Genomic DNA, 57,671 nt, shown 5'->3' with positions numbered 1-57,671 from the left:
GGTTCGGCGCGAACCAGAACTTCCCGTTCGGCGGTACCAGCATCCTGATCATCGTGGGTGTCGGCCTGGAGACTGTGAAGCAGATCGAGAGCCAGCTCCAGCAGCGCAACTACGAAGGGTTCCTCCGCTGATGCGTATCGTCCTCGTTGGGCCGCCTGGTGCGGGCAAGGGCACGCAGGCCGCGTTGCTCGCCAAGAATCTCGGCATCCCGCACATCTCCACCGGAGACCTGTTCCGCGCCAACATCTCCCAGGGCACGGAGCTCGGCCGCCGCGCGCAGGAGTACATGCGCGCCGGCGACCTGGTGCCGGACGAGATCACCATCGGCATGGCGAAGGACCGCATGGAGCAGCCGGACGCCGCCTCCGGCTGGCTGCTCGACGGCTTCCCGCGCAATCTCGCCCAGGCAGAGGCCCTGGACGAGCTGCTGCGGGACGCCGGTCAGGCGCTGGACTCCGTGCTGGACCTGGAGGTCCCCGAGGACGAGGTGGTCAAGCGCATCGCCGGCCGCCGCATGTGCCGCAACGACAGCGCGCACATCTTCCACGTCGAGTACACGCCGCCGAAGGAGCCGGGCGTCTGCGACACCTGCGGCGGCGAGCTCTACCAGCGGGACGACGACCGCGAGGAGACGGTGCGGCGGCGCCTGGAGGTCTACCACAGCGAGACCGAGCCGATCATCGACTACTACAAGTCGCAGGGCCTGGTGACGACGATCTCCGCGCTCGGCCCCGTCGCCGACGTCACCCAGCGCGCCCTGACGGCCCTCAAGGGCTGACCGCGCCGCTGACCCCTTCCGGACGGGCTGGACACACGGTGTCCGGCCCGTCCGGCGTGCGTGGCGGGCACGGGGCGCGCGGTGGCCGCCGCGGGGTGCGGGCAGCGCGGGTGGCGCGGGCCGGCGGGCCCGGGTCGTCCGGCCGGGACGGGCGCGGGAAGGGCGCGCGGGGCGGGCGCCGTATGGTGGAGAGGATGTGGGCCGGTTCCCCCGGCCCGGGCGAGCGGAGCAGAAAGGCGTCAGCCGCGATGGTGGAGATCAAGACCCCGGAGCAGATCGCGAAGATGCGGGCGGCGGGGCTGGTGGTCGCCGCCATGCACCGGGCGTGCGCGGAGGCGGCCGTGCCGGGCGCCACGACGAAGGACCTGGACGAAGCCGCGGCGAAGGTGCTGGCCGAGCACGGGGCCAAGCCGAACTTCCTGGGGTACGGCGGCTTCCCCGGCAACATCTGCACCTCGGTGAACGACGTCGTCGTGCACGGCATCCCGGACCGCGAGACGGTGCTGAGGTCGGGCGACGTCATCTCCATCGACGCGGGCGCCATCGTCGACGGCTGGCACGGCGACGCCGCGCTGACGGTGTTCGTCGGGGAGGGGCACGCGCCGGAGCTGGTGGAGCTCAGCCGGGTCACCGAGGAGTCGATGTGGGCCGGGATCGCCGCGTTCCGCCGCGGCGCGCGGCTGGTGGAGATCTCCCGCGCGATCGAGGGCTACGTGCGCCGGCAGCCGCGTCCGGCCGGTGGCGGGTACGGGATCATCGAGGACTACGGCGGGCACGGCATCGGCAGCGAGATGCACATGGACCCGCACCTGCTGAACTACGTCGACCGGCGCCGGCTGGTCGGGCGGCACAACCCCAAGCTCGTCACCGGGATGTGCCTGGCGATCGAGCCGATGCTCTCGCTGGGCACCGCGAAGACGCACGTGCTGAACGACGACTGGACGGTCAAGACGGACGACGGCTCGTGGTCCAGTCACTGGGAGCACTCCGTGGCGCTGACCGAGGAGGGGCCGCTGGTGCTGACCGCGGTGGACGGGGGCAGGGCGAAGCTGGCCGAGCTGGGAGTGCGGGCGGCGCCGGACCCGCTGGGCTGAGGGGCTCGCCCCTCACCCGCCCCGCCGGCAACCGCGGAGGCCGCTTTCCGGGGCTGGGCGCGGGGCACGGCCCGCGGCCGCGCCCGCGGGCGCCGGGTGGGCCGGGGGAGTGGTGGCCACCGCCGGGGCTCCGGCCTGCGCAGGTGCCCGCGGCGGGGCGTGGGGGCGCGTCCGCAGGCGTCGGAGGGTTTGGGGCCGGGTGATCGCCCCCGGGTGCGGGGCTCCGGGTCCGGGGGCGGAGTGGTCGTTTCGGGGGGTGGCGGGGTGGGGAGACTGACGATTTCGGGTTTCGTGGCGGCGTGGCGTAGACTGATGCGTCGGTCCAGGTGTACCCGTATGCCCGGACCGACCCCAGGTAGCCGATCCCCGGAAGGTGAAGCGCTCAGGCATGGCCAAAAAACAAGGGGCCATCGAAATCGAGGGCACCGTCATCGAGTCTCTGCCGAACGCGATGTTCAAGGTGGAGCTCCAGAACGGTCACCAGGTCCTCGCGCACATCAGCGGCAAGATGCGGATGCACTACATCCGTATCCTTCCCGACGACCGGGTCGTGGTGGAGCTGTCTCCCTACGACCTGACGCGTGGACGGATCGTCTACCGCTACAAGTAGATCGTGCCCTCACCTCGTTCCGAGGTGGTGGCCTGACCCGGAGAACCTCAATCCCATGAAGGTCAAGCCGAGCGTCAAGAAGATCTGCGACAAGTGCAAGGTGATCCGCCGCCACGGTCGGGTCATGGTCATCTGCGACAACCTGCGCCACAAGCAGCGCCAGGGCTGACGCTCGACCCCGCACCTCGCACCCGCAGTTCTTCGCGCGCGCACGCGACACGTACATACGCAGTCACCCGACCCCCCGCGTCCTCGCGTGGGGACGACACCCCCGGTCGGAGGCCGGGGACCCGGCTCGTGGGCCGTACGGCCTAACGGGAACGGTGCTGCGGAAGACCTCCGTGACATACACCAGGAGCCACATCCATGGCACGCCTCGAAGGCGTTGACCTCCCGCGCGACAAGCGCGTGGAGGTCGGTCTCACCTACGTTTTCGGCATCGGCCGCAGCCGGTCCCGGGAGATCCTGGGCGCGACGGGGGTCAACCCCGACACCCGCGTCCGCGACCTCTCCGAAGAGGAACTGGTCCAGATCCGCGAATACGTGGACGCCAACCTCAAGACCGAGGGTGACCTCCGCCGCGAGATCCAGGCCGACATCCGCCGCAAGGTCGAGATCGGCAACTACGAGGGCCTGCGCCACCGCCGCGGCCTGCCGGTCCGCGGTCAGCGCACCAAGACCAACGCCCGCACCCGCAAGGGCCCGCGTCGCGCCATCGCCGGCAAGAAGAAGCCGGGCAAGAAGTAGTCCGCACCGGACGCTGAAGCGGTCCGGTAGCTGGACCGACCACCTCCACGGGAGTAAACCTCTATGCCTCCGAAGGGCCGTACGGCCGGCGCCAAGAAGGTGCGCCGCAAGGAGAAGAAGAACGTCGCCCACGGGCACGCTCACATCAAGAGCACGTTCAACAACACCATCGTTTCCATCACCGATCCCACCGGCAACGTGATCTCCTGGGCTTCGGCCGGTCACGTGGGCTTCAAGGGTTCGCGTAAGTCGACGCCGTTCGCCGCGCAGATGGCCGCCGAGTCGGCCGCCCGTCGCGCGCAGGAGCACGGCATGCGCAAGGTCGACGTGTTCGTCAAGGGCCCCGGTTCCGGCCGGGAGACCGCGATCCGCTCGCTCCAGGCCACCGGCCTGGAGGTCGGTTCGATCCAGGACGTCACCCCGACCCCGCACAACGGCTGCCGCCCGCCGAAGCGTCGCCGCGTCTGACGAGCTGAAGTAGGAGATCAACGACAATGGCGCGTTACACCGGGGCCGACTGCAAGCGTTGCCGTCGGGAGAAGCAGAAGCTCTTTCTCAAGGGAGCTAAGTGCGAGAGCGCGAAGTGCCCGATCGAGATCCGTCCTTACCCCCCGGGTGAGCACGGACGCGGGCGCACCAAGGACAGCGAGTACCTGCTGCAGAAGCGCGAGAAGCAGAAGTGCGCGCGCATCTACGGCGTCCTGGAGAAGCAGTTCCGCGGGTACTACAACGAGGCCAACAGGAAGTCCGGCAAGACCGGTGAGAACCTGCTGCGCATCCTGGAGTCCCGGCTGGACAACGTGGTCTACCGGGCGGGCTTCGCCAAGTCCCGCGACCACGCCCGTCAGCTCGTGCGGCACGGCCACATCACCGTGAACGGCCGCAAGACGGACATCCCGTCGGCTCGGGTCTCCCCGAACGACATCATCGAGGTCCGCGAGTCCTCCCGGAACATGACCCCGTTCCAGGTGGCCGTCGCCGAAGCCGGGGACAAGACCGTCCCGGCGTGGCTGGAGGTCATCCCCTCCCGCCTGCGCGTCCTCGTGCACAGCCTGCCCGAGCGCCCGGTCATCGACACCCAGGTGCAGGAGCAGCTCATCGTCGAGCTGTACTCGAAGTAACAGCTCGCCGTACGGGTGGTCCGCCGCGCTCGTCCGCGGGGCGGGCCGCCCGTACCCTTGCAGTAGACCCCGGGCGGCCTGCCCGGGGCTCGGCATCAAATAGCGGTTGCCGAAGACTGGAGGCACATCCCCATGCTGATCGCTCAGCGCCCTTCCCTGACCGAAGAGGTCGTCGACGAGTTCCGCTCCCGGTTCGTGATCGAGCCGCTGGAGCCGGGCTTCGGCTACACCCTCGGCAACTCCCTGCGTCGCACGCTCCTCTCCTCGATCCCCGGTGCCGCCGTCACCAGCATCCGGATCGACGGCGTCCTGCACGAGTTCACCACCGTGCCGGGCGTCAAGGAGGACGTCACCGACCTCATCCTCAACATCAAGCAGCTCGTCGTCTCCTCCGAGCACGACGAGCCGGTCGTGATGTACCTGCGCAAGCAGGGCCCCGGCCTGGTCACCGCCGCGGACATCGCGCCGCCGGCCGGTGTCGAGGTGCACAACCCCGACCTCGTCCTCGCCACGCTGAACGGCAAGGGCAAGCTGGAGATGGAGCTGACGGTCGAGCGCGGCCGCGGCTACGTCTCCGCCGTGCAGAACAAGCAGGCGGGCCAGGAGATCGGCCGCATCCCGGTCGACTCGATCTACAGCCCGGTGCTCAAGGTCACCTACAAGGTCGAGGCGACCCGTGTCGAGCAGCGCACCGACTTCGACAAGCTGATCGTCGACGTCGAGACCAAGGAGTCCATGCGGCCGCGCGACGCCGTCGCCTCCGCGGGCAAGACCCTGGTCGAGCTGTTCGGCCTGGCGCGCGAGCTCAACGTCGACGCCGAGGGCATCGACATGGGCCCGTCGCCGACGGACGCCGCGCTCGCCGCGGACCTGGCGCTGCCGATCGAGGAGCTGGAGCTGACCGTCCGCTCCTACAACTGCCTCAAGCGCGAGGGCATCCACTCGGTGGGCGAGCTGGTGGCCCGCTCCGAGGCGGACCTGCTGGACATCCGCAACTTCGGCGCGAAGTCCATCGACGAGGTCAAGGCCAAGCTGCACGGCATGGGCCTGGCGCTCAAGGACAGCCCGCCCGGGTTCGACCCGACCGCCGCCGCCGACGCCTACGGCGCGGACGACGACGCCGACCAGGGCTTCGTCGAGACCGAGCAGTACTGAGCCGTACGCGCGCGACAGCACGCGTAGGGATCTTCCGGGGCCCGTCCCAGGGCGGGCCCCGGGCTCCGGCGGGCACAAGCCCGTACGGACACTGACACCGGTACCTGGTACGGCCGGTGCAGACCACGAGGAGAAACACCATGCCGCAGCCCACCAAGGGCGCCCGTCTGGGCGGCAGCGCCGCGCACCAGAAGGCCCTCCTGGCGAACCTCGCCACGGCCCTCTTCGAGCACGGCCGCATCACCACCACCGAGGCGAAGGCCCGCCGCCTGCGCCCGGTCGCGGAGCGCCTGATCACCAAGGCGAAGAAGGGCGACCTGCACAACCGTCGCCAGGTCATGCGCACGATCACGGACAAGTCCGTCGTGCACACCCTCTTCACCGAGATCGGCCCCCGCTACGAGAACCGCCCGGGTGGCTACACCCGCATCACCAAGATCGGCAACCGTCGCGGCGACAACGCGCCGATGGCGGTCATCGAGCTGGTGGAGGCCCTGACCGTGCAGCAGACCGCTGTCGGTGAGGCCGAGGCCGCGACGAAGCGTTCCGCGAAGGACGCCGAGGAGGCCCCGGCCCGGGAGACCGCGGCGGACGACGCCAAGGCCGACAAGGCCAAGGCCGAGGAGTCCACCGAGGCCCCGGCCGAGGAGTCCAAGGAAGCCTGAGCGCCGCAGCGCCCGGCGGGCCCGCTCCCCTCGCGGGGGCGGGCCCGTCGGCGTACGCGCTCCCCTGAGAGGATCGAGCCCGTGAGTGACGAGGTGGAGCCCGGCCGGGTCCGGGTGCGGCTGGACCTGGGCTACGACGGCCGCGACTTCTCCGGCTGGGCCGTGCAGCGCGGCCGCCGCACGGTGCAGGGCGAGGTGCAGGACGCCCTGCGCGTCGTCACCCGCGGTGCCGAGCCGCTGGAGCTGACGGTGGCCGGGCGGACGGACGCCGGGGTGCACGCCCGCGGCCAGGTCGCCCACGTCGACCTGCCCGCCGAGGTGTGGGAGGCGCACGGGGAGCACCTGCTGCGCCGGCTGGCCGGCCGGCTGCCGCACGACGTCCGGGTGTGGCGGGTGCGGCGGGCCCCGGCGCACTTCGACGCCCGCTTCTCGGCGGTCTGGCGCCGCTACTGCTACCGGGTGACCGACCACCCCGGCGGCGCCGACCCGCTCCAGCGCGGACACGTGCTGTGGCACAACTGGCCGCTGGACGCCGACGCGATGAACGAGGCCGCCCGGCGCCTGCTGGGCGAGCACGACTTCGCGGCCTACTGCAAGAAGCGGGAAGGCGCCACCACGATCCGCCGCCTGCTGGACCTGCGCTGGGAGCGCCGGCCCGACGGCGTGCTGGAGGCCACCGTGCGGGCCGACGCCTTCTGCCACAACATGGTGCGCGCGCTGGTGGGGGCCATGCTGTTCGTGGGGGACGGGCACCGGCCGCCGTCCTGGCCCGGCGAGGTGCTGGCGGCGGGCGTGCGCGACTCGGCCGTCCACGTCGTACGGCCGCACGGGCTGACGCTGGAGGAGGTCGGCTACCCGGCCGACGACGAACTGCCCGCCCGCAACGCCGCCGCCCGTCGCCTGCGCACGCTCACGCGGTGCGCCTGAGAAGCCCCGCCCCGGGCGCGCCCCGGCTCAGGCGCGCGCGGTGTGCACGGCCAGCGCGCCGAGGGCGGTGCCCATGAGGTACCGCTGCACGCGCAGCCACCCGGGGCGCCGGGCGAGGAAGACGGCGACGCTCCCCGCCCCGAACACGACGGCCAGGTTGACGGCCACGCTCACGCCGATCTGGAGCGAGCCCAGCACGAGCCCCTGGAGGAGCACGCTGCCCCCCTGCGGGTCGAGGAACTGGGGGAGCAGCGACAGGTACATGATCGCGATCTTCGGGTTCAGCAGGTTCGTCAGCAGCCCCATGGCGAACAGCCGGCGCGGCGGGTCGGGCGGGAGCTCCCGCGGGGTGAAGACGGAGACGCCTCCCGGGCGCAGCGCCTGCCAGGCGAGCCAGGCCAGGTAGGCGGCCCCGGCGAACTTCACGCCGGTGTACAGGGCGGGCACGGCGAGGAAGACGGCCGAGAGCCCGAGGTTGGCCGCCACCAGGTAGACCACGAAGCCCAGCGCGACGCCGCCGAGCGAGACCACCCCGGCCCGCCTGCCCTGCGTGAGGGTGCGCGAGACCAGGTACAGCATGTTCGGGCCCGGCGTGAGCACCATGCCCAGCGCGATCGCCACGACGCCCACGACGGCCTGTGTCTCCACCATGCGGTGAGCGTAGGAAGTCCGGCGATCTCGGTGCAATACCCGGCATTGAACTCGGTGCAATGATGGTGGCATGGGCAGCGCGTACGACTACCGGCGCATCGCCGACGCCGTCGAGGCCGAGATCGGCGCGGGCGCGCTGCGTCCGGGGGACCGGCTGCCGCCGCAGCGCGACTTCGCCCGGCGCCGCCGCATCGCCGACTCCACGGCCGCCCGCGTCTACCGGGAGCTGGCGCGGCGCGGGCTGACGGTGGGCGAGGTGGGGCGGGGCACGTTCGTGCGGGCCGCCGCACCGCCGCCCGCCCCGGCCCTGGCCGAGCCGTCGCCCCACGCCGTGGACCTCACCCTCAACCACCCCGTGGTGCCCGGGCAGGCGGCGCTGCTGGCCGCCGGGCTCGCCCCGCTGCTGCGCGCCGACGTGCTGGACTCCGCGCTGCGCCCCGCCGGGGTCGCGGGCACGGCGGCCGCCCGCTTCGCGGCCACCGAGCTGCTGGCGCGCGGCGGCTGGCGTCCGGAGCCGGGGCGGGTGCTCTTCGCGGGCAACGGGCGGCAGGCCGTGGCCGGGGTGCTGTCCGCCCTCGTGCCCCCCGGCGGCCGGCTGGGCGTGGAGGAGCTCACCTACCCGGTGCTGCGCGCCCTGGCCCCCCGGCTCGGGGTGAGCGCCGTGCCGCTGGCCGTGGACGCGGAGGGGGTGGTGCCCGACGCCCTCGCCGCCGCGCACCGGGCGGCGCCGCTGGGGGCCGTCTACCTCCAGCCGACGCTGCACAACCCGCTCGGGACGGTGCTGTCCGAGCGGCGGCGCGAGGACCTGGCGCGGGTGGTCCGCGCGGCGGGCGTGCCGGTCGTCGAGGACGCCGTCTGGGGCTTCCTGCGCCCCGACCTGCCCCCGCTGGCGGCGCTGCTGCCGGAGTCGGCCGTCGTCGTCGACAGCCTGTCCAAGCGGCTCGCGCCCGGCCTCGGCCTCGGGTTCGCGGTGGTGCCGGGGCGGTGGCGGGAGGGGGTGGCGCAGGCGGTGCGCGCCACCGGCGGCGGCCCGCCCGGGTTCGCGCTGGACGCGGCGGCGCGCTGGCTCGCCGACGGCGCGGTGCACGCGGTGGCCGACGCCAAGCGGCGGGACGCCGCCGCGCGGCAGGAGGCCGCCGCGGCCGCGCTGGCCGGGTTCGCGGTGCGCGGCGACCCGGCGGGCTACACGTGCTGGTGGGAACTGCCCGCGCCGTGGCGGGCCGAGGAGTTCGCCGCCGCGGCGGCCGCGCGCGGCATCGCCGTGACGCCGGGCGCCGCCTTCGCGGCGACCGGCGCGCGCACCCCGAACGCGGTGCGGCTGGGGCTGGGCTCCCCGCCCGTCGACGACCTGGCGCGGGCGCTGGGCGCGCTGGCGGCGCTCGCCCGCTCGGCGCCCGGGGACGTGCGGGGCCGCTGAGCCGACGCGGCGTCAGGGGGCGGGTGCGGCGGTGGCGGCGGCCTCGGCCTGCCGCTCGGCGCGGGCGTGCAGGCGGTCGGCGGCGTAGCCGGCCAGGTCCCGCCCGGCGGTCAGCGCCCGCTCCTCCTGTGCGGTCACGGACGTGCCGTCGAGGTAGCCGGAGACGGTGAAGTAGGCGTAGCGCCCCAGCGAGCTGGCGCTGGAGCGGCAGGCGGAGTACCGGCACAGGTCGGCCGGGACGCCGCCGCCGGTGAGCGGGGCCACGTAGGGCTCGGCGTCGTCCCTGGCCCGGTCGGCGGCCTGCTCGGAGGGGAGCACGGCTATCCCGACGGTGACGGCTATGCCCTCGCGGGTGAACGTCGCGCGGTGCAGCTCGGTGCAGCCCGTCTCCGCGAGTACCGCGGCCAGCCCGTCGGTGGCGGCCGTGGCGCACTCCTCGGTCGAGGCGGCGCCGGTGCGCTGGAAGGTGCGGCCGTCGAGCGTGACGGAGGCGTCGGGGAACAGGGTGGCGGCGCTGCGCGGCGCGGTATCCATCGCCGGGTCGGTGATGAACTCGCGCGGGTTGGGCGGCGGGGGCGCCTCGGTGAAGTCCGGGTCGGGCTGGTCGGGGCTGACGGGCAGGTCCTCGGGCGAGGGCAGGGCGGAGGTGGGCCCGTCCGAGGGGCCGCCACCTCCCGGGGACCCGCCCGAGACGACCGCGAAGGCGACGACCGCGGCGACCGCCACCGTCGCCGCCGCGCCACCGCCGATCAGCAGCCAGCGCCGCCGCCGGGCGCGGTGCGCGGCCTGGTCCTCGGCGAGCGCGTTCCAGTCCGGCGTCCCCGGCCCCCCGGGGCCCCAGCCCGGCCCCCCCTGCCCATAGCTCATGGGCGTAGATCCTAGACCGGCCCGCCACCCCCGGCGCGGGGCCGGACGGCAGCGGCCGGGGGTGGCGGGCCCGCCTTGACCGGAACGAGACGCCTTCGTGACGGCGCCGTGCGCAACCCCGGGGCGCGGCCCGGGGTCGAACCGGACGTGCCACGACCATGACAGCCAGGTCGCGGCCGGTCAGACGCGAGTGAAAGAGAGCACATGCCCCGCCACACACCCCCTCGCCCGCTGCTGCGGGCGGCGAGCGCCCTGGCCGCGGCCGGCCTGCTCGCCGTCGGCGTCACCGGCACGGCGCACGCCGCGGACGAGCCCCTGCCCGTCACCATCACCGGCCCCGACCGCGTCGACCTCTCCCTGCACTCGGACAACGGCGACCCGACCGAGCCGCAGATCGAGCTGGGCCTGACCGCTCCGGACGACGGCACGTCCGGCCCCGACGAGGACGGCATCACCTACCCCGTCCACCAGGGGGCGTTCCAGGTGACGATCGACGCCTCCGGGCTCGCGGGCGTGGCCGACGTGGAGCTGCCCTGCGCGGCCGAGGGCCTGGTCGCGGTGTGCGACGGCCACGAGGTCTACGCGGGCGACGACCCGGGCGCCGTGGGCCGCGTCCGGGTGGACGTGAACGACGACAGCGCGGCCGGCGACCTCGGCACCATCGAGGTCACCGGCGAGGGCGAGGGCCTGGCCTTCACCGGCCGCACCATCGAGGTGCTCGTCGGCGGCGCCGAGCTGCGGATGCGCCAGCTCACCCAGCCCGACGGCTTCGCACCCGGCGACACCCTCCGGGCGCCGCTGGGCTTCCGCAACGTCGGGGGGCTGGACACCGACGGCGTCGTGCTGAGCTTCCACGGCTCGCGGGGCCTGTCCTTCCCCGGCTCCTACGGCAACTGCGCCTACGCCCACGGCGGTGACACCCCCGCCACCGAGCAGACCCACGTCCTGTGCTCCTTCGAGGGCACCTACGCCGCGGGCGCCACCTACGAGGTGAGTGAGCCGGTGGCCGTCCGGACCGCCGACTTCGCCTTCCTCGACCTGTTCGGCTACCGCTTCACGGCCATGAGCTCGGCCGAGGCGCGCGACCTGCGCGCCGCGCGGGACTACGAGCCGGGCACCGGTGCCCCGCTGGAGCTGACCCGCGTCACCGGCGGCGACTCCGCGGTGTACGAGTCCTGGGCGGAGCTGGACTTCCCCACCGACAGCTCCTACGACCTGGCCTTCACCGGCGACGCGGCGCGCGGCGGCGCGGGCGAGACCGTGCGGCTGGAGGCGGGCTTCGCCAACCACGGCCCGGCCTGGTTCGGCGCGCTGCGCTCCGGCGAGCCGCTGGCCTTCCACGTCGAGATCCCCGAGGGCGCGTCCGTCGTGCGGGCGGCCGAGGGCTGCAACCCGCTCACGCAGAGCGGCGAGTCCAGCGACTCGCTCTACCTGTGCTGGCTGTCCACGCCCATCGTGGAGGACGACGCGCGCACCTTCCCCTTCGAGCTGCGGATCGACGAGGTCGTCGAGAACGCCCGCGGCAAGATCTCCCTGGGCTACGTGCCGCCGCACGACGGTGACGACACCAACGACGAGGCGTACTTCGTGCTGAACGGCGCGGGTGGCGACACCTCCGGCGGCGGCAGCGGCGGCCCGGGCACCGGGGGCTCCTCCGGCGGCTCCTCGGGCGGCGGCGACACCGGCGGCTCGGCGGGCACCGGCGGCGGCGACACCGACGGTGCGGCCGGGGACGGCGGCACCGGCGGCCAGGGCGGCGCGGACGCCGAGGGCGACCTCGCGCTGACCGGCTCCGGTGGCGTGTTCGTCCTCGGCGGCGGCGCGCTGGTCGCGCTGCTGGCCGGCGGCGCCGCCTTCCTCGCCGTCCGCCGCCGCACGGCCGCGCGCACCGACGCGGCGGCCTGACGCCTCCGGCCCGGCGGCCGGACGCCCCGACGCGGCGGCCCGACGCCCCGGGCCGCCGCGTCCGGCCGAGGCACGGCGCCGACGGGTCCGGCTCGTCGAGGCGTGCGGCGCGCCGGGCCGCCGGGGCGGAAAACCGCTTGGTCTTCCGCCCCGGCGGCGCCCACAATCCGGACATGGGTCATCTGGAAGCCGCGCACGTCGAGTACTACCTCCCGGACGGGCGGCTGCTGCTCGCCGACGCCTCGTTCCGGGTCGGCGAGGGCGCGGCCGTCGCGCTGGTCGGCGCGAACGGCGCGGGCAAGACGACGCTGCTGCGGATCGTCGCCGGGGAGCTGGAGCCGCACGGCGGCACCGTGACCGTCTCCGGCGGCCTGGGCGTCATGCCGCAGTTCGTCGGCTCCGTGCGCGACGAGCGCACCGTGCGGGACCTGCTGGTCTCCGTCGCCCCGCAGCGCATCCGCGAGGCGGCGCGGGCCGTGGACGCCGCCGAGCTGGCGATCGTCGAGCGGGACGACGAACGGGCGCAGCTCGCCTACGCGCAGGCGCTCAGCGACTGGGCCGAGGCGCGCGGCTACGACGCCGAGACCCAGTGGGACATGTGCACCACGGCGGCGCTCGGCGTCCCCTACGAGCGGGCGCAGTTCCGCCAGGTGCGCACCCTCTCGGGCGGTGAGCAGAAGCGCCTGGTGCTGGAGTCGCTGCTGCGCGGCCCCGAGGAGGTGCTGCTGCTGGACGAGCCGGACAACTACCTGGACGTCCCCGGCAAGCGCTGGCTGGAGGAGCGGCTGCGCGAGACCCGCAAGACGGTGCTGTTCATCTCCCACGACCGCGAGCTGCTGGCCCGCACCGCCGAGAAGATCGTCAGCGTGGAGCCCAGCCCGGCCGGGTCCGACGTGTGGGTGCACGGCGGCGGCTTCGCCACCTACCACGAGGCCCGGCGCGAGCGCTTCGCCCGCTTCGAGGAGCTGCGCCGCCGCTGGGACGAGAAGCACGCCCAGCTCAAGCAGCTCGTGAGCACGCTGAAGAACAAGGCCACCTTCAACGACGCGCTCGCCTCGCGCTACTCGGCCGCGCAGACGCGGCTGCGCCGGTTCGAGGAGGCCGGACCGCCGCAGGAGCCGCCGCGCGAGCAGAAGATCACCATGCGGCTGCGCGGCGGGCGCACCGGCGTCCGGGCCGTGACCTGCGAGGACCTGGAGCTGACGGGGCTGATGCGGCCCTTCTCGCTGGAGGTCTTCTACGGCGAGCGGGTGGCCGTGCTGGGCTCCAACGGCTCCGGCAAGTCGCACTTCCTGCGCCTGCTGGCGGGCGACCCCGCGCGCCCCGTGGCGCACACCGGCACCTGGAGGCTCGGCGCCCGCGTCGTCCCCGGCCACTTCGCGCAGACCCACGCGCACCCGGAGCTGGCCGGCCGCCCGCTGCGGGACATCCTGTGGCGCGAGCACGCCCTGGACCGGGGCGCGGCCATGTCGGCGCTGCGCCGCTACGAGCTCGACCGGGCCGCCGAGCAGCCCTTCGACCGGCTCTCCGGCGGCCAGCAGGCACGCTTCCAGATCCTGCTGCTGGAGCTGGCCGGATCGACGGCGCTGCTGCTGGACGAGCCGACCGACAACCTCGACCTGGAGAGCGCCGAGGCGCTGCAGGCCGGGCTGGAGGCGTACCAGGGCACGGTGCTGGCCGTCACCCACGACCGCTGGTTCGCCCGCTCCTTCGACCGCTACCTGGTCTTCGGCGCCGACGGCCGCGTCCGCGAGACGCCCGAACCGGTCTGGGACGAGCGCCGCGTCGCCCGCGCGCGGTAGGCGCGGCGCGGCCGGTGGCGCCGCGGCGGTGAGGGGCGCGACCGCCGGGGCGGGCGGTCGCGCGTGGGCGGGGGCGGTGTTCCCGGGCTTCCCGGGCTTTCCGGCGCTTCCCGGGCGAGCGCGGCGGCGCGCCGGTCGGGGCGCTGCCGCGGAGTCGCTTTGACCCTTTCGGGGGTGGGCCGGTATTCTGCCAGATCGTTGTGTGTAGTGATCTGCCTCATTCTCACGTGAGGGGGGCCTACACCGGCTCACCGGTCGATGACCAGCATCCGCGCGCGGCTCGCGTCACCGTGCGTGGTAACAGGCTGTCGTGATCTGTCTGGTGGCCCAGTCAGGACTCACTCAGAAGAAGCGAAGGCATACGACCGTGCGTACGTACAGCCCCAAGCCCGGCGACATCAAGCGCCAGTGGCACGTCATCGACGCGCAGGACGTTGTCCTGGGCCGTCTGGCCTCCCAGGCCGCAACCCTTCTCCGGGGCAAGCACAAGCCGGTGTACGCGCCGCACGTTGACGCTGGTGACTTCGTCATCATCATCAACGCGGACAAGGTGCACCTCTCCGGCAACAAGCGGACCCAGAAGCTGGCCTACCGCCACTCGGGTTACCCCGGCGGCCTGCGCGCCGTGCGCTACGAGGAGCTGCTGGAGAAGAACCCGGAGAAGGCCGTGGAGAAGGCCGTCAAGGGCATGCTCCCGAAGAACACGCTGGGCCGTCAGATGCTCTCGAAGCTGAAGGTCTACCGTGGCGCCGAGCACCCGCACGGCGCGCAGCAGCCGCAGCCGTTCGAGATCACCCAGATCAGCCAGTAAGTCCGGCCACTACCGGAACGAAGAGAACCGAGGAGCATCGTGGCCGAGACCACCGCTGAGACCCCCGTCGACGACGTCGAGCAGTACACCACCGAGACCCCCGAGGGCGTCGAGGAGTACACCACCGAGTCGCTCGCGTCCCGCTTCGGCGACCCGCAGCCGGGCGCCGGCACCGGGCGCCGCAAGAACGCCGTCGCCCGCGTGCGCATCGTGCCGGGCAGCGGCAAGTGGAAGATCAACGGTCGCACCCTGGAGGGGTACTTCCCCAACAAGGTGCACCAGCAGGAAGTCAACGAGCCGTTCAAGGTGCTGGAGCTCGACGACCGTTACGACGTCGTCGCCCGCATCAACGGCGGCGGCATCTCCGGCCAGGCCGGGGCGCTGCGCCTGGGCGTGGCCCGCGCGCTGAACGAGGCGGACGTGGACAACAACCGCGGCCCGCTGAAGAAGGCCGGCTTCCTCACCCGGGACGCCCGCGCCGTCGAGCGCAAGAAGGCCGGTCTGAAGAAGGCCCGCAAGGGCACGCAGTACAGCAAGCGCTGACCCGGCGCCTGCGACGTCCGGAACGCCCCGCCGGCACCCCGTGTGCCGCGGGGCGTTCCCGTTTCCGCCCGCCGCGCGCGTGCGCGGCGCCCGCCGACCCGGCGACCGGCGGCGGACCGGCTTCGGCCGTCCGGCCGCCCGGCCGGCCGGCTGACCGGGGGCGGCGGCACCGCCCGGACCCGGGCACACACCGGTACCAGCGGCGAACCGGGCCCGCCCGGCCGGATCGCCCCGCACCAGGCCGCCCGCCCGGCGGCCGGCACGAACACTCGGAGGAAACCACGGTGGGACGACTCTTCGGAACGGACGGCGTGCGCGGCGTCGCCAACGCGGACCTGACAGCCGAGCTCGCCATGGGGCTGTCCGTGGCGGCGGCCCACGTGCTCGGCGAGGCGGGGTCGTTCGAGGGCCACCGCCCGGTGGCCGTGGTGGGGCGCGACCCCCGCGCGTCCGGCGAGTTCCTGGAGTCGGCCGTGGTGGCCGGGCTCGCCAGCGCCGGGGTGGACGTGCTGCGGGTGGGCGTCCTGCCCACGCCCGCCGTGGCCTACCTCACCGGCTCGCTCGGCGCGGACCTGGGCGTCATGCTCTCCGCGAGCCACAACCCCATGCCCGACAACGGCATCAAGTTCTTCGCCCGGGGCGGGCACAAGCTCCCCGACGAGCTGGAAGACCGCATCGAGGACCTCCACCGCGAGCACGCCGCGGGGGAGCCCTGGCAGCGGCCCACCGGCGCCGGGGTCGGCCGGGTGCGCGTGCACGACGCCGGGTTCGACGCCTACGTCGCCCACCTCATCGGCGTGCTGCCCAACCGGCTGGACGGGCTGAAGGTCGTCGTCGACGGGGCGCACGGCGCCGCCGCCCGGGTCTCCCCGGAGGCGTTCGCCCGCGCGGGCGCCGAGGTCGTCACCATCGGCGCCGAGCCCGACGGGCTGAACATCAACGACGCCTGCGGCTCCACGCACCTGGACGGGCTGCGCGCCGCGGTCGTCGAGCACGGCGCGGACCTGGGCGTCGCGCACGACGGCGACGCCGACCGGTGCCTGGCCGTGGACGCCGAGGGCAACGAGGTCGACGGCGACCAGATCCTCGCTGTCCTCGCCCTGGCGCTCAAGGAGAGCGGCACCCTGCGCGGCGACACCGTGGTGGCCACGGTGATGTCCAACCTCGGCTTCAAGCAGGCCATGGAGCGCGAGGGCATCACCCTGCTGCAGACGGCCGTCGGCGACCGCTACGTGCTGGAGGAGCTCAAGCGCGGCGGGTACTCGCTCGGTGGCGAGCAGTCCGGGCACGTCATCGCGCTGGACCACGCCACCACCGGCGACGGCACGCTGACCGGCCTGCTGCTGGCCGCCCGGGTCGCGGCCACCCGCACGCCGCTCGCGCGGCTCGCCGCCGTCATGCGGCGGCTGCCCCAGGTGCTGGTGAACGTGCGGGACGTGGACAAGGCGCGGGTGGCCACCTCCGCCGAGCTGGCCGCCGCCGTCGCGGACGCCGAGCGCGAGCTGGGGGAGACCGGGCGCGTGCTGCTGCGTCCCTCGGGCACCGAGCCGCTGGTGCGGGTCATGGTGGAGGCCGCCGACGTGGAGCAGGCCCGCTCCGTCGCCGAGCGCCTGGCCGACGCGGTGAAGACCGCGCTGGGCTGACGCCCCGGGCCCCGCTCCCGTTGGCGCTGTGGCGCGGCCGGGGGCGGGGCTACAGCTTGCGCAGGGACAGGCGCTGCACCTTGTGGTCGGGGCCCTTGCGCAGCACCAGGCTGGCCCGGCCCCGGGTGGGGACGATGTTCTCCACCAGGTTCGGCCCGTTGATCTCCCGCCAGGTGCCCCGCGCGTACTCCAGCGCCTCGTCCTCGCTGACCTGGGTGTACTTGCGGAAGTAGGAGAAGGGGTTCTGGAACGCCGTCTGCCGCAGCTTGCGGAACCGGTCCAGGTACCAGCCCTGGATGTCCTCGGTGCGGGCGTCGACGTAGACGGAGAAGTCGAAGTAGTCGGCGACGGCGACGCGGGTGCGGCCGTCGGTGCCCGGCAGCGCGGGCTGGAGCACGTTCAGCCCCTCGACGATGAGGACGTCCGGACGGCGCACCGTGAGCCGCTCGCCGGGCACGATGTCGTAGATCAGGTGGGAGTACACCGGCGCGGAGACCTCCGCGCGCCCCGCCTTGACGTCGGCGACGAACCGGGTGAGCGCGCGCCGGTCGTAGGACTCGGGGAAACCTTTCCGCGCCATCAGCCCGCGCCGGTGCAGCTCGGCGTTGGGCCACAGGAACCCGTCCGTGGTCACCAGCTCCACCCGCGGGTGCTCCGGCCAGCGGCCCAGCAGCGCCTGGAGCAGCCGCGCGGTGGTGGACTTGCCCACCGCCACGCTGCCCGCCACGCCGATGACGAACGGCGTGCCCGGCTGCGCCTCTTCGCCCAGGAAGGTGTTCACCGCGCCGCGCAGCCCGTGCGTGGCCCCGACGTAGAGGTTCAGCAGGCGCGAGAGCGGCAGGTAGATGTCGCGCACCTCGTCCAGGTCGACGACGTCGCCCAGGCCGCGCAGCTCCTCGACCTCGTCGGCCGTCAGCGGCAGCGGCGTGCGCTCCCGCAGCGCGCTCCACTCGGCGCGGCTGAGGTCCACGTACGGGGTGACGTCGGTGCGGCGGCGCCCGGTGGGGGGCTGCGCGGCCGTGGCGGGGGACGGGGAGGGCGAAGGCACGCGCCCATTGTCCGCCCGCGCCGCGGGCCCGCTCATCCGGGGGCGTCGAACCCCTGTACGCACCGGTCCGGCGGGGGCTAGGGTCGGCGGACCGCCGAGACGATCGGATGCGGCCATGAACGGCTTCGACGGGCTCATAGACGAGCTGCCCGACGACGACCTGGCAGGCGACGCCCAGGAGGCGCTGGACCTGTACGTCCCGGGTAGCAAACCCCGCTGCGAGGAGTACGAGTACCTCACGCTCCTCCAGGCGGCCGACGACGGCTGCGCCGAAGGCCGCCCCGGGCCGCGCCGCGCGGCCCGCCTGCCGCGACTCCCCCGGCTCCCCGGGCGCCGCGCACGCTGACGCCGGCCGCGCACCGCGTAGGCTGCCGCCCATGTGCGGCATCGTCGGATACGTGGGAGGGCAGTCCGCCCTCGATGTGGTCATCGCAGGTCTGAAGCGGCTGGAGTACCGCGGCTACGACTCCGCGGGGGTGGCGGTCCTGGCCGACGGCGGGCTCGCCTCGGCCAAGCGGGCGGGCAAGCTCGCCAACCTCGCCAAGCTGCTGGACGAGCGCCCGCTGCCCAGCGGGACCACCGGCATCGGGCACACCCGCTGGGCCACCCACGGGGCGCCCACCGACACCAACGCCCACCCGCACCTGGACAACGCGGGCCGGGTCAGCGTCGTCCACAACGGCATCATCGAGAACTTCGCCGAGCTGCGCGCCGAGCTGACCGGACGCGGCCACGTGCTGGAGTCCGAGACCGACACCGAGGTCGTCTCCCACCTGCTCGCGGAGTCCTTCTCCTCCTGCGGTGACCTGGCCGAGTCCATGCGGCAGGTGTGCCGCCGCCTGGAGGGCGCCTTCACCCTCGTCGCGGTGCACGCCGACGAGCCGGACACGGTGGTCGGCGCCCGGCGCAACTCGCCGCTGGTCGTCGGCCTCGGGGACGAGGAGGCGTTCCTCGCCTCGGACGTCGCCGCGTTCATCGAGCACACCCGCGAGGCCGTCGAGCTGGGCCAGGACCAGGTCGTGGCGCTGACCCGGGAGGGCGTCACCGTCACCGACTTCGACGGCGCCCCCGCCGAGGTGCGCCGCTACCACGTCGACTGGGACGCCTCGGCCGCCGAGAAGGGCGGCTACGACTACTTCATGCTCAAGGAGATCGCCGAGCAGCCCAAGGCGGTCGCCGACACCCTGCTGGGCCGCATCGACGCCCAGGGCACCCTGCACCTGGACGAGGTGCGCATCCCGGCGTCCGTGCTGCGCGAGGTGACCAAGGTCGTCGTCGTCGCCTGCGGCACCGCCTACCACGCGGGGATGATCGCCAAGTACGCCATCGAGCACTGGACGCGCATCCCCTGCGAGACGGAGCTGGCCAGCGAGTTCCGCTACCGCGACCCGATCCTGGACCAGCGCACGCTGGTCATCGCCATCTCCCAGTCGGGCGAGACCATGGACACGCTGATGGCGCTGCGGCACGCCCGGGAGCAGGGCGCGAAGGTTCTCGCCATCTGCAACACCAACGGCTCGACCATCCCGCGCGAGTCCGACGCCGTCCTCTACACGCACGCCGGGCCGGAGGTCGCCGTCGCCTCGACGAAGGCGTTCCTCACCCAGCTCGTCGCCTGCTACCTCGTCGCGCTCTATCTCGGGCAGGTGCGCGGCACCAAGTGGGGCGACGAGATCGACTCCGTGGTGGCCGAGCTGGCGCACATGGGCACCGAGGTCGGCAAGGTACTGGGCACCATGGAGCCGGTGCGCGAACTCGCGCGCTCGCTCGCCGGCAAGGACACCGTGCTCTTCCTGGGCCGCCACGTCGGCTTCCCCGTCGCGCTGGAGGGGGCGCTCAAGCTCAAGGAGCTGGCCTACATGCACGCCGAGGGCTTCGCCGCCGGCGAGCTCAAGCACGGGCCGATCGCCCTGATCGAAGACGACCTGCCCGTGGTCGTGGTGGTGCCCTCGCCGCGCGGCCGCTCGGTGCTGCACGACAAGATCGTCTCCAACATCCAGGAGATCCGCGCGCGCGGCGCCCGCACCATCGTCATCGCCGAGGAGGGCGACGAGGCCGTCGTCCCCTACGCCGACCACCTCGTCCGCATCCCCGCGACGCCGACGCTGCTCCAGCCGCTGGTGGCCACCGTGCCGCTCCAGGTCTTCGCCTGCGAGCTGGCCACGGCCCGGGGCAACGAGGTCGACCAGCCGCGCAACCTCGCCAAGTCCGTGACGGTGGAGTGAGCCCGGCGTGATCGTGGGGGTGGGCATCGACGTCGCCGAGATCGACCGCTTCGCCCGGTCGCTGGAGCGCACGCCCGCGCTGGCCGCGCGGCTGTTCCTCCCCGCCGAGGAGTTCCTGCCCGACGGGGAGCGGCGCGGGGTGGCCTCGCTGGCGGCCCGGTTCGCCGCGAAGGAGGCGCTGGCCAAGGCGCTGGGCGCGCCGGGCGGCCTGCGCTGGACGGACGCCGAGGTGGTCACCGCCGACAGCGGCAGGCCCTCCCTCGTCGTGCGCGGGACCGTCGCCGCCCGCGCCGCCGCGCTGGGCGTCCGCCGCTGGCACGTCTCGCTGAGCCACGACGCGGGCGTGGCCTCCGCGGTGGTCGTCGCGGAGGACTGACGCCCCGGGCCCGGCAGCCGGCCGACCCGGCGGCGCGGTCGCCCCGTCCGCGCGGCTTCCCGTCCGCGCGGACGGTCGCGGCGGGCAGGGCGCGCCTACGCTGGGGCCATGCGTTACGCCTATCGAGTGGAGACGGTGCGCGGCGCCGAGCGGGCCCTGATGGGCCGGGTGCCGGAGGGCGCGCTGATGGCGCGGGCCGCGGCCGGGCTGGCGGTGGCGGCCGCCGGGATGCTGGGCCGCCGGGTGTACGGCGCCCGGATCGCGCTGCTCGTCGGCAGCGGGGACAACGGCGGCGACGCCCTGTACGCCGGGGCCCGGCTGGCGCGGCGCGGGGCGGGCGTCACCGCGGTGGCGCCCGCCCCCGAGCGGGTGCACGCCGGCGGGCTCGCCGCCCTGCGCGCCGCCGGCGGCCGCACCGGCACCGCGCGCGACGCGGCCCGCGCCGACCTGGTGCTGGACGGCGTCACCGGCATCGGCGGCCGCGGCGGCCTGCGGGAGAACGCCGCGCGGCTGCTGGACGGCGTCACCGCGCCGATCCTCGCCGTGGACCTGCCCAGTGGCGTCGACGCCGACACCGGCGAGGTCCACGGCACGGCGGTGCGCGCCACGGCGACCGTCACCTTCGGGGCGTGGAAGCCCGGCCTGCTGATCGAGCCCGCCCGCGGCCACGCCGGGGCGGCGCACCTGGTGGACATCGGGCTCGGCCCGCACCTGCCGCACCCGCCCGACGCCGAGGCGCTCCAGCACGCCGACGTGGCCGCGCTGCTGCCCCGGCCCGGCCCGGCCACCGACAAGTACCGGCGCGGGGTCGTCGGCGTCGCCGCGGGCTCGGCGCGCTACCCCGGTGCCGCCGTGCTCGCCGTCTCCGGCGCGCTGTGCGGTGGCGCGGGCGCCGTCCGGTACGCCGGGTCGGCCGCCGGTGAGGTGATCGCGCGCCATCCGGAGGCCCTGGTCTCGCACGGCTCGCCCGAGGAGGCGGGCCGGGTCCAGGCGTGGGCGGTGGGCTCGGGCCTCAGCGGCGGCGAGGCGGCGCGGCGGGCGGTGCGCGAGGCGCTGGACGCCGACGTGCCGGTGCTGGTGGACGCCGACGGGCTGCGCCTGGCCGACGCCGGGCAGGTCCGCGCCCGGCGCGCCGCCACCGTGCTCACCCCGCACGCCGGGGAGGCGGCGGCGCTGCTGGGCGTCCCCCGGGAGGCGGTCGAGGCCCGGCGGCTGGACGCCGTCCGCACGTTGGCCGAGCGCTACCGGGCCACGGTGCTGCTCAAGGGCTCCGACACGCTGGTCGCCGAGCCGACCGGACCCGTGCGCGTGAACCCCACCGGCACCGGCCTGCTGGCCACGGCGGGCAGCGGGGACGTGCTCTCCGGCCTGATCGGCGCACTGCTCGCCGCCGGCCTGCCCGCCCGCGACGCGGCGAGCGCGGGTGCCTACCTGCACGGACTGGCCGGACGCCGGGCCACCGCGCCGCCCGCCGCCTCCGACGTCGCCGCCGCCCTGCCCGCGGCCTGGCGCGAGGTGTGCACGGGCGCCCGCGGGGACGCCTGAGACACTGGTGCGGTGAACAGCCCAGCCCACGCCCGCCCCCCGCGCGTCCGCGCCGAGATCGACCTGGCCGCGCTGCGCGCCAACGTGCGCGCCCTGCGCGAGCGCGCGGCCGGCGGCGCCGGGCTCATGGCGGTCGTCAAGGCGGACGCCTACGGACACGGGCTGCTGCCCTGCGCCCGCGCGGCCCGCGAGGCCGGCGCCGCGTGGCTGGGCACCGCCACGCCCGAGGAGGCGCTCGCGCTGCGGGCCGACGGCGACACCGGGCCCGTCCTGGCCTGGCTGTGGACGCCCGGCGGGCCGTGGGAGCGGGCGATCGCGGCCGGGATCGACGTCTCCGCCGGCGCCCCGTGGGCCCTGGCGGAGATCACCGCCGCCGCCCGGGCCACCGGCCGCACCGCACGCGTGCACCTGAAGGCCGACACCGGCCTGGGGCGCAACGGCTGCCAGCCCGCCGACTGGGCCGCCCTGGTGGACGCGGCCCGCGCCGCCGAGGCCGAGGGCACCGTCCGCGTCACCGGCCTGTGGTCCCACTTCGCCTGCGCCGACGAGCCGGGCCACCCCTCGATCGCCCGGCAACTGCGCGCGTTCCACGAGGCGCTGGCCGTCGCCGAGCGGGCCGGGCTGCGCCCCGAGGTGCGGCACATGGCCAACTCGCCGGCCACCCTCACCCTCCCGGAGTCCCACTTCGACCTGGTGCGCCCCGGCGTCTCCTGCTACGGCCTGTCGCCCGCCCCGGAGCTCGGGGCACCGCACGACTTCGGGCTGCGCCCGGTGATGACGCTCAGCGCGGACCTGGCCAACGTCAAGCGGGTGCCCGGCGGCCACGGCGTCTCCTACGGGCACACCTACACCACCCCGGGCGCGACGACGCTCGCCCTGGTACCGGCCGGTTACGCGGACGGCGTGCCGCGCCACGCGTCGGGCACCGGCCCGGTGCTGGTGGCCGGGAAGTGGCGCACGGTCGCCGGACGCGTCGCGATGGACCAGTTCGTGGTCGACCTCGGCGGCGACACCGCCGAGGCGGGCGACGAGGCCGTGCTGTTCGGCCCCGGCGACCGCGGCGAGCCGACGGCCGAGGACTGGGCCCGCGCCGTCGGCACCATCGGGTACGAGGTCGTCACCCGCATCAGCGCCCGGGTGCCGCGCGTGTACCGGGACCGCCCGGCGTGAGCACCGGGCCGGGGGGCTGGCCGGGGGGCTGGGCGCGCCGCGCGGGCATCGCGGGCGCCGCGCTGGGCGCCGTCGCCGCGGGGGTGGCCGTCGAACGGCTGACGGTCCACCGCGCCGTGCGCCGCCGGGCCCGCCTCTCGCTGGACGCCGCCGGGCCCTTCGGCACCCTGCGCGGGACGCCGGGCACCGCCGTCGCCGAGGACGGGACGCGGCTGGCCTACGAGGTCGACGCGCCCGGGGCGGCGGGCGGCTCGGGTCCGACCGTCGTCTTCAGCCACGGCTACTGTCTCACCCAGGACTCCTGGCACTTCCAGCGTGCCGCGCTGCGCGAGCGCGGCACCGTCCGCGCCGTCTACTGGGACCAGCGCGGCCACGGCCGCTCCGAGCGCAGCCGCCCGCCCGGGGCGCAGGCGCCGGCGCCCGCCGGGATCGAGCGGCTCGGGCGGGACCTGAAGGCCGTGCTGGAGGCCGCCGTGCCCGCCGGGCACCCCGTGGTGCTCGTCGGTCACTCGATGGGCGGAATGACGATGATGGCGCTCGCGGCGCAATACCCCGACTGGGTGCGCGAACACGTGGTCGGCGCCGCCTTCGTCAGCACCTCCCCGGGCCGCCTGACCGACGTCACCTACGGGCTGCCCGCCGCCGGGGTGCGGGCCGTGCGCCGCGTGCTGCCCGGCGTGCTCGGCGTGCTGAGCGCCCACAGCGCCCTGGTGGAGCGCGGCCGCGCGGCGGGGGCCGACCTGCTGGCCGGGCTGGTGCGGCACTACTCCTTCGGCGCGCCCCGCGCGGTGGACCCGGCCGTCGCCCGGTTCGCCGAGCGGCTGATCGAGGGCACGCCCATCGACGTCGTCGCCGAGTTCTACCCCGCGTTCACCGCGCACGAGCAGACGGCGGCCCTGGCGGCGTTCGGCTCCTGCGCGAACCTCGTCGTCACCGGGGCGCGCGACCAGCTCACCCCGCACCGGCACAGCGAGGCGATCGCGGCCGAACTGCCCGGGGCCGAGCTGCACGTGCTGCCCGAGACCGGCCACCTGCTGATGCTGGAGCGACCCGGGGAGCTGACCGCCCTGGTGGACCGCCTGCTGTCCCGGGCAGGGGCCGCGCGCGCCTAACATCGGGGCCATGCAGACGGCCACCACCCCCACCCGGATCACGGTCAGCACGCCCGAGGAGATGCGCGAACTGGGCCGCCGCCTCGCCGGCCTGCTGCGCGCCGGCGACCTGGTGCTGCTCACCGGCGAGCTGGGCGCGGGCAAGACGACGCTGGCCCGCGGGCTGGGCGCCGGCCTGGGCGTGCGCGGCGCCGTCACCTCGCCGACGTTCGTCATCGCGCGCGTGCACCCGCCGCTGGCGGAGGGGCCGCCGCTGGTGCACGTCGACGCCTACCGGCTGGACGGCGGCCTGGAGGAGATGGAGGACCTGGACCTCGACGTCTCCCTGCCGGAGTCCGTCGTCGCCGTGGAATGGGGCGAGGGCCGCGTGGAGGAACTCACCGAGGACCGGCTGCACGTGGTGATCGCCCGCGGGCTGGGCGGTGCCGTGGCGGACCCCGGTGCCGAGGACGCCCGGGTGGTCACACTGACGGCCTACGGCGACCGGTGGCGCGACGCCGACCTGTCGGCCGTCGCTCCCTGACCCGCGCCCCGGCGGCGCGGGCGGGGCGGTGCGCGCGGGGGCGCGTCACCCGCGCGGGTGGTGTGGTGCGCGCGCTGCGTGGGGCGCGCGTGGGCGCGCGCGGGCGGCGGTCGGTGTGCGCGGGCGGCGCTCGGCCGTGCGGGGGCGCGTCACCTGTGCGGGTGATGTGGCGCCGGGCGCGTGCGGCCCCCGGGCGAGGGCGGGTTCGCCGTCGCGGCGGTGCCCGCCGGGCGGCGGGCGGGCGCGTGCCGACGCCGTGGGCGGCGGGGAGCGCCGTGCGCCGGCGGCGTGCGCGGGGTGTGGCGGCGAACCGTGGGTGCGCGACGTGCGGCCGGGTGGGGACCCCGCCGGCCGCACGTCCCGCTTCCGGCCCCGTTCGCGCGGGCCCGCGCCCGGCGCCGCCGGTCGGCGGGCACGGGTGCCGACGAGGTGTCGGGAAATCCTTGCGTGGGGCGCCGGGCCCGTGGTCCCATGGGGGTTAGGTACACCTAAGTTGGCTGAGGAGGGTCCCATGCAGGAGGTACCCGCGTTCCGCGAGCTGCTGGCGTCCTGCGCCGCCGCCGAAGCCGTCTCCCGCCCACCGGAGCCCGAGGAGCCCGCCGGCCGGCACCCGGAGTGCGAGCCGCGCGAGGAGGCGGACGCCGCGTAGGCCGCGCCGCGGCACAGCCCCGCCCGGAGCGCGCGGACGCCGTGCCGGGCGGCCGGGAGACGCCGTGCCGGGCGGCCGGGAGACGCCGTGCCGGGCGGCTAGGGGACGACGACGACCGGCGTGCCGATCGTCGCGAACACCCACATCGCGCGCCCGTCCTCCCGGCGCTCGCGGATGCCGCCCGTCTGCCGGCCCGGCGGGGGTGAGGCCACGGGCTCGGCGTCGGCCTCGCGCGGCGCGCTGAACCCGATCCCGGTGCCCGCGAACGTGGCGAACCGCACCACGTGCTCCACCGGGACCCCGTCCGTGCCGGTCACCGCGCCGTCCCGGGAGGTCACCGTGTAGTGGCCCGGCACCGGGTCGAGCGTGCCCGGCTCCACCGGGTAGGTGCGCTCCACCGAGCCGTCTTCGGCCACCAGCCACACGCGGTCGGCCTCCAGCGCGTACACCACGCGCCGCCCGGAGCCGGACTCCTCGGGCAGCGCCTCGGGGTCCGCCGTCACCGTGTCGGCCTCGGGCCGCTGGGAGGCGGAGGCGGCGGGCTTCTTCGCCGCCTCGCCCGCGCGCTCGTGGGCGGCGGCGGCCTGGTAGGCGAGGAAACCGACGACGGCCAGCGCCGCGGCGGTCAGCCCGGCCACGAACGTCCCCGCACTGCTGCGTGCCACCGGGTTCACCCCTCGATGCTGCCGGCCGATCTTCACACCGACGGTAGCAGGGCGGCCCGGGCCCGCCCGCGCACGCGGGACGGTGCCCGCCCGCGCGCGCCGTAGGCTAGCTCCGTGCTGTTGCTCGCTCTTGACACCGCCACGCCCGCCGTCACCGTCGCCCTGTACGACGGGGAGCGGGTGCTGGCCTCCCGCGACCAGGTCGACGCCCGCCGCCACGGGGAGCTGCTGCTGCCGTCCGTCGACGCGACGCTGGCCGAGGCGGGGTGCGCGCTGGCCGACGTCACAGCCGTCGTCGTCGGCGTCGGCCCCGGCCCCTACACCGGCCTGCGCGTCGGCCTGGTGACGGCGGCGGGCTTCGCGGCCGCGCTCGGCGTCCCGGTGCACGGGCTGTGCACGCTCGACGGCATCGCCTACGCGGCCGGGCGCGCGGGGCCGGCCGGCGCGCCGTTCGTCGTCGCCACGGACGCCCGGCGCAAGGAGGTCTACTGGGCCCGTTACGCCGCCGACGGCCGCACGCGCGAGGGCGAGCCCGCGGTGGACCGCCCGGCCGACCTCGCCGAGCGGGTCGCCGGCGTCCCGGCCGTCGGCGCCGGGGCGGCCCTGTACCCGCGGACGTTCACCGGGCTCCGCGTTGACGGTCCGCAGCACGTCGCCGCGGGCGCGCTGGCGGCGCTGGCGGCCGAGCGGCTGGCCGCCGGGCAGGAGCTGCTCCCGCCGCGGCCCCTGTACCTGCGGCGGCCGGACGCCAAGGTCCCCGCCGGGTACAAGGCCGTCACCCCGCGGCAGGCGGTCGGCGAGCGGTGAGCGCGCCCGGGGGGTCCGTGCCGCCGGGCGCGCCCGGCGGCGTCACGCTGCGGCGGATGCGCTGGTGGGACATCGAGCCCGTGCTCGCGCTGGAACACCGGCTGTTCCCCGAGGACGCCTGGTCGGCCGGGATGTTCTGGTCCGAGCTGGCCCACGCGCGCGGCCCCGCCGCCACCCGGCACTACACCGTGGCCGAGGCGGGCGGCGCCGTCGCGGGCTACGCGGGCCTGGCCGCCGCCGCGGACGGCACCGCGGACGTGCAGACCATCGCCGCCGCCCCCGAGCACCAGGGCACCGGCCTCGGCTCCCGCCTGCTGACCGACCTGCTCACCGCCGCCACCGCCTTCGAGTGCCACCAGGTGCTGCTGGAGGTGCGGGTGGACAACCCGCGTGCCCAGCGCCTGTACGAGCGGTTCGGCTTCGCCCCCGTGGGCCTGCGCCGCGGCTACTACCAGCCCGGCAACGTCGACGCGCTGGTCATGCGCCGCGAGCACACCGGCGCCCCCGTGCACCACCCCTCCGACCGAGCTAGGAACTGACCACCGATGGCAACCCTGATCTCCTCGCGGACCCACGAGCCGCTCGTGCTGGGCATCGAGACCTCGTGCGACGAGACCGGCGTCGGCGTCGTGCGCGGCCACACCCTGCTGGCCGACGCCGTCGCCTCCAGCGTCGACGACCACGCCCGCTACGGCGGCGTGGTCCCCGAGATCGCCAGCCGCGCCCACCTGGAGGCCATGGTCCCCACCATCCGGCGGGCGCTGGAGGAGGCCGGGGTCACCGCCGCCGACCTCGACGGCGTCGCGGTCACCGCCGGCCCCGGCCTCGCCGGCGCGCTGCTCGTCGGCGTCTCGGCGGCCAAGGCGTACGCGTACGCGCTCGGCAAGCCGCTGTACGGGGTCAACCACCTGGCCTCGCACATCTGCGTCGACCAGCTCGAACACGGCGCGCTGCCCGAGCCGACGATGGCCCTGCTCGTCAGCGGCGGGCACTCCTCCCTGCTGCTCGCCCCCGACATCACCACCGACGTGCGGCCGCTGGGCGCCACGATCGACGACGCGGCCGGCGAGGCGTTCGACAAGGTGGCCCGGGTGCTGGGCCTGGGCTTCCCCGGCGGTCCGGTCATCGACCGGTACGCCCGCGAGGGCGACCCGGCGGCGATCGCCTTCCCGCGCGGCCTGACCGGCCCGCGCGACGCGCCCTACGACTTCTCCTTCTCCGGCCTGAAGACCGCCGTCGCCCGCTGGATCGAGGCGCGGCGCCGGGCGGGCGAGGAGGTGCCGGTGGCGGACGTGGCCGCCTCCTTCCAGGAGGCCGTCACCGACGTGCTGACCCGCAAGGCGATCCGGGCCTGCAAGGACGAGGGGGTCGGGCACCTGATGATCGGCGGGGGCGTCGCGGCCAACTCGCGGCTGCGCGCCATGGCCGAGGAGCGCTGCGCGGACGCCGGGCTCACGCTGCGCGTGCCGCGGCCGAAGCTGTGCACCGACAACGGGGCGATGGTCGCGGCGCTGGGCGCGGAGATGGTCGCCCGCGGCCGTCCCGCCTCCGGCTGGGACCTGCCGGCCGACTCCTCGCTGCCCGTCACCGAGCCCCACGTCCCGGCCGCCTCCGCCGCCGGGCACCACGGCCCGCCGTCCGGCGCCGGGCGCCCCGGGCACGGGAACCAGGGGCACCGGGGGCACCGGGGGCACGGCCATGACCATGACCACGTGCACGAACTGAGCCGGAAGAACCTCTACGACGCATGACGACCGCCCTGATGTGGGAGGCCCGCGCCGCCGACGGGCGCGGGCCCGAGCTGCTGGCCTGGGTGCGCGCCCAGCCGCTCGCCCCGGCCCCCGCCCGCCGCGACACCTACACCGCCGCCGCCGACCGCGTCCTGGTCGTCACCCACTGGGACGACGCCGCCGCGCCCGTCGAGCTGCCCGACCCGCCCGCCGAGCTGCTGCACCGCCCCGTCCACCGCTGGCGCTTCCGGCAGGTGGAGTCCTGAGGCGCGGGTGCCCTCAGCCGCCCTCGGAGGTGATGTGGAACAGGGCGCCCTCCGGGTCCCGCAGCCCGGCGACGCGGCCGAAGTGCGAGGCGTGCGGCTCGCGCACGACGCCGCCGCCCGCGCTCGCCACCCGCTCGGCGACCGCGTCCACGTCGTCCACGCAGAAGTACACGCGCCACTGCGGCCGGATCGTCGGGTCGGGGGCGCTGTCCACCGCGCCGCCCCACAGGTCGGCCGCGTGGTGGCCGTCCACCCACAGCACGACGTGGTCCGCCTCGAAGCGCACGCTCACGCGGTCGGGCGCGTGCTGGTCCCAGGAGAAGACGGCGCCGTAGAACATCGCGGCGCCGAAGGCGTCGCCGGTGTGCAGTTGCAGCCGGGCAGGGGCGCCGTGCCGGCGCCGCATCCGCCAGCCGGGCACCGGCTCGCCCTCCCACACGCCGAACCGGGCGTCCTGCCGGTCGGCGGCCCAGGCGACGCGGCCGGTGCCGAACGCCATCGGACCCACCGCCACCGTGCCGCCGTGCTCCCGGATGCGGCCGGCCATCGCGTTGGCGTCGGCCACGCGGAAGTACGCCGTCCACGCGGGGGCGAACCCCTGCGTGCGGGCCGTCATCCCCATGCCGGCGACCGGTGTGCCCTCGGTCAGCGCCAGGTGGTACCCCTGCTCCTCGCGGCGGAACCCGGGGCGGAACGTCCAGCCCAGCGCCTTGGTGTAGAACTCCTGGGCGGCGGCCAGGTCGTGCGTCATGAGGCTCACCCAGCACGGTGCGCCGTGCACGGCTCCCGTGTCCTCCGGCACGCTCCCACCTCACATCCGTCGCGCTTGCGGGTACCGCATCCACCTTCCGCCCCCGCGCCCGTCCCCGCCACACGGGGCCCGCTGTCCGGCCCGCTCCCGCCGCCCGGCGCGGCCGGGTCAGGCGGCCACCGGGGCGGCCAGGAGCATGGTGGGGGCGCCCTGGACGCGGGTGAGGAAGACCGTCGCGACGGCGGGCCCGGCCAGGCGCATGCGGCGGCGCAGGTCCTCGGGGTCGACGGCCGAGCCGCGCTTCTTGACCGTCAGCGTGCCCACGCCGCGCTCGCGCAGCAGCGCCCGCAGCCGCTTGAGGTGGAAGGGCAGCACGTCGGTCACCTCGTAGGCCCGCGCGTACGGCGTCGGCCGCAGCGCGTCGGCGGTGACGTAGGCGATCGTCGCGTCCACCAGCCGCCCGTCCAGCCGCTGCGCCACCTGGGCGACGAGGTGGGCGCGGATCACCGCGCCGTCCGGCTCGTACAGGTACCGCCCGACCGGGCCCACCGGCGGCGCGGGCAGCGGCTCGGACACCAGCGAGTGCCCGCCGGGCAGCAGCGTCGCGCGGACGGCTCCGCCCGCGCCGGAGCCGAACCACAGCACGGCCTCCTTCACCTCGCCGCCCACCGAGATCCACTCCGCCTCGGCGTCGGCGGGCAGCGCCTCGTGCGGCACGCCCGGCGCCAGCTTGAGCGCCGCGTGCGGCACCCGGCGCGCCGCCCGGAGCGCCCAGGACAGCGGCGGGGAGTACGCCTCCGGGTCGAACACCCGCCCGCGCCCGCCGCGCCGGGCGGGGTCCGCGAAGACGGCGTCGAAGCCGCCGACGTCCACCTCGGTGACGTCGGCGCAGCGCACCCGCACGCGGTCGGCGAGCCCGAGCGCGTCCGCGTTGGCCCGCAGCACGGCGCAGGTCAGCGGCGAGCGGTCCACCGCGAGCACCTCGATCCCGGCGCGGGCCAGTTCGATCGCGTCCCCGCCGATGCCGCAGCACAGGTCGGCCACCCGCCGCACGCCCAGCTCCGCCAGCCGCCGGGCCCGGTACGCGGCCACGGCCGAGCGCGTCGCCTGCTCGACGCCGTCGGGGGTGAAGTACATGCGGGCCGCGTCCGACGCGCCGAACTTGGCCGCCGCGCGCTGGCGCAGCCGGGCCTGGCCCAGCGCGGCGGAGACCAGCGCGGGGGAGTGGTCGCGCCGCAGCCGGGTGGCCAGGGCGAGCTCGTCGGCCGGGTCGTGGTCGCGCAGCTCGGCGAGCAGCCGCGCCCCCTCCTCGGTCAGCAGGGCCTGGAAGGCGGCGGTCTCCCCCGCAGGGGCGGTCGGCGTGTCGGGTGATTCTGAAGCGGCCACCCGGCCCATTTTCCCCGTCGGCCCGGAACGCCGTCACCGGGGCCGGGGGATGCGCTGGCACCATCCGGCGCTATGTCGATCATCAGACAAATCACACAAATCGGCGTGAGGGGTGGCGCCCTCCGTTCCGACCGCCCGCAGCCTCCCGACCGTCCCGACCGTTCCGGCCGCCCCGACCGTTCCGACCGTCCCCAGCGCTCCCACCGCCACCTCCGCCGGGCGGGCGGCGCCTCCCTGGTCACCGCCCTCGCCGTCTCCTGCGCCGCCACCGCCGGGCCGACCGGGGCCGGTCCGGGGCCCCGCCTGGACGAGCCCCTGGCCGCCGCCGGAGCCGGCCTGCCGCTCGGCGCGGCCCAGCGCGCGGAGGCCGAGTACGTCGCCGCCTCGGTCGCCGCGTACGCCGACCGGCTGGCGCAGGCCGAGGCCCGCCGCGTGGCCGCCGCCGAACGCTGGGACCTGGCCGCCGTCCCGCTGCGCCCGCCCCCGCCGCCCGCGCGCAAACCCGACCTGGTCAGCAGCCCCGGGCACCTGCGGGGCGACGGACTGCCCCCGGTGATCACCCGTGTCCCCACCGAGGACAAGGTCGTCTTCTTCACCATCGACGACGGCTGGGAGAAGGACCCCGAGCTGCTGACGATGCTCCGCGAGCTCGGCATCCCCTACAGCGCCTTCCTCTCCGACTACGTGGCGAAGGACGACTACGGCTACTTCCGCCGCATGCACCGCGACGGCGCCGCCGTCCACAACCACACGCTCCACCACAAGGAGCTGCCGACCCTCTCCTACGAGCGCCAGCGCCGCGAAATCTGCGACATGCAGGAGGTGCTGGCGGCCGAGATCGGCGTGACGCCCCGCCTGTTCCGCCCGCCCTACGGCGCGTACGACCGCGACACCCTGCGCGCGGCCGCCACCTGCGGCATCGAGGCGGTGCCGCTGTGGATGGAGGAGGCCTGGACCCGGCGCTTCGACTACGCCCGCACCGACCGCGTGCTCCACCCCGGGGACATCGTCCTCACCCACTTCCGCGGCCCGGAGGAGTGGCCCGGCGGCGGCACGATGACCGACATGGTGCGGCGCGCGGTCGACGAGGTCACCCGCCAGGGCTTCGCCTTCGCGCGCCTGGAGGACTACGTCTGAGCCGCCGCCCCGACCCGCGAGGCCCCGGCACGGCGCCGCCTCCGGGGCCCGCCCCGGGGCGCGTGGGCGCCGCGCCCCGGGTGGCCCGTGCCTCGGGCGGGCGCCCCGACCGGCTCCGGGCGTGCCGCGGTGGGCCGGAGGCGCGCGGCGCCCGTCCGGCTCCGGAAGGGCGTGCCGCGGCCGGGCGGCAGGGGAGCGGCGGCGCTTACGGAACCGGCGACGCGGAGGCCCGGGGCCAGCGCCGCGTGCCGTGCGGAACCGGCGCCCCGGCCCGCCCGGTGCCGGGCGTCCTCGCGCCGTCCGCGACCGGCGCCCCGGCAGCCCGGTAACGGCGCTCCGTGCCGTCCCGGACCGGGGCCGCGGGGCGACGCGCCGCGCGCGACTGGCACTCCGCTTGACCGAGTGCTAACCGAGGCATAGTCTCACCGTTGGCACTCTCCGCCGGGGAGTGCCAGGCGCGACGGGAAGGTCCGGCACCCGCGACGACGGATCGACCAGGTCGCCACCTCTAGACATAAGACCCCGTGAGATCTCCGAAGGGGGAGGTCGGATCGTGACGACCGCCAGCTCCAAGGTTGCCATCAAGCCGCTTGAGGACCGCATCGTGGTCCAGCCGCTCGACGCCGAGCAGACCACGGCTTCGGGCCTGGTCATTCCGGACACCGCGAAGGAGAAGCCCCAGGAGGGCACCGTCCTCGCCGTGGGCCCGGGCCGGTTCGAGGACGGCAACCGCCTGCCGCTCGACGTCAAGGTCGGTGACGTCGTGCTCTACAGCAAGTACGGCGGGACCGAGGTGAAGTACAACAACGAGGAGTACCTCGTCCTCTCCGCTCGCGACGTGCTCGCGATCATCGAGAAGTAAGGCGACGACACCCGTCTGTTGTTGATCCGCGCCCTGGCCTCCCCGTCCACTGACAGCCGGGGCCGGGGCGCGGCTCGTTTGTGAAGAAGCCCTGAGAGGACACCCTTTCGCCATGGCGAAGATCCTGAAGTTCGACGAGGACGCCCGTCGCGCCCTGGAGCGCGGCGTCAACAAGCTGGCCGACACCGTCAAGGTGACGATCGGCCCCAAGGGCCGCAACGTCGTCATCGACAAGAAGTTCGGCGCACCGACCATCACCAACGACGGCGTCACGATCGCCCGCGAGGTCGAGGTCGACGACCCGTACGAGAACCTCGGTGCCCAGCTCGTGAAGGAGGTGGCGACCAAGACCAACGACATCGCGGGTGACGGCACCACCACCGCCACCGTGCTGGCCCAGGCGCTCGTCCGCGAGGGTCTGCGCAACGTGGCCGCGGGTGCCTCCCCGGCCGCGCTCAAGAAGGGCATCGACGCCGCGGTCAAGGCCGTCTCCGACGACCTGATCGCCTCCGCCAGCCCGATCGACTCCAAGGCCGACATCGCCTCCGTCGCCGCGCTGTCCGCGCAGGACAAGCAAGTCGGCGAGCTGATCGCCGAGGCCATGGACAAGGTGGGCAAGGACGGCGTCATCACCGTCGAGGAGTCCCAGACCTTCGGCCTGGAGCTGGACTTCACCGAGGGCATGGCCTTCGACAAGGGCTACCTGTCGCCCTACATGGTCACCGACCAGGAGCGCATGGAGGCCGTCCTCGACGACCCCTACATCCTCATCACGCAGGGCAAGATCTCGGCCATCGCCGACCTGCTGCCGCTCCTGGAGAAGATCATGCAGTCCGGCGGCTCCCGCCCGCTGCTGATCATCGCCGAGGACGTCGACGGCGAGGCCCTGTCCACGCTCGTCGTCAACAAGATCCGCGGCACCTTCAACGCCGTCGCCGTCAAGGCGCCCGGCTTCGGTGACCGCCGCAAGGCGATGCTGGGCGACATGGCCACCCTCACCGGCGGCACCGTCGTCGCCGAGGAGGTCGGCCTCAAGCTCGACCAGGTCGGCCTGGAGGTGCTGGGCTCCGCCCGCCGCGTCACCGTCACCAAGGACGACACCACCATCGTCGACGGCGCCGGCAAGGCCGAGGACGTGCAGGCCCGCGTCGCCCAGATCAAGGCCGAGATCGACACCACCGACTCGGACTGGGACCGCGAGAAGCTCCAGGAGCGCCTGGCCAAGCTGGCCGGCGGCGTGTGCGTCATCCGCGTCGGCGCGGCCACCGAGGTCGAGCTGAAGGAGAAGAAGCACCGCCTGGAGGACGCCATCTCCGCGACCCGCGCCGCGGTCGAGGAGGGCATCGTCTCCGGTGGCGGTTCCGCGCTGGTCCACTCCGCGAAGGTGCTGGCCGACAGCCTCGGCAAGACCGACGACGAGGCCACCGGTGTCGCCGTCGTGCGCCGCGCGGTCGTCGAGCCGCTGCGCTGGATCGCCGAGAACGCGGGCCTGGAGGGCTACGTCATCACCTCCAAGGTCGCCGAGCTGGACAAGGGCCAGGGCTTCAACGCCGCCACCGGCGAGTACGGCGATCTGGTGAAGGCCGGCGTCATCGACCCGGTCAAGGTCACCCGCTCCGCCCTGGAGAACGCCGCCTCCATCGCCTCGCTGCTGCTCACGACCGAGACCCTGGTCGTCGAGAAGCCCGCCGAGGAGGAGGAGAGCGCCGGCCACGGCCACGGTCACGGCCACGCTCACTGACGTCCGCTGACGTCGCCGCCGCCGGGCCCCGGCCCGGCGGCCCGGGGTTCGCGCGCGAGGGCCCCCGACCGGTCACCCACCGGCCGGGGGCCCTCGTCCGTCCCGGCCACGGAACACCCCGGTCCGGCCCCCGCTCCGTGTCCGCCCGGTTCGGGACGGCGCCGTGCCGGGGCCCGGTGGGGCTCCGGGGCCGGGTGGGGCGTCGCCGCGGTGGTGGCTACTTCGGCCCGTACCTGCGGCCCGAGGACGAGACCCGGCCCAGCAGCCCGCGCGGCACCAGCTTGCTCGCGCCCAGGAGGGTCTTGTAGCGGGGGTCGGGCACCGAGAGCGTGCGGCCCCGGGCCAGGTCCTTCAGCGCCGCGTCCACCACCCGGTCCGCCTCCAGCCACATCCACCCCGGCACGTCGGACGCCGCCATGCCCGCCCGCTCGTGGAACTCGGTGCGCACGAAGCCCGGGCACAGCGCCAGCAGGCGCACGCCGGACCCCGCCAGGTCCTGCGCCGCGCCCTGGGTGAACTGCACCACCCACGCCTTGCTCGCCCCGTAGGTGCCGCGCGGCACGAACGCCGCCACCGACGCCACGTTGACGACGCCGCCCCGGCCCCGCGCGCGCATGGCCGTCGCCGCGGCCGAGGTCAGGCGCAGCACCGCCTCGCAGTGCACGCGCAGCATGCGCAGCTCGTCCTCCTCCGGCACCTCCAGGTACCGGCCCTTGAGCCCGAACCCCGCGTTGTTGACGAGCAGGTCGACCGGGTGGGTGCGGTCGCCCAACCGGTCCGCGACGGCGCCGATGCCCTCCTCGGTGGCCAGGTCGGCCCGCAGGGTGGAGGCCTCGATGCCGTGCCGGTCGTGCAGCTCGGTGGCCTGCTCGGCCAGCCGCCGCGCGTCCCTGGCCACCAGCACCAGGTTGTGTCCGTCCCGGGCCAGCCGCCGGGCGAACGCGGCCCCGATCCCGGCCGTCGCTCCGGTGATGAGTGCAGTCGTCATACCGCGAACCGTAGCGGCCGGTGGACCCGGCGCCCCGCGCGGTGTGGCTCAGCCGAGGTGCCTGCGCACCCGTTCGCGGACGTCCCCGGGCAGGTCCTCGCCCGCCACCGCGACGCGTTCCAGCAGCTCCGGGGCGGTCGTCAGCGCGCGGAAGAGCAGGCTCACGGTGACGTCGTGGCCGGGGCGGTGCACGACCTCGATCGCGTCGCCCGCCCGCACCTCGCCGGGTTCGACCACCCGCAGGTAGGGGCCGGGCGCCGCGGCCTGCGTGAACCGCTTCACCCAGCCCTTCTCGCCCAGGTGTCCGGCGAACGTGCGGCACGGGATGCGCACCGAGGACACCTGGAGCACCAGCGAGTCGCCCACGCGCCAGCGCTCCCCGAGCCGGGCCTCGTTGACCGGCAGCCCCGTGGTCGTCAGGTTCTCGCCGAACGCCCCGGGCGCCAGCTCGCGCCCGAGTTCGCGCTCCCAGCCGTCCAGGTCCTCCCGCGCGAACGCGTACACGGCCTGCTCGTCGCCGCCGTGGTGCCGCTGGTCGCCGATGGCGTCCCCTGCCAGCCCGCTGCCGCCGACGCCTTTGGGACCCGGCGCGCTCACCCGCACCGGCCCGGCGGCCGGCCGCTTGGCGATGGCGGTGAGCCCGCCGGGGGCGCCGGTGTCGGCGGACGGAAGAAGGGACCCGATGTTCACCGAGAGTACGCGCATGGCGCTCAGCGTACGGGAGTTCGGGTCAAATGATCGACCGGATAATTGGCTGGTCGCCCAAAGAACCACTTATGGTGGCGGCATGCTCGAAGCCCGCCATCTGAGGGTCCTGCGCGCGGTCGCCGCGACCGGCTCCTACTCCGCCGCCGCCCGCGAGCTGGGCTGCACCCAGCCGGCCGTCAGCCAGCAGATGCGCTCCCTGGAACACGCCGTCGGCACCCCGCTGCTCTTCCGCACCGGACGCGCGACGCGGCTGACGGAGGCCGGCGAGGCGCTCGCCCGGCACGGCGGCGCCGTGGTGGCCGCGCTGACCGCGGCGGAGGAGGAGGTGGCCGCCATCGCCGGGCTGCGCGCGGGCCGCGTCCGCCTCGTCTCCTTCCCCAGCGCCAGCTCCACGCTCGTCCCCGCCGCCGTCGCCGCCCTGCGCGCCGAGCACCCCGGCACCCGCGTCTCGCTGACCGAGGCCGAACCGCCCCGCTCGGTGGAGCTGCTGCGCGCCGGGGAGTGCGACGTGGCGCTCGCCTTCCGCTACCCCGCCACGGGGGAGCCGTCCGAGTGGGACGAGCTGGCGGCCCGTCCGCTGCTCACCGACCGCCTGGTCGGACTCGTGCCCGACGGCCACCGCTTCGCTTCGGCCCGTTCGGTCAGCATCACCGAACTGGCCGAGGAGCCCTGGATCGCCGGCTGCCCCCGCTGCCGCCGCCACCTGGAGGACATCTGCGAGGCGGCGGGGTTCACGCCGCGCATCGACTTCGCGACCGACGACTACCCGGCGGTCGTCGGACTGGTCGGAGCGGGGCTGGGCGTCGCCGTGCTGCCCGAGCTCGCGGTGGCTTCGGTGCGGCCGAAGGGCACGCGGACGGTGCCGCTCACCCCGGAGGTGCGCCGGGAGGTCGCCGCGCTCACGCTGCCCGACCTCTCCCGCGTCCCCGCCGTCTCCGCCGCCCTGCACCACCTCGCCGCCACCGCCGGCCGGCCCGTCTGACGCGCGGCTCCGGCCGCACGGGGCCGCGGACGGGGCGCCGGTCCGCGCGCCGGTGGGCGGAGCGGGTGCCGGCGGGCGCCAGCGGGCCGGTGGGTGGACCCGCGTCTGGGCGGACGGCGCCGCCCGTCGCCGGGCACGCCACCCCGGCCGCCGGGCACGCCGCCGGCCCGAGCGGTGCGGCGCGGCGGTGGAGGGGGGCCGACGGGCGCCCCGGCGTGCCCCGGCGCGCCGGGGCGGGCGGGCAGACGGCGTGGGCCCGTGCGGCGCGCGGGCGCGCGGGGTCGTCCGAGCCTGTGCAGAAACGTATCTGCACAGGTCGGCTACGTCGCAGGCGTTGCACCGGACGCGGCTCCCGCGCCCGTCGCCGCCCCCGCGCCGGAGTCCGCCCCCGCGCCCGGCATGACCCCCGCGCCGTAGCGCGTCGCCGCGCCGGGGCCCGTACCCGTGCCGGCGGCGAACCGGTGCCGGGCCCGGCCCATCAGCTCCTCGCGTTCGTCCTCGGTCAGTCCTCCCCAGACGCCGTACGGTTCGCGCACCGACAGTGCGTGGGCCGCGCACTGCGCGCGGACCGGACAGCGCATGCACACCTCTTTCGCCGATGCCTCGCGCGCGCTGCGGGCCGCCCCTCGCTCGCCTTCCGGGTGGAAGAAGAGGGAGCTGTCGACCCCGCGGCAGGCGGCCAGGAGCTGCCAGTCCCACAGGTCGGCGTTCGGGCCCGGAAGGCGGGAGAAATCTGCCATTGCTCGTCCTCTCGGAGCGTTGCTGCGGCTGCCGGACGGCGCCTGGCGGACCGCGGCCCTCCGCCCGGGACGCGGGGCCGTCGGCGGCGGGGGCCGAGGCCGCTTGGGGCTGCGGCGGGGCCGCCGTCGGGTACCCCGGGCCGGGCCCGGGATGCCCCGCGTCGGGGCCGGGGCGGGAGCGGTCCGCTGACCATCCGTCGATTCTGGTGTGGATAGCTGTAAATATGACTCTTTGCGAATTTTGCCACGGACGCCACAAAGAAGAAGCAAAAGCGCCCAAATAGGGCACAGTGGTCTCGGAAGCGTCGCCGCGACGGGGCGTCTCCCGGAATATGCCAACGGGCATCCTTTTGGGTGTCCGCGCCCTCACGTAGAGTGCTGAAGGCGGGTGGCGTAGCCCGTAACTCTTTTGGGTGACCGTCGTTGAGAGTGCGGAGGCGGTTGGCAGAACACCGGAACTCCGGTCCTGGCGGCGCGGAGGTGCCCCCGACGGGGTGCCCCTCCGCTCGGCCGGCGGGGATCAACCGCACAGGTGAAGTTTCGTTACAGCCTGGAGGCTCAAGGTGATGCGCATCAGCAGCGGAGGGCGGCCATGACTTCCGTCCTCGTTTGCGACGACTCCCCGCTCGCCCGGGAGGCGCTGCGCCGTGCGGTCGCGACGGTGCCCGGCGTCGAGCGGGTGACCACGGCCGCCAACGGCGAGGAAGTCCTCCGCCGCTGGGGCGCCGACCGTTCCGACCTCGTCCTGATGGACGTGCGAATGCCCGGCCTGGGCGGTGTGGAGACGGTGCGGCGGCTGCTGTCCGCCGATCCGGGCGCCCGCATCATCATGCTCACCGTCGCGGAGGACCTGGACGGCGTGGCGCTGGCCGTCGCCGCCGGTGCCCGGGGGTACTTGCACAAGGACGCCTCCCGCGCCGAGCTGCGCGCCACCGTCACGCAGGCCCTGGCCGACCCGACGTGGCGGCTGGCCCCGCGCCGGCTGCGCTCCGCCGAGATGGGGGCCGCGCCCACGCTCACCGCGCGGGAGATCCAGGTGCTGGAGGGCATGAGCCACGGCCGGTCCAACGCGGAGATCGGCCGTGAGCTGTTCCTCTCCGAAGACACGGTCAAGACGCACGCCCGGCGCCTGTTCAAGAAGCTCGGCGCGTCCGACCGCGCGCATGCGGTGGCCCTCGGGTTCCGCTGGGGCCTCGTCCGCTGAGTCCGGACGGGGCGCCGCCGGAGCCCCGCGCTCCGCGCGTCCCGTCCCGGTGCCGCCCCGTGACGTGCGCCGCCGCCCCCGCCCGGCGGGAGCGCCGGCCCGCCGTGCGGGGGCGCGGACCCGCCCCTCCCCGGGGGCGCCGCGCCCCCGGGGAGGGGCGCCGTCGGCCGGGCTCCGCACAAAATCCCGCGATGCCGCATGCTTGGAGTGGTGACTTCCGGCCCCGGCACGCCGTCCGGACCCGTCGGCGGCCGCCGACCGGGACGGTGTGTGAGGTAACCCGAGAGGGGGAGGGCTAGCGGTATGGCCACGGGCGCGCTCCGATATAACGCTTCAGGGCACAACCAGGGCAGCGGTGCGGCGAACGCCGCGACGCCGGTGCACCATGGACCGATGCGCGACGACACCACCCCGGGCACCACCGTCGTGCCACCGGAGCGTGGCTCGGGCATCGGCGCCGTCGTGCGCCGGGCCGTCGCGGGGGACGAGCAGGCGACGCACGACCTGCTGGCGCACGTCCACCCGCTCGCGCTGCGGTACTGCCGCACCCGGCTCAGCCGGCTGCCCGGTGACGCCCGCCACTTCGTCGACGATCTGGCGCAGGAGGTCTGCCTCGCGGTGCTGTGCGCCCTGCCGCGCTACCGGGACACCGGCAAGCCCTTCGAGGCGTTCGTCGTCGCCATCGCCCAGCACAAGGTCGCCGACCTCCAGCGGGCCGCGATGCGGCACCCCGGCTCCACCGCCGTGCCCTCCGACGAGATGCCCGAGCAGCCCGACGACAGCCTCGGGCCCGAGGAGCGGGCGCTGCTGAGCAGCGACACCGAGTGGGCGAAGAAGCTGCTGGCGAACCTGCCGGAGCACCAGCGCGAGCTGATCCTGCTCCGGGTCGCGGTGGGCCTGACCGCCGAGGAGACGGGCCAGGTGCTGGGCATGTCGCCCGGCGCGGTGCGCGTCGCCCAGCACCGCGCGCTGTCCCGGCTGCGCGCGCTGGCCGGGCAGTAGGGGCCGGGGCGCCGCCGCTCCCGGCCCACCCTCCCGGAGCGGGGTCCCGGGGCTCCGTCGTAGGTTCCTACGGACACGGCTCGCCCGTTTGGACCGTTAGCATGGGTGCACGTGCCGCGGCAAGACCATGGGGAAGGTGTCATGACTGACTACGTCGACGGAGTGCCGGAGAAGTTCGCGCGGCTCGGGCTGACCTACGACGACGTGCTGTTGCTGCCCGGTGAGGCGGACATGGCGCCGCAGGACATCGACACCTCCTCCCTGGTCTCCCGCAACGTCCGGGTGAACGTCCCGCTGCTGTCGGCGGCGATGGACAAGGTGACCGAGGCCCGCATGGCCATCGCCATGGCCCGCCAGGGCGGCGTCGGCGTGCTGCACCGCAACCTGTCGATCGAGGAGCAGGCCGCCCAGGTGGACCGGGTGAAGCGCTCGGAGTCCGGCATGGTGGCCGACCCGATCACCATCCGCCCCGACGCCACCCTGCGCGAAGCCGACGAGCTGTGCGGGCGGTTCCGCATCAGCGGCGTCCCGGTGACGGACGCGGCGGGCAAGCTGCTGGGCATCGTCACCAACCGCGACATGGCCTTCGAGCTGGACCGCACGCGCCAGGTCCGCGACGTCATGACGCCGATGCCGCTGGTCACCGGCCGGGTGGGCATCGAGCGCTCCGACGCCATGGAGCTGCTGCGCCGCCACAAGATCGAGAAGCTCCCGCTGGTGGACGACGCGGGCCGCATCAAGGGCCTCATCACCGTCAAGGACTTCGTCAAGGCCGAGAAGTACCCCAACGCCGCCAAGGACGCCGAGGGCCGGCTGATCGTCGGCGGCGCCGTCGGCGTGGCCGGTGACGCCTACGACCGGGCCCAGGCGCTGATCGAGGCGGGCGTGGACTTCGTGGTCGTGGACATCGCGCACGGCCACTCCCGGCTCGTGGGCGACATGATCGCCAAGATCAAGTCCAACCACACCGGCGTGGACGTCGTCGGCGGCAACGTCGCCACCCGCGAGGGTGCGCAGGCGCTGGTGGACGCCGGGGCGGACGGCGTCAAGGTCGGCGTCGGCCCGGGGTCCATCTGCACCACCCGCGTCGTGGCCGGCATCGGCGTCCCGCAGGTCACCGCGATCTACGAGGCCGCGCTCGCCGCCCGCGAGGCCGGCGTCCCGGTCATCGGCGACGGCGGCCTCCAGTACAGCGGCGACATCGCCAAGGCGATCGTCGCGGGCGCCGACACCGTGATGCTCGGCAGCCTTCTCGCGGGCTGCGAGGAGTCCCCCGGCGAGCTGCTGTTCATCAACGGCAAGCAGTTCAAGTCCTACCGCGGCATGGGCTCGCTGGGTGCCATGCAGACGCGCGGCGAGCAGCGCTCCTTCTCCAAGGACCGCTACTTCCAGGAGGAGGTCAGCGGCGACGACAAGCTGATCCCCGAGGGCGTCGAGGGCCAGGTGCCCTACCGCGGCCCGCTGTCCGCCGTCGTCCACCAGCTCGTCGGCGGTCTGCGCCAGTCCATGTTCTACGTCGGCGGGCGCACGGTGGGGGAGATGAAGGAGCGCGGCCAGTTCGTCCGCATCACCGCCGCGGGCCTGAAGGAGAGCCACCCGCACGACATCCAGCTCACCGTCGAGGCGCCCAACTACTCGCGGCGCTGAGCCCCCGGCCACGCGCGTGAGACGGGACGCGGCCCCCGCTCGCCCCTGGGCGATACTGGGGGCCGCACACCAACGGGAAGGGCAGCAGTAGTGACTGAGATCGAGATCGGGCGCGGCAAGCGCGGGCGCCGGGCGTACGCCTTCGACGACATCGCCGTCGTGCCGAGTCGCCGCACGCGGGACCCCAAGGAGGTCTCGATCGCCTGGCAGATCGACGCTTACCGCTTCGAGCTGCCGTTCCTGGCCGCGCCGATGGACTCCGTCGTCTCGCCGCGGACGGCCATCCGCATCGGTGAGCTCGGCGGCCTCGGCGTCCTCAACCTCGAAGGGCTGTGGACGCGCTACGAGGACCCCGAGCCGCTCCTCGCGGAGATCGCGGAGCTGCCCGAGGGCGACGCCAACCGCCGCCTCCAGGAGATCTACGCCGAGCCGATCAAGGAGGAGCTGATCGGCCGGCGCATCAAGGAGGTGCGCGACGCCGGGGTGGTGACCGCCGCCGCGCTCTCCCCCCAGCGCACCGCGCAGTTCTCCAAGGCCGTCGTCGACGCGGGCGTGGACCTTTTCGTCATCCGGGGCACCACCGTCTCGGCCGAGCACGTCTCCTCGGCCGCCGAGCCGCTCAACCTCAAGCAGTTCATCTACGAGCTCGACGTCCCCGTGATCGTGGGCGGCTGCGCCACCTACACCGCGGCCCTCCACCTGATGCGCACCGGCGCGGCGGGCGTGCTCGTCGGCTTCGGCGGCGGTGCCGCGCACACCACGCGCAACGTGCTGGGCATCCAGGTGCCGATGGCCACCGCCGTCGCGGACGTGGCCGCAGCCCGCCGCGACTACCTCGACGAGTCCGGCGGCCGCTACGTGCACGTCATCGCCGACGGCGGTGTGGGCTGGTCCGGCGATCTGCCGAAGGCGGTGGCCTGCGGTGCCGACGCGGTGATGATGGGCTCCCCGCTCGCCCGCGCCGCCGACGCGCCGGGCCGCGGCCACCACTGGGGCATGGAGGCCGTCCACGAGGACGTGCCGCGCGGCAAGAAGGTCGACCTGGGCACCGTGGGCACCACCGAGGAGATCCTCACCGGCCCCTCGCACACCCCGGACGGCGCCATGAACTTCTTCGGCGCGCTGCGCCGCGCGATGGCCACCACCGGCTACAGCGACCTCAAGGAGTTCCAGCGCGTCGAGGTCACCGTGGCCCGCAGCCGCTGACCCACCCACCCGGGCCGCCCCGCTCCGGGGGCGCCCCGGGCCCCGGCGCGTCGTCGTCCGGCCGAGCCCGCGTCGGACCTGCCCCACTGTGAGCGGGCCGGGCCCTGTGCGTCCCGGGCTCCCGGGCCCGCGCGCCGACCGGGCGGCGGCGGTCCGGCCCACCGCGCGGTACGCCGAGCGCGGCCCGAGCGGGCGGCGCGCGGCCGTGTGCCGTCGGCGGCGCCGCCTCCGCGGGCGAACGCCGCCGACGCTCGGCGCGCCGACGCCCGCTCCCGCCCCGCCGGGCCCTGGCGCGCGCCGACGCCGCCCGTCCCGGTCCACCGCCGCGCTCCCCTGGCGCCCGGGCTTCCGGGCGCCGCCCAGGACGACGAGCGCCTCGGCCTGCCCCGCCCCGCCGACCGGGTGCCGGGGCCGTCCGCGTCCCGCCGACCGGGCGCCGGGGTCGTCCGCGTTGCAACGGCCGGGCGCCGGTCCTGTTCCGCGTCCCGCCGACCGGGCGCCGGGGCCGTCCGCGTCTCGACGGCCGGGTGTCCCTCCCGCCGGCGCACGCCACGGCGGCGGGCCCGGCCCAGCGGCCGCGCCGCACCCGGCCCGCCGGGTCGCCCCTCGCGCGGCTCCTCCGCGCGCCCACGTCGGCGCCACCCCACCGGCCCGCGCCCTCGCGGGCGTTGCCGTGCCGGTGCTCCGGCTCCGCCCCCGTGGTGGGCGTGGGCCCGGTGTGTCGGGCGGTGTCCGGTATGCGGGGTGCGTCATGCGCTTACCGAAGAGTAAGGGTTGCGCGGTGCTTGTCGTGCCGCCACGCGTGCTTGATACTCACGTGACTGAAGGGCATGCCCATGTCATTCAGTCCGCCCACTCGGCGGGCACCCCCCACGGCGCGGTCCGGCGCCGCACCCCGGTGCGCGGGCCCGTGCCACCCAACGATGAGTGAGGCCCCTGTGCAGCACAGACGCATACTCTGGGCCGCCGCGGTCGCCGCGGCGCTCAGCGTCATCGGCGCCGGCAGCGGCGTGGCCGCTCCGGACACCGCGGACTCGGCCGCGGCGGACGACCACGCCTACGTCTACCGCGTCCACGGCGGCGCCGACGCCCCGCAGAGCGCGTTCGGCTCCTTCGACCTGCTCGAAACCCGTGAGGGCGACGACCTGTTCGTCCTCGGGGACGCCGGCACGGCCGCGGACCTGAAGGCGGCGGGCCTGCGTCCGACCGTCGAGGAGAAGCTGGAGCCGGCGCCCTGGGAGCCGCCCAAGCGCAGCGGTCAGGCGCCGCGCATGACGGAGGCGCTCGCCGAGGAGACGTACTACGGCGGCTACCGCACGGTCAACGCCCAGTACGCCCACCTCGACCAGGTCGCCTCCGACCACGCGAACCTCGCCACCGTCGTCGACTTCGGCGACTCCTGGCGCAAGTCCACGGGCCGCCCCGGCGGGTACGACCTGAAGGCGATCTGCCTGACGAAGAAGACCAGCGGGAGCTGCCGGCTCGACCCGAACTCGGACAAGCCGCGCTTTCTCCTCCAGGCCCAGGTCCACGCGCGCGAGCTGACCACCGGCGAGATGGCCTACCGGTGGATCGACTACCTCACCGACGGCTACGGCCGCGACGCCAAGGCCACCGAGCTGCTGGACACCCGCGAGATCTGGGTGGTGCCGATCGGCAACCCGGACGGCGTCGACATGGTCCAGCAGGGCTTCTCCGGCGGGCCCAGCGGCCAGCAGTGGCACCGCAAGAACGCCAACCACACGCACGGCAGCAACTGCTCGGAGAACTCCGGCAGCGGCATCGGGATCGACCTCAACCGCAACAACAGCTCCCACTGGGGCGGCGCGGGCACCAGCTCGAACCCGTGCAGCCAGGTCTACAAGGGCCCGGCCGCGGACTCCGAGCACGAGAACCGGGCGCTGCACGCCCTCTACCGCGACCTGTTCCCCGACACCCGCGGCAGCGGCGACACCACGCCCGCCGACGCCGACACCCAGGGCTTCTTCGTCACCCTGCACAGCTACGCCAACATGGTGCTCTTCCCCTGGGGCTGGAACGCCGGCGTGAACACCGGCAACGACGCCGACCTGCGGCGCATGGGCAAGGACCTCGCCCAGCTCGCGGGCAGCTCCTGGCAGTACGGCCAGCCCGGCGAGATCCTCTACAACGCCAGCGGCGGCCACGACGACTGGGCCTACGACGAGCTCGGCGTGCCCAGCTACACCTTCGAGGTCGGGCCGAACAGCGGGAGCTGCGCCGGCTTCCACCCGTCCTACTCCTGCCAGAACACCTTCTGGAACCAGGTCAAGCCGATGCTGGTCTACTCGGCGGAGAACGCGGCCGACCCCTACGGCGGCGGCACCGACCCGGGCCCGGACCCCGAGCCCACCTGCTCGGCGTCCAACGGCACCGACATGGCCGTCCGCGACCACGCCACCGTCAACTCGCCGGCCACCGTCAGCGGGTGCGGGCGCGGTGCCTCGGCCACGGCCACGGTCGACGTGCAGATCCGGCACACCTACATCGGTGACCTCACCGTGCAGCTCGTCGCGCCCGACGGCAGCACGTACACGCTGCACAACCGGTCCGGCGGGAGCACCGACGACATCGACCAGACCTACACCGTGAACCTCTCCTCGGAGGCGGCCGACGGCACGTGGAACCTCCGCGTCACCGACTCGGCCACCTGGGACACCGGCACGCTCCTGGGCTGGGAGCTGACGGTGTAACCACCGGCGCCCCGCGCCCCGGGCCCGCCCGCCCGTGCCACCCCGCGCGCCCCGCGACCGTCGCACCACGGCGGTCGCGGGGCGCGCGCGTCGTGCCGTGGGGGCCGCGAGGCGACGGTCGCGGGGCGCGCCGGGGTGGCCGCGAGGCGACGGTCGCGGGCGCGCCGGGGGCCGCGCCGCCCCGCGGGTTCAGCCCAGCGCGAGCAGGGTCTGCCAACTGTAGGAGCCCACCTGGTAGCGCGTGCCGTGCCCGGCGGGGCCGCCGGGGTAGAGGTAGAGCGCGCCCTCGTGGTGGACGCCCCAGAAGTCGGGGACGCCGTCGCCGGTGACGTCCGGGGTGCCGCGCAGCATCGGCATGTTCGCCCGGCTCCACCCCGCCGTGCCGTACGACTCGTCCCGGCCGGTGCCCGACGCCGCCCCGGTGGCCAGCGAGTCCAGGTCCACGCCGCCTGCGGACGCCGGGGCGCCGTGCCGGAGCTTGAGGGTGTTGCCGTCGCGGAAGAGCAGGTCGGCGGTGCCGTCGCCGGTGATGTCGGCGACGCTCACCAGGTCGCGCTCGCGCCAGACCGCGGCGGTGGTGAGGCGGCGGGCCTCGGTGAACGCGCCGCCGGTGTACCCGCTGAACGCCCACAGCTCGTCGTCCGCCAGCGCGAACGCGTCCCCGTGGCCGTCCCCGGTGACGTCCTCGGCGGTCACGAGCTGGGTGAGGTCCGCCGGGTCCGGCGCGCCCTCGGGCAGCAGCACCGCCACGCGCCGGCCCACGTCGAAGCCGCCGTAGCCGTCGCCGGGGTGCACGTACAGCCGGCCGTCGGGCATGCGGGCCAGCAGGTCGGTGACGCCGTCGCCGGGGAACCAGTCGCCGGTGTGGCTGATCAGCGCGGGGGCGCCCGTGTCGTCGGTCCAGTGGTCGTCGTCCAGCGGGCGGCCGGCGTCGTGGGCGCCGGGCTGGTGGACGTGGACGTCGCCGCGGTCGTCGGCCGGGTAGCTGCGCAGGTGGCCCACCGAGTCGATGGCCAGCAGGTCGGGGTACCCGTCGCCGGTGACGTCGCCGGGGGCGTCGAGCGCCTCGCGGGGGGTGACGTAGAACAGGTACTCGGTGTGCCGGGAGACGTTGCCCACCTGGTCGACGCCGCGCACGTACAGCCGGTTGGGCCCGGCGTAGGCGGGCGCGGCGCTCACCGTCGCGCTGCCGTCCACCGCCGTCGCGCTCTTGTCGAAGGTGTCGGCGTTGAGGCTGTACTCGTAGCGGGCCGGGTGCTCGCCGGTCTCGGTGGTGAAGGTGAAGTCCCCCAAGGCGCCGAACCGCACCCGCGACCAGGTGGCGCCGTCCTCACCGGGCTCGGGGAAGTCGGCCGAGCTCACGGCGGGGGAGGGCGGGGCGGTGTGGTCCACCTGGAAGCGGCAGGGCTGGACGCCGGTCGGGGCGAAGTAGGAGACGGCGCCCTCCGCGTCGACCGAGCGCACGTCCCAGGCGTAGGTCTGCCCGTGCTCGAAGTCCTCCCAGGCCAGGGTGACGTGCGCGTAGCCGTCGCTGTCGGTCGTGCGCTCGGCGTCGTAGAGGGAGCCGGTGCCGGCGCCCTGCCGCCACACCCGGAAGTGGAGCCGGCGCAGGTTGCCGTCGGGGTCGGAGCCCCGGGCGCGGAAGGTCAGGTCGGACTTGCCCACCGCGGAGTACGGGGTGGTCAGGTCGCAGTCCGGGCCCGGTGTCATCGTCTGCCGCGTGGGCTGGTTGGGCCTGCGGTTGTACTCCAGCTCCAGGTAGGGCGCGTTCTCGCCGTTGGCGCGGAACTTCTTCCAGGCGTGCGTGTCGGTCTCGCTGGCCGCGCGCAGGCCGAGGGTGATGGTGGACCACCCGCCGTCGGCGGCGTCCTGGGCGACCGACTTGACGTTCAGTCCGACCCAGCGGTCGGGGCAGGAGCCGGACTTGTAGCCGTGGCCGTTGGTCGCCGAGTCCAGCACGCGGGCCCAGCGCGGCTGGTTGTTCCACGTGGTGCCGCTGTTGATGGTGTTGGTGGCCCACAGGTCGTACGTCCGGGACGCGCAGCCCCACGAGTACGTCTGCAGCGCGCGGAACGTGGCCGACCGGATGCTGGCGCCGCGGAGTTTCGGGTCGTGCTCGAAGGTGAACAGCGAGCGGGAGAGCCCGCCGGACGTCGCCTCGTAGCCGACGCGGGCCTCGTTCGTGCCGTCGTTGTAGTTGCGCCCGTTGTAGAAGCTGGAGTTCGGGTACTTCTTGTACACCAGCGTCCAGTTCTTCTTGCGGCCCTTGAAGGACGGGTCGACGAAGACCGGGTAGACGGTGTCCTCGCCGGTCAGCAGGCCGGCGTCCGGGGTCACGCGCAGCACGTCGTCCGCGTCGAGCGCGGCGTCCAGCACGCTGTCGTGGCCACCGGGCTGCGGCCCGGCGAGTCCGGGCAGGCGCAGCGTCTCGTGCGCCGTCTCGATGACGTCGGGCTCCTCGCCGACGGTGACGGCGGGCTCGCCCGCGGAGTCCCAGGCGAACGGCGTCGGGGACGCGGCCATCTCCACCCCGTCGGCGTCCAGCGCCTGGACGGTGCGGGAGTCCGCATCGAGGTGGAAGTCCAGGTCGGGGGAGGCCAGGCGGTAGGTCAGCTCCGCCAGCAGCGGGTCCTGCGCGGCCTGCCGGTCGTGCACGATCAGCACGTGCGAGTAGCCGCTGTCGCGCGCCGTCATGAGCAGGTCGATGCCGGGGCGCACGTTCTCGTACAGCGCGCGCGGGCCGCTGACCACGGGCTCGGGCAGCGGACCCGGCCAGCTCACGGTGAGCTCGTGCCCGCCGGTGGTGAGCCGCACCAGCGGCGACCACTGGACCGGCGGGTCGGCCGCCGGGCGGAGCTGGGTGCGGTGGCCGCCGTCCGTGCCGCCGCTGAAGAGCAGCGGGTCGTTGACCGCCCGGGGCGCGTAGCCCCCCTCGACCCGCTCCAGGTCGGTGTCGATCGCGCGCCAGCCGTCCGCGGTGCGCGCGCGGACGGTGTCGCTGTAGACGCGGGTGCGCCAGGAGCCGTCGGGCAGGGCCCAGGTGGTGGAGGTGGCGGTGCGCTCGGCCGCCACCTCGACGTCCTCGCCCGTCTCCCTGGCCAGGGCCATGGCCTCCGGGGCGTCCAGGGGGCCGGTCTCCCGCGCGCCGTCGGCCGCGGGGCCGGGGGCGTCGCCGGAGAGGTGCACGGCGAGCGGCGCGGCGACGGCGAGGGCGAGGAGCGCGGCCAGACCCGCGAACGCCGTGCGCGAGGGCCGCCGCGCCCACCGCCGCCGGGTGGGCCGGGGCCCGTCGTCCGAATCCCCCGGAATACCCGTGCTCTCCACGGCGGCCATGTCGTCGCTCGCCCCCCATTGAATGACGCCTGTCGTGCCGGCACGGGTCGGCGCAATTGCGGCCACTCGCGCACAGCGGTGCGAGCAGAGCATGGCGCATCTTCACGGGTTCGTCACGCGGTTCCCGGGCATGCGCCGAGGCCGGGGACGGAAAAGGGCGACGGCGCGTGCGGGCCCTCCCGGCGGCCCGCCACCCGCGGTGTCGCCGGGTTGTGACCGGTTTTTTCGGGCAAGTGGGACATGGTGGCACTGTGTTCGTCCGGTTACCGCCTGACCTGCGCTCCTTCAGGCGCAAGACCCGCATGATCATCGCATCGGTGGAATTCCCGGCCTTTTGCCGACCACTTCGTATTCGGCGCCCAACGGCCCGGTTATTTCTTGTGCGTCATGTCACAGGTGAGCTCGGAAAGTGGAATCCCGGTGACGCGGTGTGCATAGTTCTCGCGGTTCTGTGTCTTTTCTGTGTGGGCCGCCCGGGGCTGTCTGCGCGGTTTTCCTGGGGGGTTTTGCTGTGTCCACGCATGCGGACCGGAACTGGTTCCGGCGACCGGGCCGGGGCCCGCGCCGCGCGGCGCGCAGGCGCCGCTCGGCGCAGGGGCTGGGCGCGTCGCTGGCGGCCCTCATGGTCGTCACGCTGCTCCCCGCCTCCGCCCTCGCGCTGCCGCCGGGCGACCCGCGCACCGGGCCGGAGCTGACCGCGCTCCAGCAGGAGGACGCGGCCGGGCTGGACGCGGAGAGGGCCGCGGAGTTCGACGAGTGGGCCGGGGACCTCACCCCGCCGGTGGAGTACCAGCCGAGCGCCGTGGCGGTGCCCGAGGGCGGCACCGCGCAGGTGCCGCTGGACACCGCGGGCGAGGAGCTCGTCCGCGCCGGTGACCTGCCGGTGAGCCTGGGCAAAGCCTCGCCGACGGCCGACGACCCCGAGCCCCCGCAGCCGTCGGGCACCTGGAACGTCGCCCTGGAGCCGCGCACCACCGCCGAGGGGGCCGGCGTCGACGGCGCGCTCATCACGGTGACGCCGCCCGCCACCGGGGCCACGCCCGTCGACGTCGCCCTGGACTACTCCGCGTTCGAGGACCTCTACGGCACCGAGTGGGTGACGCGGCTGAAGCTGGAGCAGCTCCCCGAGTGCTTCCTGACCACCCCTGAACTGCCCGAGTGCACCACCCCGGTGGAGGTGGGCTCGGCCAACGACCCCGGCGCCGACACCGTGCGCGCCACCGTCGACCCGGCCCGCGCGCAGGCGTCCGGCCTGTCCACGCAGGCCGGCGGCGGCCCGATGGTGCTCGCCGCCACCGACTCGGCGGCCGGCGCGGGCGGCACGTACAAGGCCACCGACCTCTCCCCGACCGGCTCCTGGACGGCCGGTGGCTCCGGCGGCGGTTTCTCCTGGTCCTACCCGATGACCGTGCCCGCCGCCCCGGCCGGTCCGGCGCCCAAGGTCGGCCTCTCCTACTCCTCGCAGTCCGTGGACGGCAAGACGTCGGTGGCCAACGGGCAGGCGTCCTGGGTCGGCGACGGCTGGAGCTACCACCCCGGCTTCATCGAGCGCCGCTACCGCTCCTGCGCCGACGACCGCGCGGGGACGCCGAACAACGACAACGCCACGGACAAGAAGAAGGGCGACCTGTGCTGGGCGGGGCCCAACGTCGTCATGTCACTCGGCGGCAGCACCACCGACCTGGTCTACGACGACGGCACCTGGACCCCGGCCGCCGACAGCGGCGCCAAGGTCGAGCTGAAGAAGGACACCGGCCTGGGCAACGGCGACAACGACGGCGAGTACTGGGTCATCACCCAGCGGGACGGCACCCGGTTCTACTTCGGCAAGCACGCCGTGGGCGACCGCGCCCCGACCAACTCCGTCTTCACCGTCCCCGTCCACGGCAACCACGCGGGCGAGCCCTGCCACGCGAGCGCCTACGCCGACTCCGCCTGCACCCAGGCCTGGCGCTGGAACCTGGACCACGTCGTCGACGTGCACGGCAACGCCATGGTCATCGACTGGGCGAAGGAGACCAACCGCTACGCCCGCAACGGCGAGTACCAGGAGCACGTCCCCTACGTGCGCGGCGGCTACCCCAAGCGCGTCGACTACGGCCTGCGCGCCGGCGACCTCGACGGCGCCCCCGCCGCCCGGGTGGTGTTCTCCGTCGCCGAGCGCTGCCTGAAGGAAGGCCGCGTCGACTGCGCCGAGGAGGACTTCACCTCCGACAACTACGAGGACAAGCAGCCCTGGTGGGACACCCCCGCCACGCTGCACTGCAAGGCCGACGCCGAGAACTGCTACGTCACCTCGCCCACCTTCTGGACCCGCAAGCGCCTCACCGGCGTCACCACCTACGCCCAGCGCACCCCCGGCTCGACCGCGCTGTCGAAGGTGGACAACTGGTCGCTGGAGCACGCCTTCCCCAAGCAGCGCACCGACACCCACCCGCCGCTGTGGCTGGAGTCCGTCACCCGCACCGGCTACGACCCCGACGGCGGCGCCACCACCCTGCCCCCGGTGACGTTCCTGCCCAACGTCGTCGACATGCCCAACCGCGTCGCCCGCTCCGCCTCCGACCCGACGCCGGACTTCGACCGGCTGCGCGTGGAGACCATCCGCACCGAGACCGGCGGCGAGATCGAGGTCGGCTACTCCGACCCCTGCCCCCTGGGCGCCGACCCCGCACCCGAGACCAACGGCACCCGCTGCTTCCCCGTCCACTGGTCGCCGGACCCGGAGCTGGAGGAGCCGGAGACCGAGTGGTTCAACAAGTACGTCGTCACCCGCGTCGTCGAGCGCGACCGCGTCGCCCGCCAGCCCGACGTCGTCACCACCTACACCTACGAGGGCGACGCCGCCTGGGCCAAGGACACCAACGAGTTCGGCAAGCCCGCCCTGCGCACCTACAGCCAGTGGCGCGGATACGCCGCCGTCACCGTGCGCAAGGGCGTGACGACCGCCGGGCCCGGCGACCACGACGCCACCGTGCGCACGCAGACCCGCACCCGGTACTTCCGCGGCATGTCCGAGGACGCGGGGCGGGCGAAGGTGACGGTGCGCGACTCCACCGGCGCCGCGCTCGCCGAGGACCTGCTGCCCTACCAGGGCCTGGTAGCCGAGACGCTCACCTACGACCGGGACGGCGGCGACGTCGAGCAGCGCACCGTCACCCGCCCGTGGGCGCTCAGGACGGCGGCGCGCCCCCGCACCGGGCTGCCGGACCTGGAGGCGTGGCGCGCCGGCGTCGAGCGCAAGGACGCCGTGCAGTCGGTCAGCGGCGGCGAGCGCACCGTCCGCACCGTCACCACCGTGGAGGACACCTACGGGCTTCCCGAGACGGCCTACCGCTACACCCTCACCCCCAAGGACGGCGGCGGGCACACCGTCGGCGACGAGCAGTGCACCGTCAACAGCTACGTGCACAACCCCGCCAAGCACCTGATCGGCCTGGTGCAGCGGCAGCGCGTGACGGTCGGCGACTGCGCGGCCGCCGCGTCCGCCACCGGCTCGGACGTCGTCTCCGACACCCGCACCTCCTACGACGCCGAGAACGCCTTCGGCACCAGCCCCGTGCGCGGCCTGCCCCGCCAGATCGACACCGTCGCGGCCGACGGCGACGGCTGGGTCACCAGCGCCCGCAGCACCTACGACGCGCTCGGCCGCGCCACCGCCGTCACCGACGCCGACGGCAACACCACCCGCACCGCCTTCTCGCCCGCCACCGGCCCCGCGTTCAGCACGACCACCACCAACCCGGCCGGACACGCCACCCGGACCACCGTCGACCCCGGGCGCGGCACGCCCCTGCAGACCACCGACGCCAACCAGCGCACCACCACCCTGGCCTACGACGACCTCGGCCGCGTCAGCGCCGTGTGGACGCCGTCCCAGGAACCGGCGCTCGACCCCGCCGCCCACACCTTCGGCTACCAGATCGCCGAGGACGCCCCGCCCGTCGTCACCACCCGCACCCTGCGCGACAACGGCACCTACGAGGACTCACTCACCCTCCTGGACGGCCTGCTCCGGCCGCGCCAGACGCAGACCGAGGCGCTCGGCGGCGGCCGCGTCGTCACCGACACCCGGTACAACGCGCTCGGCACCGTCGCCGCCACGCACAACGGCTACCACGCGCAGGGCGAGCCGGAGGCGGAGCTGTTCTGGCCCGAGAGCCTCTTCCAGATTCCCAACTCCACGGAGACCGCCTACGACGGCCGCGGCCGCCCGGTGAAGGCGACCACCCTGTACGCGGGCGAGGCCGACCACTCCGCCGTCACCACCTACGGCGGGGACTGGACGCTGACGGAGACGGGCAAGACGGCCGACGGCACGTCGACGCGGCGCGGCAGCAAGGCCACGAAGGTGTGGACCGACGCCCTGGGCCGCACCACCCTCGTCCAGCACGCCACCGACACCCGCCTCACCTCCTGGAACGACACCCGCTACGCCTACGACGCGCGCGGCAACCACACCGAGGTCACCGACCACGAGGGCAACGCCTGGAGCTACACCTACGACGCGCGCGGCCGCCTGACCGCCAGCACCGACCCCGACATGGGCACCGCCGCCTTCACCTACGACGCGCTCGACCGCCAGGTCACCGCCACCGACGCGCGCGGCGAGACCCGGCACACCACCTACGACGTGCTCGGCCGCGCCACCCACGTGCGCGAGGACTCCGCCGACGGCGCGCTCGTCACCGCCTACACCTACGACACGCTGTTCGGCGCCAAGGGCCTGCCCGTCGCGGCCACCCGGTACGTCGACGGCGCCGCGTACACCACCGAGGTCACCGGCTACGACAGCGAGTACCGGCCCACGGGCACGCGGACGACGATCCCGCTCACCCCGCTCACCACCGGCCTGGCCGGCGTCTACACCACCGGCCAGACCTACACCGCGACCGGCAAGCCGCTGGTCAGGACGCTGCCGGCGACACCGGGCGGCCTGCCCGGGGAGGAGGTGGTCACCCGGTACAACGGCGAGGGCGCCCCCGTGACCACCTCCGGCCACGACTGGTACACCGCCGGGACCGACTACAGCGTCTACGGGGAGGTGCTGCGTACCGCCTCGGGCGAGGCGCCGCACCGGGTGTGGTCGACCGCCGAGTACGACGTCCACACCCGCCGCCTGGACCGCGTCGTCACCGACCGGGAGGAGTCCGGGCCGCACCGCCTGGCGAACACCTACTACGGCTACGACGTCGTCGGCAACGTCACCTGGATCACCGACGTCCGCCCCGACGGCACCCGTGACCGCCAGTGCTTCAGCTACGACGTGCTGGGCCAGCTCCGGCACGCGTGGACCGGCGCCCAGGGCGGCTGCCCGCGCGCGTCCGGCGCCCGTGACGCGGGCCCGGACCCGGCCGACGTCACAGCGGGCCCGGACGGCGACGGCTACCACCGCACCTACACCTACGACGCGATCGGCAACCGTCTCTCCCTGACCGACCACGACCTGTCGGACCCGGCCCTGTCCGACACCTACAGCTACACCTACGGCACCGCCCAGCCCCACACCCTGACCCGCGTGGACGCGGTGGAGAAGACGGCCAGCGGAACCGTCGAGTCCCTCCAGACCTACTCCTACGACGCGGTGGGCAACACCACCGCGCGCATGGTCGGCGGCGACACGCAGAACCTGGCGTGGACCCCGGAGAACAAGCTCACCACCGTCGACACCGACGACGACGGCACCGCCGACGTCCGCTACGTCTACGACGCCGCCGGCAACCGCCTGCTCGAACGCACCCCCACCGGGGCCACCCTGTTCCTCGGCGACACCGAGGTCACCGTCGACACCACGGGGAACGCCACCCAGGCCCGGCGCTACTACACCCACCCCGGGGCTCCCACCACCGTCCGCTCCACCGGCGGCAGCGCCGACCGGGCCGACCACGAGCTCACCGTCCTCCTCGCCGACCACCACAACACCGCGAACACCGCCGTCACCCTCGCCGACGGCATGCCCGTCCAACGCCGCAAGTTCGACCCCTTCGGCAACCCCCGCGGCACCGAACCCACCGCGTGGCCCGGCCGCGACTCCTTCCTCGGCACCGGCATCGACGACCCCGCCACCGGCCTCACCCACATCGGCGCCCGCGAATACGACCCCACCACCGGCCGCTTCATCTCCGTCGACCCCCTCATCGACATCACCGACCCCACCCAGATGAACGGCTACAACTACGCCAACAACAACCCGGTGACCCTGTGGGACCCCTCGGGCCTACGGCCGCTGATCACCGACTCGGTGGACGGGGACGCACGGTACCTGGAGAACGAGGACGCCTGGTGGTCCGGGGGACAGGACTTCGTCTTCAACGACCGTGACACCACGGTTCGTGAGAACGGCTCCCGGCGCACGACGGTTTCCGCGGTGACCACCGTGAGCACGGCAGGGTCGAAGAAGTCCGTGAGCGTCACCCAAGAGTCGAAAGTATGCACTTACAAGTACTCGGGCGGGTGTTCGTGGCAGCCGGCCAAGGACTACAATAGCGAGGAAGTTCACCTGGCCCTGGACGCGGCAGGGTTCGTGCCGTTCATCGGCCCCTTTGCGGATGGTGCCAACGCGTTCCTCTATCTACGTGAAGGGAACTATTCCGAGGCGGCCTGGAGCCTCGTTGCTTTCGTCCCCGTGGTGGGCGACGCTATCGCCGCCCACCGAAAGGGCGGGAAGCTGGTCTTCGAGGTCCTCGGTACGTGCTCAGCCTCGGGAAGACACAGCTTCGTGCGCGGCACCAAGGTGCTTCTCGCTGACGGCACGGCGAAGCCGATCGAGCAACTGAACCCGGGCGACAAGGTCCTCGCGGCCGATCCGGAGACCGGCAAGCCGGTGGTACGTACCGTGACGGCGGCGATCACCACCGAGGACGACAAGCGGTACGTCGACCTCACCATCGCCACCGAGGACGGTGCCCAGAAGGTCACCACGACGGACCACCACCCCTTCTGGTCCGAGTCCGAGCAGGCATGGCTCGACGCCGGAGACCTCACCCCCGGCACCACCCTGCTCACCGACACCGGCGACCCGGCCACCGTCACCGCCACCCGCACCTACACCGCCCACCAAACCACCCACAACCTCACCATCGCCGACCTCCACACGTACTATGTACTGGCGGGGCAGACGCCGGTCCTCGTGCACAATTCGGGTGGACTCTGTCCGAAAATCCTGGACGAGACCTACAAGTCGGCGAGTACGCCAGCAAAGCTGGAGCATGTTATCGACCCGGAGAAGCATGGCTTCGCTGACCTAGTCGCTCGTTCTGGCGGCCGCGAGCAGGCAATGCGACGTATCGTGGACAGTCTGGGAGATGTAAGAGACCTTCCGACAGCGGGGCGATTTGAAGTGGGTCGAGTCATTGATGGTGAGAACGTGACTATTCGAGGAGCTGTCGTAAACGGCGTTCCGAGAATCGGCACGGCGTTCAACCCCGATAAGTTCCCTGGAGGCAAGTAGATGCGGGTTCCCGTTGAACCGCGCCCGCTGACCAGTAAGGAGCGGGCGGTAGCGGAGCAGATTCTGCAACTGGACTTCCCTGGAGCGGCAGAGCTCCGCCATCAGCTTGATTGGGTTCGGGTAGTTGCCCTGTGGGGATCCAATTCTGCAAGTGTTGACTTGCGAGTCACGAATGACGCGCCTCCTGCTCCTATCTCGGATGGGGTTGTGCCGGTAACTTGCACGGTTATTGACGAGGGGGGTGCACTTATTGGCGAAATCATTCTCTGGACTGAAACGGGCATGTTGTCCGGCCTTGAATACGCCTGGTATGGCGATGAACCCCCGACTTCGCTCCCAGAGGTGGATCGAATAGTCATGTCATAGAGTCTGATCGGATCTACTTCCGGGCGCGAATGGGAAGCCCCGCCGGGATCCGGCGGGGCTTCTGGGGTGTTTGACGGCAACGCTGACGGCAACGTCAGCGGACGACGGCTGCGGCGGGCGGATCGTCGGGGTCGTTGTCGGTAAGGCCGAGTGCGTCGCCCAGGGTGTCGATGGCCTGGCGTTGGAGGCGGAGGCGTACGTGGGCGTAGACGGTGGCGGTGACGCCGATGTGGGCGTGGCCGAGGAGTTCCTTGATCACGACGAGTTCGGCACCCTGTTCCAGGAGCAGGGTGGCGGTCGAGTGCCGGAGGTCGTGAAAACGGATGCGGCGGAGGCCGGCCTTGCGGAGAAGCGTGGCGAAGGCGCGGGTGAGGTTGGTCAGGTCGATCGATCCGCCCTGCGCAGCGGTGAACACATGCCCGCTGTGCTGCCATGTGGTGCCTGCTGACTTGCGCTCACGCTGCTGTTGGGACTGTAAAACGTTCGGTGTAACTCCCGATCAAGGAAGATGCACCGATGACCAGGGAGAACGTGACCGAGCCCGAGACCACCGAGCCGGGTAGGCCGCAGCCGTCGAAGGCTGTGGACGACCAGCTCATCGACGA

Annotated in this window: 49 protein-coding genes and 1 pseudogene (1 of these 50 running past the window's edge); 39 read left to right on the top strand and 11 right to left on the bottom strand. The window is 74.5% G+C overall.

Going from position 1 to position 57,671, the window contains the following annotated elements; all coding sequences use genetic code 11:
* From secY to truA, 11 genes are all read left to right on the top strand, one after another.
* A protein-coding gene (secY, locus tag OSB71_RS19595) for a preprotein translocase subunit SecY (protein WP_265949812.1) crosses the window boundary here: on the top strand, positions 1-131 show its end. It extends 1,186 nt beyond the left edge of the window; 131 of the gene's 1,317 nt are visible here — the last part of the coding sequence; its start codon lies off the left edge, out of view; its stop codon occupies positions 129-131.
* A complete protein-coding gene (locus tag OSB71_RS19590; RefSeq protein ID WP_265949810.1) occupies positions 131-778 on the top strand; it encodes an adenylate kinase in 648 nt (215 codons plus the stop codon). Before secY ends, OSB71_RS19590 begins: the two co-directional genes overlap by 1 nt.
* 248 nt (positions 779-1,026) lie before the next feature.
* A complete protein-coding gene (gene map, locus OSB71_RS19585; RefSeq protein WP_265949809.1) occupies positions 1,027-1,872 on the top strand; it encodes a type I methionyl aminopeptidase in 846 nt (281 codons plus the stop codon).
* A gap of 388 nt (positions 1,873-2,260) precedes the next feature.
* A complete protein-coding gene (infA, locus tag OSB71_RS19580) occupies positions 2,261-2,482 on the top strand; it encodes a translation initiation factor IF-1 (RefSeq protein WP_030262853.1) in 222 nt (73 codons plus the stop codon).
* A 55-nt stretch (positions 2,483-2,537) separates the two neighbouring features.
* The gene (rpmJ, locus tag OSB71_RS19575; RefSeq protein ID WP_003956441.1) at positions 2,538-2,651 is read left to right on the top strand and encodes a 50S ribosomal protein L36; all 114 of its coding nucleotides are present in this window, start codon (positions 2,538-2,540) and stop codon (positions 2,649-2,651) included.
* Between the two features lie 197 nt (positions 2,652-2,848).
* On the top strand, positions 2,849-3,229 hold the full coding sequence (gene rpsM, locus OSB71_RS19570) for a 30S ribosomal protein S13 (RefSeq protein ID WP_265949775.1): 381 nt from the start codon (positions 2,849-2,851) through the stop codon (positions 3,227-3,229).
* Between the two features lie 63 nt (positions 3,230-3,292).
* On the top strand, positions 3,293-3,697 hold the full coding sequence (gene rpsK, locus OSB71_RS19565; RefSeq protein ID WP_004571845.1) for a 30S ribosomal protein S11: 405 nt from the start codon (positions 3,293-3,295) through the stop codon (positions 3,695-3,697).
* 26 nt (positions 3,698-3,723) lie between these two features.
* A complete protein-coding gene (gene rpsD, locus OSB71_RS19560) occupies positions 3,724-4,350 on the top strand; it encodes a 30S ribosomal protein S4 (RefSeq protein WP_265949768.1) in 627 nt (208 codons plus the stop codon).
* A gap of 132 nt (positions 4,351-4,482) precedes the next feature.
* The gene (locus OSB71_RS19555; protein WP_191209723.1) at positions 4,483-5,505 is read left to right on the top strand and encodes a DNA-directed RNA polymerase subunit alpha; all 1,023 of its coding nucleotides are present in this window, start codon (positions 4,483-4,485) and stop codon (positions 5,503-5,505) included.
* 140 nt (positions 5,506-5,645) lie between these two features.
* Positions 5,646-6,170 carry a 50S ribosomal protein L17 gene (gene rplQ, locus OSB71_RS19550; RefSeq protein WP_265949766.1) on the top strand — a complete coding sequence of 175 codons (525 nt, stop codon included), beginning with the start codon at positions 5,646-5,648 and terminating at the stop codon, positions 6,168-6,170.
* 81 nt (positions 6,171-6,251) lie between these two features.
* A complete protein-coding gene (gene truA, locus OSB71_RS19545; RefSeq protein WP_265949764.1) occupies positions 6,252-7,097 on the top strand; it encodes a tRNA pseudouridine(38-40) synthase TruA in 846 nt (281 codons plus the stop codon).
* A 27-nt stretch (positions 7,098-7,124) separates the two neighbouring features.
* On the opposite strand, the gene OSB71_RS19540 is transcribed toward truA, so the two are convergent.
* Entirely contained in the window at positions 7,125-7,748 is a 624-nt protein-coding gene (locus tag OSB71_RS19540; RefSeq protein ID WP_265949762.1) for a LysE family translocator, read from the bottom strand.
* A gap of 70 nt (positions 7,749-7,818) precedes the next feature.
* Here OSB71_RS19540 and OSB71_RS19535 point away from each other — a divergent pair, with 70 nt between their 5' ends.
* Positions 7,819-9,165, top strand: coding sequence for an aminotransferase-like domain-containing protein (locus tag OSB71_RS19535; RefSeq protein WP_265949760.1), 1,347 nt, complete (start codon positions 7,819-7,821; stop codon positions 9,163-9,165).
* A gap of 12 nt (positions 9,166-9,177) precedes the next feature.
* Here the strand turns inward: OSB71_RS19535 and OSB71_RS19530 are convergent, their stop codons facing one another.
* Positions 9,178-10,032, bottom strand: a complete 855-nt coding sequence (locus OSB71_RS19530; RefSeq protein WP_265949759.1) for a hypothetical protein — start codon at positions 10,030-10,032, stop codon at positions 9,178-9,180.
* A gap of 204 nt (positions 10,033-10,236) precedes the next feature.
* Here OSB71_RS19530 and OSB71_RS19525 point away from each other — a divergent pair, with 204 nt between their 5' ends.
* The 5 genes from OSB71_RS19525 to glmM all read left to right on the top strand — a co-directional run bounded on the left by OSB71_RS19525 (position 10,237) and on the right by glmM (position 16,736).
* On the top strand, positions 10,237-11,937 hold the full coding sequence (locus OSB71_RS19525) for a hypothetical protein (protein WP_265949757.1): 1,701 nt from the start codon (positions 10,237-10,239) through the stop codon (positions 11,935-11,937).
* A gap of 173 nt (positions 11,938-12,110) precedes the next feature.
* Complete coding sequence (locus tag OSB71_RS19520; protein WP_265949755.1) at positions 12,111-13,739, top strand: ABC-F family ATP-binding cassette domain-containing protein; 1,629 nt, start codon at positions 12,111-12,113, stop codon at positions 13,737-13,739.
* A gap of 367 nt (positions 13,740-14,106) precedes the next feature.
* Complete coding sequence (rplM, locus tag OSB71_RS19515) at positions 14,107-14,550, top strand: 50S ribosomal protein L13 (RefSeq protein ID WP_265949753.1); 444 nt, start codon at positions 14,107-14,109, stop codon at positions 14,548-14,550.
* 39 nt (positions 14,551-14,589) lie between these two features.
* Complete coding sequence (gene rpsI, locus OSB71_RS19510) at positions 14,590-15,093, top strand: 30S ribosomal protein S9 (RefSeq protein WP_265949752.1); 504 nt, start codon at positions 14,590-14,592, stop codon at positions 15,091-15,093.
* A gap of 284 nt (positions 15,094-15,377) precedes the next feature.
* Positions 15,378-16,736 (top strand): phosphoglucosamine mutase, encoded by a 1,359-nt coding sequence (glmM, locus tag OSB71_RS19505; protein ID WP_265949750.1) that lies wholly within the window; start codon positions 15,378-15,380, stop codon positions 16,734-16,736.
* 49 nt (positions 16,737-16,785) lie between these two features.
* Here glmM and coaA read toward each other — a convergent pair whose 3' ends face one another.
* Complete coding sequence (gene coaA, locus OSB71_RS19500; RefSeq protein WP_265949748.1) at positions 16,786-17,784, bottom strand: type I pantothenate kinase; 999 nt, start codon at positions 17,782-17,784, stop codon at positions 16,786-16,788.
* Between the two features lie 115 nt (positions 17,785-17,899).
* Here coaA and OSB71_RS19495 point away from each other — a divergent pair, with 115 nt between their 5' ends.
* The 8 genes from OSB71_RS19495 to OSB71_RS19460 all read left to right on the top strand — a co-directional run bounded on the left by OSB71_RS19495 (position 17,900) and on the right by OSB71_RS19460 (position 25,384).
* Positions 17,900-18,130, top strand: coding sequence for a hypothetical protein (locus OSB71_RS19495; protein ID WP_265949747.1), 231 nt, complete (start codon positions 17,900-17,902; stop codon positions 18,128-18,130).
* Positions 18,131-18,161: 31 nt separating this feature from the next.
* The gene (gene glmS / locus OSB71_RS19490; protein ID WP_265949745.1) at positions 18,162-20,009 is read left to right on the top strand and encodes a glutamine--fructose-6-phosphate transaminase (isomerizing); all 1,848 of its coding nucleotides are present in this window, start codon (positions 18,162-18,164) and stop codon (positions 20,007-20,009) included.
* A gap of 7 nt (positions 20,010-20,016) precedes the next feature.
* The gene (locus OSB71_RS19485; protein WP_265949743.1) at positions 20,017-20,385 is read left to right on the top strand and encodes a holo-ACP synthase; all 369 of its coding nucleotides are present in this window, start codon (positions 20,017-20,019) and stop codon (positions 20,383-20,385) included.
* Between the two features lie 108 nt (positions 20,386-20,493).
* Positions 20,494-21,930: an NAD(P)H-hydrate dehydratase gene (locus tag OSB71_RS19480; protein WP_265949742.1), complete on the top strand. Its 1,437-nt coding sequence runs from the start codon at positions 20,494-20,496 to the stop codon at positions 21,928-21,930.
* A gap of 12 nt (positions 21,931-21,942) precedes the next feature.
* Positions 21,943-23,100, top strand: a complete 1,158-nt coding sequence (gene alr, locus OSB71_RS19475; RefSeq protein WP_265949740.1) for an alanine racemase — start codon at positions 21,943-21,945, stop codon at positions 23,098-23,100.
* Complete coding sequence (locus tag OSB71_RS19470) at positions 23,097-24,212, top strand: alpha/beta fold hydrolase (protein ID WP_265949738.1); 1,116 nt, start codon at positions 23,097-23,099, stop codon at positions 24,210-24,212. The genes alr and OSB71_RS19470 overlap by 4 nt, the downstream gene beginning before the upstream one ends.
* A gap of 10 nt (positions 24,213-24,222) precedes the next feature.
* Positions 24,223-24,735 (top strand): tRNA (adenosine(37)-N6)-threonylcarbamoyltransferase complex ATPase subunit type 1 TsaE, encoded by a 513-nt coding sequence (gene tsaE / locus OSB71_RS19465; protein ID WP_265949736.1) that lies wholly within the window; start codon positions 24,223-24,225, stop codon positions 24,733-24,735.
* A gap of 511 nt (positions 24,736-25,246) precedes the next feature.
* Complete coding sequence (locus OSB71_RS19460) at positions 25,247-25,384, top strand: hypothetical protein (protein WP_265949734.1); 138 nt, start codon at positions 25,247-25,249, stop codon at positions 25,382-25,384.
* A gap of 98 nt (positions 25,385-25,482) precedes the next feature.
* Here OSB71_RS19460 and OSB71_RS19455 read toward each other — a convergent pair whose 3' ends face one another.
* Positions 25,483-26,049 carry a hypothetical protein gene (locus OSB71_RS19455; protein WP_265949733.1) on the bottom strand — a complete coding sequence of 189 codons (567 nt, stop codon included), beginning with the start codon at positions 26,047-26,049 and terminating at the stop codon, positions 25,483-25,485.
* A gap of 114 nt (positions 26,050-26,163) precedes the next feature.
* Between OSB71_RS19455 and tsaB the strand changes: the two genes are divergently transcribed.
* Genes tsaB through OSB71_RS19435 form a run of 4 tightly spaced genes read left to right on the top strand, consistent with a single transcriptional unit; the run spans position 26,164 to position 28,852 of the window.
* Positions 26,164-26,856 (top strand): tRNA (adenosine(37)-N6)-threonylcarbamoyltransferase complex dimerization subunit type 1 TsaB, encoded by a 693-nt coding sequence (tsaB, locus tag OSB71_RS19450; protein ID WP_265949731.1) that lies wholly within the window; start codon positions 26,164-26,166, stop codon positions 26,854-26,856.
* A 56-nt stretch (positions 26,857-26,912) separates the two neighbouring features.
* Entirely contained in the window at positions 26,913-27,395 is a 483-nt protein-coding gene (gene rimI / locus OSB71_RS19445; protein WP_265949729.1) for a ribosomal protein S18-alanine N-acetyltransferase, read from the top strand.
* Positions 27,396-27,401: 6 nt separating this feature from the next.
* Entirely contained in the window at positions 27,402-28,607 is a 1,206-nt protein-coding gene (tsaD, locus tag OSB71_RS19440; RefSeq protein ID WP_265949728.1) for a tRNA (adenosine(37)-N6)-threonylcarbamoyltransferase complex transferase subunit TsaD, read from the top strand.
* Positions 28,604-28,852 (top strand): hypothetical protein, encoded by a 249-nt coding sequence (locus tag OSB71_RS19435; protein ID WP_265949726.1) that lies wholly within the window; start codon positions 28,604-28,606, stop codon positions 28,850-28,852. Before tsaD ends, OSB71_RS19435 begins: the two co-directional genes overlap by 4 nt.
* A 13-nt stretch (positions 28,853-28,865) precedes the next feature.
* On the opposite strand, the gene OSB71_RS19430 is transcribed toward OSB71_RS19435, so the two are convergent.
* Together OSB71_RS19430 and OSB71_RS19425 are read right to left on the bottom strand one after the other, a co-directional pair.
* Positions 28,866-29,654 (bottom strand): VOC family protein, encoded by a 789-nt coding sequence (locus tag OSB71_RS19430; RefSeq protein WP_265949724.1) that lies wholly within the window; start codon positions 29,652-29,654, stop codon positions 28,866-28,868.
* A 117-nt stretch (positions 29,655-29,771) separates the two neighbouring features.
* Entirely contained in the window at positions 29,772-30,998 is a 1,227-nt protein-coding gene (locus OSB71_RS19425) for a class I SAM-dependent methyltransferase (RefSeq protein WP_265949722.1), read from the bottom strand.
* 96 nt (positions 30,999-31,094) lie between these two features.
* On the opposite strand from OSB71_RS19425, the gene OSB71_RS19420 reads away from it, so the two are divergent.
* From OSB71_RS19420 to groL, 3 genes are all read left to right on the top strand, one after another.
* Positions 31,095-32,126 carry a polysaccharide deacetylase family protein gene (locus tag OSB71_RS19420; RefSeq protein ID WP_265949721.1) on the top strand — a complete coding sequence of 344 codons (1,032 nt, stop codon included), beginning with the start codon at positions 31,095-31,097 and terminating at the stop codon, positions 32,124-32,126.
* Positions 32,127-32,679: 553 nt separating this feature from the next.
* Positions 32,680-32,988 (top strand): co-chaperone GroES, encoded by a 309-nt coding sequence (groES, locus tag OSB71_RS19415; RefSeq protein ID WP_191209702.1) that lies wholly within the window; start codon positions 32,680-32,682, stop codon positions 32,986-32,988.
* Positions 32,989-33,100: 112 nt separating this feature from the next.
* Positions 33,101-34,729, top strand: a complete 1,629-nt coding sequence (gene groL, locus OSB71_RS19410; protein ID WP_265949719.1) for a chaperonin GroEL — start codon at positions 33,101-33,103, stop codon at positions 34,727-34,729.
* Positions 34,730-34,946: 217 nt separating this feature from the next.
* Here groL and OSB71_RS19405 read toward each other — a convergent pair whose 3' ends face one another.
* Together OSB71_RS19405 and OSB71_RS19400 are read right to left on the bottom strand one after the other, a co-directional pair.
* Positions 34,947-35,717, bottom strand: coding sequence for an SDR family NAD(P)-dependent oxidoreductase (locus OSB71_RS19405; RefSeq protein ID WP_265949717.1), 771 nt, complete (start codon positions 35,715-35,717; stop codon positions 34,947-34,949).
* Between the two features lie 48 nt (positions 35,718-35,765).
* A complete protein-coding gene (locus tag OSB71_RS19400; RefSeq protein ID WP_265949716.1) occupies positions 35,766-36,422 on the bottom strand; it encodes an MOSC domain-containing protein in 657 nt (218 codons plus the stop codon).
* 82 nt (positions 36,423-36,504) lie between these two features.
* On the opposite strand from OSB71_RS19400, the gene OSB71_RS19395 reads away from it, so the two are divergent.
* Positions 36,505-37,407 (top strand): LysR family transcriptional regulator, encoded by a 903-nt coding sequence (locus tag OSB71_RS19395; protein ID WP_265949873.1) that lies wholly within the window; start codon positions 36,505-36,507, stop codon positions 37,405-37,407.
* A gap of 320 nt (positions 37,408-37,727) precedes the next feature.
* Here the strand turns inward: OSB71_RS19395 and OSB71_RS24540 are convergent, their stop codons facing one another.
* The gene (locus tag OSB71_RS24540; protein WP_323055318.1) at positions 37,728-38,147 is read right to left on the bottom strand and encodes a WhiB family transcriptional regulator; all 420 of its coding nucleotides are present in this window, start codon (positions 38,145-38,147) and stop codon (positions 37,728-37,730) included.
* 592 nt (positions 38,148-38,739) lie between these two features.
* Here OSB71_RS24540 and OSB71_RS19385 point away from each other — a divergent pair.
* The 5 genes from OSB71_RS19385 (at position 38,740) to OSB71_RS19365 (ending at position 45,917) form a co-directional block, all read left to right on the top strand.
* Positions 38,740-39,351, top strand: coding sequence for a response regulator transcription factor (locus OSB71_RS19385; protein ID WP_028426699.1), 612 nt, complete (start codon positions 38,740-38,742; stop codon positions 39,349-39,351).
* Between the two features lie 393 nt (positions 39,352-39,744).
* A complete protein-coding gene (locus tag OSB71_RS19380) occupies positions 39,745-40,353 on the top strand; it encodes a sigma-70 family RNA polymerase sigma factor (RefSeq protein WP_323055317.1) in 609 nt (202 codons plus the stop codon).
* 141 nt (positions 40,354-40,494) lie between these two features.
* A complete protein-coding gene (gene guaB, locus OSB71_RS19375) occupies positions 40,495-42,000 on the top strand; it encodes an IMP dehydrogenase (RefSeq protein ID WP_265949712.1) in 1,506 nt (501 codons plus the stop codon).
* Between the two features lie 90 nt (positions 42,001-42,090).
* Entirely contained in the window at positions 42,091-43,206 is a 1,116-nt protein-coding gene (locus OSB71_RS19370) for a GuaB3 family IMP dehydrogenase-related protein (RefSeq protein WP_265949710.1), read from the top strand.
* 938 nt (positions 43,207-44,144) lie between these two features.
* The gene (locus tag OSB71_RS19365) at positions 44,145-45,917 is read left to right on the top strand and encodes a M14 family zinc carboxypeptidase (protein ID WP_265949708.1); all 1,773 of its coding nucleotides are present in this window, start codon (positions 44,145-44,147) and stop codon (positions 45,915-45,917) included.
* Between the two features lie 189 nt (positions 45,918-46,106).
* Here the strand turns inward: OSB71_RS19365 and OSB71_RS19360 are convergent, their stop codons facing one another.
* Entirely contained in the window at positions 46,107-49,241 is a 3,135-nt protein-coding gene (locus OSB71_RS19360) for a DNRLRE domain-containing protein (RefSeq protein ID WP_265949706.1), read from the bottom strand.
* A 520-nt stretch (positions 49,242-49,761) separates the two neighbouring features.
* On the opposite strand from OSB71_RS19360, the gene OSB71_RS19355 reads away from it, so the two are divergent.
* Positions 49,762-56,700 carry a polymorphic toxin-type HINT domain-containing protein gene (locus OSB71_RS19355; RefSeq protein ID WP_265949704.1) on the top strand — a complete coding sequence of 2,313 codons (6,939 nt, stop codon included), beginning with the start codon at positions 49,762-49,764 and terminating at the stop codon, positions 56,698-56,700.
* 460 nt (positions 56,701-57,160) lie between these two features.
* Here OSB71_RS19355 and OSB71_RS19350 read toward each other — a convergent pair.
* Positions 57,161-57,541 (bottom strand): annotated as a pseudogene (locus OSB71_RS19350) (tyrosine-type recombinase/integrase); the annotation flags it as partial.
* Between the last annotated feature and the right edge of the window lie 130 nt (positions 57,542-57,671).

The sequence above is a fragment of the Streptomyces marinisediminis genome, assembly GCF_026262575.1.
In the GTDB taxonomy this organism is placed as follows: domain Bacteria; phylum Actinomycetota; class Actinomycetes; order Streptomycetales; family Streptomycetaceae; genus Streptomyces; species Streptomyces marinisediminis.
Note: the sequence above shows the minus strand (reverse complement) of the source record. Positions and strands in the feature narration are given on the sequence as shown.

Excerpts from the sequence above, each read along its gene's own strand:
- OSB71_RS19590 (WP_265949810.1), top strand. The coding sequence starts at position 131 with ATGCGTATCGTCCTCGTTGGGCCGCCTGGTGCGGGCAAGGGCACGCAG.
- map (WP_265949809.1), top strand. The coding sequence starts at position 1,027 with ATGGTGGAGATCAAGACCCCGGAGCAGATCGCGAAGATGCGGGCGGCG.
- infA (WP_030262853.1), top strand. The coding sequence starts at position 2,261 with ATGGCCAAAAAACAAGGGGCCATCGAAATCGAGGGCACCGTCATCGAG.
- rpmJ (WP_003956441.1), top strand. The coding sequence starts at position 2,538 with ATGAAGGTCAAGCCGAGCGTCAAGAAGATCTGCGACAAGTGCAAGGTG.
- rpsM (WP_265949775.1), top strand. The coding sequence starts at position 2,849 with ATGGCACGCCTCGAAGGCGTTGACCTCCCGCGCGACAAGCGCGTGGAG.
- rpsK (WP_004571845.1), top strand. The coding sequence starts at position 3,293 with ATGCCTCCGAAGGGCCGTACGGCCGGCGCCAAGAAGGTGCGCCGCAAG.
- rpsD (WP_265949768.1), top strand. The coding sequence starts at position 3,724 with ATGGCGCGTTACACCGGGGCCGACTGCAAGCGTTGCCGTCGGGAGAAG.
- OSB71_RS19555 (WP_191209723.1), top strand. The coding sequence starts at position 4,483 with ATGCTGATCGCTCAGCGCCCTTCCCTGACCGAAGAGGTCGTCGACGAG.
- rplQ (WP_265949766.1), top strand. The coding sequence starts at position 5,646 with ATGCCGCAGCCCACCAAGGGCGCCCGTCTGGGCGGCAGCGCCGCGCAC.
- OSB71_RS19540 (WP_265949762.1), bottom strand. The coding sequence starts at position 7,748 with ATGGTGGAGACACAGGCCGTCGTGGGCGTCGTGGCGATCGCGCTGGGC.
- OSB71_RS19535 (WP_265949760.1), top strand. The coding sequence starts at position 7,819 with ATGGGCAGCGCGTACGACTACCGGCGCATCGCCGACGCCGTCGAGGCC.
- OSB71_RS19530 (WP_265949759.1), bottom strand. The coding sequence starts at position 10,032 with ATGAGCTATGGGCAGGGGGGGCCGGGCTGGGGCCCCGGGGGGCCGGGG.
- OSB71_RS19525 (WP_265949757.1), top strand. The coding sequence starts at position 10,237 with ATGCCCCGCCACACACCCCCTCGCCCGCTGCTGCGGGCGGCGAGCGCC.
- OSB71_RS19520 (WP_265949755.1), top strand. The coding sequence starts at position 12,111 with ATGGGTCATCTGGAAGCCGCGCACGTCGAGTACTACCTCCCGGACGGG.
- OSB71_RS19495 (WP_265949747.1), top strand. The coding sequence starts at position 17,900 with ATGAACGGCTTCGACGGGCTCATAGACGAGCTGCCCGACGACGACCTG.
- glmS (WP_265949745.1), top strand. The coding sequence starts at position 18,162 with ATGTGCGGCATCGTCGGATACGTGGGAGGGCAGTCCGCCCTCGATGTG.
- OSB71_RS19480 (WP_265949742.1), top strand. The coding sequence starts at position 20,494 with ATGCGTTACGCCTATCGAGTGGAGACGGTGCGCGGCGCCGAGCGGGCC.
- tsaE (WP_265949736.1), top strand. The coding sequence starts at position 24,223 with ATGCAGACGGCCACCACCCCCACCCGGATCACGGTCAGCACGCCCGAG.
- OSB71_RS19460 (WP_265949734.1), top strand. The coding sequence starts at position 25,247 with ATGCAGGAGGTACCCGCGTTCCGCGAGCTGCTGGCGTCCTGCGCCGCC.
- rimI (WP_265949729.1), top strand. The coding sequence starts at position 26,913 with ATGCGCTGGTGGGACATCGAGCCCGTGCTCGCGCTGGAACACCGGCTG.
- tsaD (WP_265949728.1), top strand. The coding sequence starts at position 27,402 with ATGGCAACCCTGATCTCCTCGCGGACCCACGAGCCGCTCGTGCTGGGC.
- OSB71_RS19435 (WP_265949726.1), top strand. The coding sequence starts at position 28,604 with ATGACGACCGCCCTGATGTGGGAGGCCCGCGCCGCCGACGGGCGCGGG.
- OSB71_RS19425 (WP_265949722.1), bottom strand. The coding sequence starts at position 30,998 with ATGGGCCGGGTGGCCGCTTCAGAATCACCCGACACGCCGACCGCCCCT.
- groL (WP_265949719.1), top strand. The coding sequence starts at position 33,101 with ATGGCGAAGATCCTGAAGTTCGACGAGGACGCCCGTCGCGCCCTGGAG.
- OSB71_RS19405 (WP_265949717.1), bottom strand. The coding sequence starts at position 35,717 with ATGACGACTGCACTCATCACCGGAGCGACGGCCGGGATCGGGGCCGCG.
- OSB71_RS19400 (WP_265949716.1), bottom strand. The coding sequence starts at position 36,422 with ATGCGCGTACTCTCGGTGAACATCGGGTCCCTTCTTCCGTCCGCCGAC.
- OSB71_RS19395 (WP_265949873.1), top strand. The coding sequence starts at position 36,505 with ATGCTCGAAGCCCGCCATCTGAGGGTCCTGCGCGCGGTCGCCGCGACC.
- OSB71_RS24540 (WP_323055318.1), bottom strand. The coding sequence starts at position 38,147 with ATGGCAGATTTCTCCCGCCTTCCGGGCCCGAACGCCGACCTGTGGGAC.
- OSB71_RS19385 (WP_028426699.1), top strand. The coding sequence starts at position 38,740 with ATGACTTCCGTCCTCGTTTGCGACGACTCCCCGCTCGCCCGGGAGGCG.
- OSB71_RS19380 (WP_323055317.1), top strand. The coding sequence starts at position 39,745 with ATGCGCGACGACACCACCCCGGGCACCACCGTCGTGCCACCGGAGCGT.
- guaB (WP_265949712.1), top strand. The coding sequence starts at position 40,495 with ATGACTGACTACGTCGACGGAGTGCCGGAGAAGTTCGCGCGGCTCGGG.